Source organism: Zafaria sp. Z1313, from assembly GCF_050563205.1.
In the GTDB taxonomy this organism is placed as follows: Bacteria; Actinomycetota; Actinomycetes; order Actinomycetales; family Micrococcaceae; genus JAZDCJ01.
On sequence record NZ_JBNWUK010000012.1, the window covers coordinates 1 to 57,011 of the forward strand.

A 57,011-nucleotide genomic window follows, 5' to 3' on the forward strand; every position below is an offset into this window, starting at 1 on the left:
GAAGGGCAAGAGCGCGCAGGAACTTCCTGCTCCGAAATTGACTGCCCCTGTCGCTGTGCACGATGCAGCCGGCGACGTCGCCGCGCATCGCGACAGCATTCTCGAGCGCCTGAACGGCCAGGCGGGACTTCATCCTCGAGTCGATCGAGTACCCCACGATCCGGCCTGAGCACGCGTCCTTGATGGCGCAACAGTAGAGCTTGCCTTCCGCGGTCCGGTGCTCCGTGATGTCCACGAGCCAGAGCTGGTTCGGGGCTTCGGCGGCGAACACGTGCCGGGTCCGGCCGTCCTCGTCGACGACCGCGCACAGGTCGTCGTGGACCGGCGGGCCCGGCTTCTTGCCGTCACGTCCCCGCTTCTTCCCGAACGCGGACCACCAGCCGTTTGCGGAGGCGATCCGCCACGCGGTCCGGTCAGACATCGCCTCACCCGCGTCACGGGCCTCGTCGGCGAGGAGCCGGTGCCCGAACTCGGGGTCATCCTTGTGCGCGTCGAACAGCGCGTTCGCGCGATACGCCTCCACGACCTCGCTATCGGTGATGGGGCCGGCCAGCCATCGGTAGTAGGGCTGGCGGGAGAGCTTGAGCACCCGGCACGTCACCGTCACAGGGACCCCTGCTTCGGCGAGCTCTGTCACGAGCGGGTAGAACCTTTTCCCGGCAGATTCGCCTGCGACAGATACGCCGCCGCCCGCCGGAGGACCTCGTTCTCCTGCTCGAGCAACCGGTTCCGCTTCTTCAGCTCGAGGATCTCCGCCGCCTCGGTCCGGGACTGGCCGGGCTTCGCACCTGCGTCGATGTCGGCGCGACGCAGCCACTTCTGCAACGTCACCGGGTGGACCCCGAAGTCTTTCGCGATTTGCTCGATCGTCACTCCGGGCTCACGGTTCCTCGCGACGCGCACAACGTCGTCACGGAACTCGGACGGGTAGGGCTTGGGCACAGCAACATCCTTCCAGACCCACCCCGCGGGCAAGCCAGATCAGATGTCACCTACTCGTGCAGCAGTCCCGATTCGGCCTTCGCAGCCCGATAAAGCAGCAGGGCATCAGCTAGAAGATTGATGATCCAGCGCCTCTTCGCATAGGCGCTCATCGGCGTATGAGAGGGCGAAACGGGCTTTGATCGTTGGCGTGGTAAGGCCCTCATGGAGTCGCCGCCAACCCCTATCACCACTTATCAGGTTGATTCGTGGATCGATCCGGAGGGTGTTCGCGAGGGTCAGATCGGGGCCTCAGCGCGGGTCGTCTACTCTCAATTCACTTTCAGATCGCCAGTTTTGGTAGAAAATGGGCAAAGAAAAACCCCCGCGATCCCTTGTAAACACTGGGATCGCGGGGGTTTCAATCTGGCGGTGACGGTGGGATTTGAACTATCGCAGAAGGCCTAGTCATAGCCATTTATCGCTGTGTTTGAACGCGTATTGAACACATCGGATCACGATAGATCACCATTCCTTTCAGAAAGTTGCGCTCAAATCGTGCTCACGATGCTCAGCGAGGCCAGGAGGCTGCGGGGCTTGCTGGGCAGCGCCTGCCACTGAGCGAGATCGAATGCATTGGTTGGGAGGGCGTTCCGGGTGCCCCCAGGCTGGCCTGGCGGGCGTCGTGACGCGTGACGCGTGACGGTGTTGTCGCACGATTCGTGAAATGAACCCGCGTAATCACGCGATTTTTGGGTCCTTAGGACGTCCCTAGAGACGTCACGGCGCGTCACGCTCGTATCAACCGTCACACTCCGAGAATGAAGTCCTCGCGTAGTTAAAGGAATATATGAAATATAAGTTTCATATTTTTGTTTCATGACATGAGAGTTAGTTCCAAGCCCTTGCAATCTGACCGTGACGCTTTCGTTCGCCGTGACGCGTCGTGACGCCCTAACTCTCCCTTTCGGAGGGCAAAATTCCCGTGATTACACGGGTGAAATCGTGATGCGTGCGAACGGCGGCGTCACGCGTAACGCGTCACGCCGGGTCGTTGAGCGCCCCCCGAGACGGTGAGGGGAGCCTTCGAAGCTGACCTGAGACGCTGCCGTCAGGCGTACATTGCACTCTCATTCAAGGTGGCCCCGGTCGAGCAGTCTTGACCTGGCCGGAAGGGAGAAGAACCTGCCCCATTGTGGGCGGGTATGTCGGAGGCGCTGATCGGCCCGCGAAGTGTCGCGCATTCCCGCGACCGGCCGGCAGAATCACCGATGATCCCGCGCATGTCCGTCCCGCGCGGGCAGCCCGGAGAAACTTCGAGTGAGGGCAGGTCGGGCGTCGGATTGTACCGGCCCAAGGGCGGTGTATCCACACGGTATCCACAGCCGAACTCCTCGGCTGTGGATAACACTGTGTTTTCACAGATCTGCGTTCGCCCCTTGCCATTGACTAGGGCTTAAGCAGGTCCATTTGGCAATTTTGTCGCGCAATCGGCTCCTTGCCGTCGGTACCGTCGCCAATGCTCGCTACGCTTGGATCAACACAAAAAGGCCCGGCAGCCCGCCGGGTGGACCGGGAGACTGCCGGGGCGTTATCTACTCCTACATAGATGCCCCAAGCGTAGCAAACGGTCTAGTTCGTGCTGCCCCAGATCGGAGCTGTCATTGACCCACTACATCTACGCCATTCCGGAAGAACCGCTGAACGGTGAGCGCCGGTTCGTGAAGAGGTCGCCACACGAGCGCCGGGGCCGATGGAGCCGCTACGACGCGGCGACGGACGCTTGGATTCCCGACCGCAAGAAGCTGTGACGGTGGGTCCTCCGGAGACCGGCATCGTCTCCGGGGGACCGCCCTGCCAGCCATGTTGGACCATCGCGAGGATGGCTGCCGCATGGCCCGTCATGGCCCTGGATGCCCCCGCCAGGGGTGGCAGCGAGCACGAGTTGCTCACCTTGCACATTGAGAACGTCTCTTCATTGCTCAATGTGAGCATCCCTGCGTCTCCACGTTCCTCGATATGAGCAATCCAGAGACTTCTCCAGATTCTCCAGAGAACCTAAACGCTGAACGCTCCGGGCTGGGGCAAGAGAGAACGAGGGGTTCCCGTCGGGGGTGTGGGAGTCAGTGCGCGGCAAGCGTCAGCGAGCGTGTCAGCGAGTGGACATGCGAGGTGACACATTCACGCGCGCGCATTGCGTTGGATCGTCAGAGGGATGATTTTGGACGATACAGAGATGGATGTGCATTCGTGTCGTCGTGCGCATTGTCGTTGGGGCGCACGTCGCGCATGTCGTCGGAGATATGGGGCGCGCGGTAGCGATGGGCATTGCGATCACGGACGATGACGGCATGAGGACAACGGGGCGTAGCAACGTCGCGAGCGTGGGCAGTCAGCACGATGGTGCGACGACGCGGCAAGCGTCGGGGCGGCAGCATCAACAATGCAATACGTCAGGACGCGCATAGAGACGGTGGACACGCGCGGTGGGGTGATCACGCGGGCGGCACGTCGTTGGGGCGCGACAGGGATCTGTACGGGCGCGTCAGACAGGGCGTAATGCATTGGTGGGGTGGTCGCGGGTCGCTGCCGCCCTGCCCGGCTGTCCGCCACGCTGGCAGATCCCTGCGGTGGCAGCTGCTCGGCGCTGATGCTGCTACTCCAGAGGCCCCGCACATGCGGAGCCCTGGGAGCGTGGGTGGTGTCAGGCGGCTGTGGCGGCAGCTTCCGCCACAGCCTGCTCACGGCGGCACTTCGCGCGGGCACGCTTGCCCTCTGCCCCGCACTTTGCATGTGTGCAGTTCTGGTGCGCGGTCGGCTTGCGGGGGCGGTCGGAGCCCTTGAGCGTAGCGGGTGCGGTGTCGGTGGCCTTGGTGGTGCGTACGGTGCGGGCCTTAGCGGAGGTGGTCATTGCCTTGCCTTTCGTCGTTGTTGTCGATCCCGTCGTTCGGATCGATGTGAGCAACGTAGGAGACTTCCGAGCGCAGTCCCAAGGACGACTTCCGCCTCATACCGGACGAGCCCTCAATGTAGTGAGGGCAAACCCGCGGGGCAGGCATTGCATGGTCCCGCCCTCCCCGTGGCACGCGCGCGTCGTCGCTCGGCCAAGCAGCAGACGAGCGCGATCAGGTTGCCGTGGCCACGACCACGGCATTTGGGGCATGTGATGACGCTAGATGCCGTGCTCATCCTGCCGTGCTCATCCTGCCGAGAGTGGGGACTTGTGGGGTGCTAGATCATCGAGACGACATGGCGAGTCAGCATGGCCCGCCCCACCAATGCATTACGTCAGGACCTGGGCCATGCGGGCTCGGAGCTTTGCCTGCCGCGCTGCATACCGGGCGGCTACTTCACCCCGCAGTCGGGGGCTTTTGGCCGCCCAGGTGAGTTGTTCCGTCCTTAGGCCCGCTGGCTCATCGAGGTAGGCGAGCGCCGGGTCGTCCGTCGACCTCCGCCTAGGCTGGGGCGTAGGGCCAACCCTTTGCTTGAAGGCCCTTGCCTTGCAGTCGCGCCCACCGCATGTCAGGTAGTCCGCTGGCGCATGGCAGATGACGCAACGGGACGCTCCGCCCATCTTGCGCAGGATGGCTCTCTGCCGTCTGGCCTCCACCAAGCACTCGTGCGAGCCGCACGACTTCTGGCTCCGACGGGCTGGGGAATCGCAGTAAAGGCACTCGTTGATCACCTGGGAAACGTAGGACGCGCATGGCGACGTGCTCGAACGGAGAGGCAATTCTCACTAGTCAGACCGGCGTCTTACGATTGCTACATCACGTCGAATTCTCGAGTTTGGGGGCAACAATTGAACGAAGCAGGCTGGTATCCGCAGGGGAACGACCCGACCGTCTTGCGTTGGTGGGACGGGGCCAAGTGGACTGAGCATACGCAAACTGCTCCACCGCAGCAGGAGCCTCCTCGGAAGAAGGGCGTAGCGATCACAGCGGGTATCTTCACGGCCCTTGGTGTCTTGACTGCGTTCGTCCCCTTTCTCTCGTTCGTTGCCTGGGCTTTCCTGCTCGTCGGCGTGATCTGCGCAATCGTGGCCCTCAGCAAGAAGCAGAAGCTCAAGGGACTGTCTATCGCGAGCTTGTGCGTCGCGCCCGTGGCATTCATCGTCGCGGTCGTGGTCTCCATCGCCACCATCAGCGGCTTTGGCAGTCCCACGGCCTCCGTGCCGGTGACGGAAGGACCCGTCGTCGCCGCTGACTACAAGACCCTTGCGGACCGCGACCTGGCCCTTCTCGTGAGGGACGCCGATCCCCACGCAGGCGAGAAACTGGCCCTCTACGGGACTATCGCTCAGTTCGACGCCGCGACCGGGGACTGCATGTTCCGCGCCAACGCCGGAAGCGAACCCGGTGAGTATGTATGGGACTATGACCACAACATCGTCTTCACCGCCGGTGCGGTCGAATGCGACGAACTCAGAGCCTTTGTCGAGGACGACGCCATCCACGTCTTGGCGACCGTTGCCGGTACGCAGACATACTCCGGCATGTTGAGCCAGAGCCTGTCCGTCCCGCTGATGCAGGTAGACCAGATCGAACTCATCGAGGAGTAGTCGCTACTGACCGGCCTTCTTGATTAGGTATCCGACGAAGGCCGAGCAGGTCACAAGGAAGTACGTAGCCAAGGCCTCGTCAACATCATTGTCCTCGACGCTGCCGTGTCGGACGCCGTTCTCGTCGCTGGTGTACCCGTATAGCTTGCCCCACGCGTCCGTGAGCGCCCGGTGGGCAGGAACGCCGCTTCCCTCAAGCTTCTTGAGCGCAGCCCCCAGGGTCTTTTCCCCGGTGTAGTGAGTGGCGATTGCCTCAACAGCTGATATGGCCTCGTGGACGACTTTGGCGTACTTTGGGTTCTCTCTGTCGGCTAAGAGGTCGAGGGCCACCTCAAGGTGCTTTCGCGCCCCGGCGAACGGGGCCGTCGATTCAAGCGCATCCTCAATAGCCCCGACTTCGCCAGCTTCGGTAACTGGGACTATTTGGTCACCAACGACTCGCCACCCCACCAGATACTTCCCAAATGTCAGGTTGAGCACTTCCTGGTATCGGTCACCTGCATTATCAATGCAGAACTCGAGGAGGTCCATGACTTCGTAAAAGGGCTTCTCATAGATGCTCCGTTGCGCCCGCAAGGAAAGAGTTTCGACGAATCTGCCCTGGAGTTCGCTTTGCGGTTCGCCCCAGAACTGCCAAAGAGCTCGGCAGAAGGGAAAGTGCGAAGCCTGGGATGTGATGGCCCCCCGTGTTTGCGCGAAGGGGATCATATACACGACGTCCCACAAAGCAACGCGGGTTTCCTTGTCTAGTTCGTGTACTTGGAGAGTGCTTCGTGGCTCGGCATATCCGTGACGCTCAGAAAACCGACCCACGTTAGGCATCCTTTCCGAAGGGGTTGTAGCCGCTCGGATCGGCGGCGATCTTGGCGTTGAGCTCGTACAAGCGGCTCACGATTTCCTCTCGATCATCGAGCACGCCGATTTCCCAGCCGTAGGAGCGGCAGACAGCTTCATCGAGGCGCCTATGTGCGCCCCGAAGGTCCGCAAACGCGCCTTCATCCATCGCGTTGTAGACCGCCGTAAGCCCGGCTGAGTTTTTCCCTTGCGCAATAAGATTGCGGCAGGCGCTCGTGCGCTGCTCAACCACAACACGCGCTGCCTGCTCGATGGCGGCCCGCAGGGGGGAATTCGGGTCGGGAAATGGGAACGTCTCGAACGTCGTAGAAGGCGTATAACGGATATCCGACTTGATAGTGGACGACTGCTCCCAGGCCCACGCATCGTGGATTGAGCTAGTCACAAGGCCGAACGTGTGGTCGTCGTCCCTCGCAACGGCCGTAACAGCATTGCTGGGAATCCAATGCAGGTCCGCCCACACGAATAGGAGTCGTTTGCCGTGCAGTCCGACCGCCAAATAGCGAGAGAGGCCTTCGATCTTTTTTCTTAGGGCTGGGCGTGCTTCGCCGTAGCGCCACCACCTGTCGCGCGTCGTCTGGCGCCGATTGTTATCTCGCTCGGGTTTTACCCGTTCGCGCACAATTTCCAGGGCTGCAGGGTAGGCCATGGCGTCCTCCAGCGGCATGACACCAAAGTCGATGATCCATCGGTCTGGTGCCTGTTTTGGGTCATTGGCAAGTTCGTCGCTACCGAGAAAACGCTTGATGACGTCCTGGTAATCGGCGTCCCTCCTACGGCGGAGCGATTCAGCTTCTTCATCGCCGAGGATAAAGCCTTTGCCCACCGGGATGCACCCCTGAAAGGCGAGCCCCACGTTGCCCACGAGCTTTGCGGCAACTATTCGCGTGGCCCCCTCACGTAGTGCGCTGGTGATGCCCGAGGCTGGCTGCTTGTCAAGAACGAACGCTCTTGGTGGGACCGTCGGATTCTTCACCCAATTGACAAGCGATACATGCACTGCGGCTTCGCCGGGCCAAATCTGGGACGCCACAGCATCGGTAATGACTGCCCCGTAGGCCGTAATGTAGTCCAGCGACGCACCCCGAGCCTTGTTCTGCGCCACTGAGTTTGTGGCAACGAGTCCCGCACGCTGCCCGTCTTGCATGTGGTCGTTCGCTTTGCGGAACCAGTAGGCGCACAGATCGACAATCCCGCAGTTGAAGGTGTCCTTGAGGAATGGAATGTAGTCGTCCCCGTTGTTTCGCCTGATGTGTTGGCTCCCAATGAACGGTGGGTTGCCAATGATCGCGTCAACCTCGGGCCAATCGACCTTGAGCGCGTCGGCTTCCACGATGGTGTCCAGGTTGTGCAGCGGCAGCGGGTCGTCTCCCTGCACGTTCATTTCTCGGGCCATCTGCGCGTGGCCCATCCAAATAGTGAGACGGGCAATCTCAACCGCGAACGGCTCAATCTCGATTCCATGCAGATTCTCGATGGGGTAGAACTCGATGTGCATCTGGATGGGCTTACCGGCAGCGTGCTTGGCGTCGTCGATCTTGTCCTTGAGGTAGTGCTCAAGGCGGCGAATCTCTCGGTAGGCCACGTAGAGGAAGTTGCCCGAGCCACAGGCAGGGTCAAGCACTTTGAACTGGCAGAGTTCCTGCAGGAGCTTTTCCAGCTTCTTGTAGTTCGTCTCCGCGTCGATGCGTTCGCGCCACGGCTTGAGGATCGTCGGCTCGACGATCTGCATTATGTCCTGCTCGTGGGTGTAGTGCGCGCCGAACTGGCGGCGGCGGTCGCCCAGGCACCCTTCAAACAGGGAACCGAAAATCGTCGGGTTGACGTATCGCCAGTCGAAGCGGGACGCGTTGTAGAGGTCGCGGACGTCCATGCCGGTGAGCGGTACGTAGGGCACGTCTTCCAACAGCCCGCCGTTGACGTAGGGCAATCCCGCGAGGATTCCCTCGCTGCGGTCCATTGCTTTCTTCGAGTTCATGGCCGACAGGAAGGCCTGAATCTCACGCCCGGGGATGCGCATTCGCGCACCGCTTGCGTCTTCGTCGAGCGCCTTGAGCAGGTTTGCGAAGCGCGACGGCGGGATGAGTCCCAGGTCTTCGGCGAACAGGGTCCATGTGCACTGGACGATGAACCGGCGCAGGTGGTCGTCCGTCAGGGAGAAGTCGGCATTTCCGCTCAGTCGACGGTCTAGGCGCTCGAACAGGTCGATCATGTTCTTGCTGGCCTCGACGGTGATTTTTCGGCCGGGACCGCCGTAGTTGGGGGTCTTGCCGTGGCCCATGAGGAACGCGAGCGAGTCCACGAAGTCCGGTAGCTCGGCCAGCGTGAAAACGTCTCGTGGGGCGTTCGGGTAGCGCCCGGGCTCCCACACCTCGAACTTGTCGAAGGAGCACAGGATGGTGAACGGCGGGGCCGGGTGTTCGTCGGTCGCGCAGTACTTCCAGTACCGCAGCATCTGCGGGCGGTGCTCCGCGAGCCGGACGGTTTCCTTTGGCCCCTTCATCTCGATGAGGGCGACGCCGGGCCAGAAGAAGTCGATGAAGCCGTGCTTTTCGCCCTCGTCGAGCGGCAAGTGCGCTTCGTGGCTGGCGTCGAGCTCGCGGGGGTTGGAGACGCCCGTGTAGGCCTTCACGAGTTCGTTGACGAAGGTCTGGGCTCCTGCACGCTCCGTGCCTTTGTAGTCTTTCCAGCTCTCGGCCAAGGCCTTGAGTGATTCCACAATTTCGGCACGACTGCGCTGCATGATTTCCCCCGACGGTCAAGATGGTCTCCACCGAATCTAGCCCACGCCACCGACAATTCGGGATTGGCGACGTCATGGGCAGCGTGAATGCGTCTGTAGCGATCCAATAATGCATTCATGTGTGATCGCGCGCGGCGTGCTGTCTTGGACGCTGTGCGCGCGCTTCACGGGCCGCTGGGTGCATCTCGGGCGTCACACGACGGTGTCGATAGGCACCTGCCACCCTGCCCCGCTCAGCTGGGAGTCATGCTGAGCGGGGCAGGAGCTTCAGGGGCTACGGGGTGGGCAGTGAGATGCGCCGATGCACGGTCTTGGTGCGCGAGGGCTGGCTTGCGAGGTTCTTGTACGGCTTCGCCAGAACACGCGTCAGCTTGTAGATCCGGTCACGGCATTCCTCACGGTCGGCGAGGTCGACGGTGCTCAGTCGCTGCTTGGTGACGTAGCTGGCCGCGCCCAGGAGCTTCTGTGCGGTCTCCGTGGAAGGGACCCACGGGGTGCCCACGGTGCACTGATCGATCAGCGCGGCGACGGCTCCCGTGCCGGTCGGCAGGAACGTCCGGTGCAGTTGCAGCGCCGGGGAGACGTCGTAGCTGACGAGCCACGCGGCAAAGGCCTCGACTTCTCCTGGGGCGTTGGAGCCGGTGCCCAGGCGAACGCGATGCCGCTCGTCCCGCCAGTGGGACGTGACCTCGAACGAGTCGCGCAACTGGGCCACGGTTCGAAGTTCCACGAGTGCCTCGCTCCCGGCCTGTGCAGCGTGGACCATGAACTGGAGTTCCCGGACGTCGAGGTAGTCGGCTGCGAGCTTCACGAGGGCTTCCCAAGCGTCGATCTTGGAGTCGTTGCGGGTCTTGTAGACCTGGGCTTCATCACGCAGCCCGCCCAACACTGCGGTATGTTCCCTGACCTCGGCCACGATCTCCTTCAAGCGGCGCCGGAGGACACGGAGCCCGTCGTCGCCATGGCTGCGGATGCAGTCCGCCTGCCGGGCTTTGACCCCCTTCTGAGCCGTCCGGTACAACTGGCGGTCGAGGTCATGTGCCCGCGCTTCTTCGATGATCTGCTTGTTGCGTAGGGCGATGCCGGTCGGCAAGGGCTGGGCAGCTGCGGCCAGATCGATCAGGTCGGACGCGTTGACCGTCGCGGGCCGCTTGTACTGGTTGAGTTCCAGGGCCTTCGCTTCGAGCCGAGCGTGGGCTGCGGTGAGATCGTCGTATCCGGGGATCGCGGCGAAGAAATCGGTCTTGAGGGTCATGGCTAGTTCTCCTTCTTGTTGTTGTAGAGGTCGCGTCCGGATTGAACGCTGGACGGCGGTGCTGGTGCCTGCCCGGCGGCTGCCTTGAAGAGTTCACGCCCCCGCTCGAGAGGTGATGCGGAGGGCTGCGGGTCGGGGCGGTAGAGGTTGCGGCCCTTTTGAATGGTCATTTGGTTTTCTCCTTATCGGTTGAGGGCGGCGTGGATTGTCGCCGCCCAGTTGGTTGACCGCGCCCAGCGCTTCATGCGGACGTGCCGGTCGGTGTCCGCGAGCTGCGCGGAAGTCGTGAGGTCGTTCCGGATGTCGAGGTAGTAGTAGTTGGCATCCCAGGCGATTCGTCCGTGCTCGTCGCGGTCGCACTGCCAATGGGCGACGGTCCAGCGGGCCTGGCCGTTGAGCGCCTGCTTGAGGTTGGTGTAGACGCGGCCCGAGTAGGCGCGGCGGCTGCATCGATGGCAGATCCAGACGGGTTCGGTGGTGACGGAGGGCATGACGTTCCCTTCTCGGAAATCGGAGTGTTGAGAAGTCGCCTGTCGGCGGGGACGGTGCCGTTGTTTATGTGCCCTGGCGGGCCGGATGAAGATTGCTACAGGAGAATCAGCAGGGGGACGTCGAGGCGTGGGGCGTTGGTGATGACGACCGGCCTTCGGTCTTGGAGGCCCAAGTACGCCGTCGTCCCGTCAACATTCGTGCGGTACAAGACCTCGCCGTCCGATGTGCGGTCGAGCTGGTCCCAGAGCTGTCGCGATAGCGGCAACGTTCCAATCCTTGCCCTGATCATGCCTGGGCAGACTTCATAGGTGGTCAGGCTGTTCGTGGTCAAGCGAGGTTTGGCGGCTCGTGGTGGGGAAACGGGCGAGCGCTTGACGCGCGTCCCCGGCAGCGTCTGACGCGTCCTGGCGGAGCTGGAATGGGTGGTCATCGGGTAGGTCCCTTTCTGGGGTCTGTACGGACGTAATGCATTGGTGGGATCAGGTGGCCGGTGCCTCGGCCTTCGGCCCGAGGCGGTAGCGGTTCGTCTGCTCGTCGTGAAGGAGCCACTGGTCGCGGACGTAAGACTCGACTTCCAGCTTGAAGTGGTCGGGTCCTCGGCGTTGGCTTCGGGTGATCGACTTGTAGAGGGCGGAGTACAGCATCGAGTTCGAAGTGGTGAGCTGTCGGTGCATCGAAGCCCACCTCTTGTTCTTCTGGTCCGCCTCGTGGTCCTCGCGGGCGCTCTTCTCGACTGCGCGCTGGCGACCGCGTTCCCGGGAGGCATCCGCTTCGAGTTCCTCAATCGCGGCCGTGCATTCGGAGCGCGTACGGTCCGAGACGGCCATGATGTGGCCCGCGAGGTGCCAATCTACGCGCGACGCCTTCTTCTTCCCATTCAGGATCGCCAGAAGGGCAGCAACCTTGAGCCGAGACTGGGTGCTGTGAGAGTCCAGTTCGGAGACCTCGGATTCCCCCCGCGCGTTCTTCAGGCGCTCTTTCCGAACGCATGCCGCCACGTGGGCGGGGAACTCGATAAGAAAATCGTTCCCAGCACCGGAGGCGCCGTCCCAGTTCAGAACGGGAAGCTCGTAGGCGTCGAACGGTTCCGGCGGATCTTCAACGAGCTCCGCGTAGGTGCTTGGCATCCACAGGACGCGCTGGGGAGTTCCGCCAGCGGCTTCGCCGAGCAGCGTCGCTGAGCGCTTGGGCTGGACGCCCAGGGTGACGACTGCCCGATAGCTGTGCGGCTCGAGGACGACCCGCTTGGTTTCGTCCGCGTACGTTGCCCCGAGACGCTCGCCGGACCATGCCGAGCGCATGAGGCTCGATGTCGTAGACCCCGTGCGCGATCCCAGGGCTGCCAGGGTGTCTGCTTCGTCGGCGTGGAACAGGACACGAGTTCGGTCCATGACCGTATTCCACTCATTGTCTTTGTTCCGCTCCCTGTGGGCGAAGGCCTTGACCATGCCTTCGCCGGAGCCAAGTGGCGCGGTGAAGACTTCGGGTGTGACAACGGCGTCGTGCGATGCTCCCGAGGCAGCGCCCTTGCCCGACCCTGACGGTCCGACGAGGGCGATGATGACGTTCAGGGAGCCCTTGCTGCCGACGAATGCGGGCAGTACGACGTGGGGCGGCGTGCTGGCCGCGACGCGGGCGAGGACGTGGGCGAGGACGGCGTACGGCGAGACAAGCCGGGCGAGAGCGACATTGTGGATCGTCGCCAGGAATTCTCGCGAGTTCCAGAACCTCCCTTCCGACATCGGGCGGTTCACGCGGCACCACCGAAGGCGGAGGCGATCGTCTTCTCGACCTCGTCATGTCCCAGACCAATGTCGAAAGCGGCACGCCGCATGGCCCGCAATGCACTCCGGTGGCGGGCGGCGGGCATTTCGGCGACACGGGAGGCCGCCCAGAAGAGAGTGGCGTTCCGCTGGCCGATGGGAGCGTTGTAGACCGCGTACTCCAGACCGTTGATGGTGTGACGCACAACTCCACCCAGGCCAGTTGAGCGGGCCGCAAGCCTGGCGCGGCGCTCGGCGATCTTGTTGCCGAAGTAGTCGATCAGCTTCCCGGGCATGGGTTCGATGGGGCGCTTGTTGAGGATCCGATACCCCGGCGACGGGAAGTCCCTTACGTACCCGTTCCTTCCCACGCGGAAGTCGAGACCCACGTGGCCGAAGGCATCCACGGTGTTCGTGAGACCGATGCGCGGGTCCTGCCAGAAGATGTGGTTGCCGCCGCTCGGTGTGGCCGTGGCGAACGTGCTGATCTTGGGTTGAAGTCCAAGGGACCGGAAGATGGCCTTGAGCTCCCGGCTGCCGCGCTTGCCGTTCTTGTTGTCCACGTCGAGGACCGCCAGCCCGTCCGCGAGGTAGCCGACGTGGATGGAATCGATGTGGAGCCGGCCCTTGTTGGGCCAGCCCGCTTCGGTGGGCGTGCCCCTGCTGGTCAGCGGGATCTGCGGTACATCAGCCAGGGGAGTCCCCGCCGTTGTGGTGGGCGACGACGCATCCGCATAATGCATGTGCGGGTTGGGCATTGTTGAGGTTCCCTTTCTCGGAGTGTTGGCCGGGTGTGCGTCGTCGTTGTTTCGTGCACCCGGCCTTCTAGTAGTTGCCTAAGCGGGCTGATCTGTTCGAGCGAAGCGCTGGGAGGCTTCGTAGGCTTCGACGTCATCGAGCGCGTACCGGACATTGCCGCCCAACTTCGTGAAAACCGGGCCAACGCCCCGGTGGCGCATGTTCGCGAGGTTCTGACGGCTCACGCCCCAACGCTCCGCGAGGCCGTGCGGATCGAGGAACGACTTCTTGCCAGGGTGTTCTTGCGGATCGGCGGCGCGATCAGTCTTCGACACGACAACTCCAAATCTGTTAGATTCATTTTGCGTTTTTGTTCTTACGAATACATTCAACACGGACTACACAAGTCGCGCAACTGAGGAGTCAATTTGGCGGGCAAGGAAAAAGTCGACGGAACGACAAGTGGGACTGTCAGGGCGAACATCGCCCGATTCAGGAAGGCGCGAGACCTGTCCTACGCCCAAATGAGCCGTTCCCTCGACAGCATCGGGTGGCCGATCCTGGCCCTGCCACTCAGGCGAATCGAGGACGGCACTCGGCGCATCGACACCGACGATCTGATGGCAATCTCCATCGTCTTGCATGTTTCTCCCCTTGACCTGCTGCTTCCCGAGAAAGATGAGCCAGGCACAGTAGCCATTACGGGCGCCGAGGATCTGTCAGCCGACAACCTCTGGGGGTGGGCCAAGGGCGAAGGAGCCCTGCACATCGATATGGGGTTGAGCGGCGGAACCCTGGTTGGGACGCCCTCTCTGTACGGGGGAATGCTCGCCGCCTTCCGTACCCCCGAGTTCAAAGCTGCTGTCCGGGAGGCAATGCGCGATGCGGAATGAGCAGAACGCTCCCTGCCGGACGCAGCAGGGCGTGTACAGACGTATTGCATGGGTGGGTGCGACGATGACGCACGGGCGTGATGCGGGCGTCTGTACGGGCGGTGCAGCGTAGTGGCGTCGATCCGCCGAGAAGCTGACGGCACGTACACCGTCCGCTACCGCAAGCCCGACCGTGGCTCGACGATGAAGCGGGGATTCCGGACCAAGCGGGACGCCGAGGCGTTCGCGGCGACGGTGGAGGTGTCCAAGCTCAAGGGCGAGTTCATCTCGGTCTCGGCCGGTCGGACAACCGTCGGCGACCTGGGAGAGAAGTGGCTCGCCAATCAGGCCCACCTCAAGCCCTCCACCCTGCGTGTGACCGAAAGCGCATGGGCGGTCCATGTCCGACCTCGTTGGGGAAGCGTCCAGATTTCAGACATCCTGCACACTGAAGTCCAGACGTGGCTGTCCGCAATGAGCGCCACCAAGTCAGCCACCCTCGTCATCCGCTGCCACGGCATCCTGGCCAAGATCCTCGACAACGCAGTAATGGACAGGATGCTCTCCACCAATCCAGCGCGCGGCGTGAAGCTGCCCCGGAAGGCCAAGAAGGAGCACGTCTACCTGACCCACGAACAAGTGCACGCGCTCGCCGGGGAAGCGAAGCATCCTCTGCTGGTCCTCTTTCTCGCCTATACGGGCCTTCGCTGGGGTGAGGCAACGGGGCTTCGCATCCGAGACGTGAATCCGCTGCGGCGGCGGCTCAACGTCGTCCAGAACGCCGTGGAAGTGGGCAATACCGTGGTGGTCGGGACGCCCAAGACCCACGAACGCCGGTCCGTTCCCTACCCCGAGTTTCTCGCCGAAGCCCTGAGCGAGCAGATGAAGGGCAAGCTGCCGGACGATTTGTTGTTCGCCGGAGCCGACGGTGGATTCCTCACGCGGACGGGAACAAGCAAGACGAGCCGTGGATGGTTCGTCGGCGCCCTGCAGCGTGCTGGCCTTCCACGCATGACGCCACACGAGCTAAGGCACACGGCCGCCTCGCTGGCCATCAGCGCCGGGGCGAACGTCAAGGCCGTGCAGCGCATGCTTGGCCATGCTTCGGCGACTATGACCCTAGACACTTACGCGGATCTCTTCGAGGACGACCTGGACAGTGTTGGCGCTGCGCTTGATCACGCTGCATCACAGAAAATTGTGCTCAAAACGCGCTCACAGGCGTGATCTGGACATGAGAAAGGCGCTTGCTTCGCTGTGTTGTCAACGAAGCAAGCGCCTTTCAGGTGGCGGTGACGGTGGGATTTGAACCCACGTTGGCTGTTACACCAAACAACATTTCGAGTGTTGCACCTTCGGCCGCTCGGACACGTCACCAGACTGGTCTACTGTACCGGAGGCGGTGGCGGCCGCCCAAACCGGGGTGCTCTGCCTGCAGCGGAACCGCGTGACTGCCCCGCGGAGACCGTGCCTACGCTGGGGCATGGAGCAGCGCAGAGCAACCCCGGAAGTGCCGGAACCCGAGCCGTTGTGGCGGGAAGTCCTCGGGCGGCGGCTGCGCCTCCTGCGTGCGTCCCGCGGCGACCGCCTGGCGGACACGGCCCGCCTGGCCGGCATCTCCCCGCAGTACCTCTCCGAGATCGAGCGCGGCCTCAAGGAGCCCTCAAGCTAGATGATCGCCGCCGTGGCGGGGGCGCTGGGAACCACCCTGCTCGACCTCACGTGGCAGGTCGCGGCCGAGCTGCGCGGAGCCCGCGTCCTCGTCCGCGCCCCCAGTGCCGCGATTCCGCCCGCGCCCGCCGCGGCGGCATCAACGAGGACGACGCCGGTGCCAGGCTCCGTTCCGGTCCTCGCCCTCGCGGCATAGCGTCCGCGCAGGGAGCTACCGGGAGCCCGCCGGCGCCGCCGGCCGCCGGTCCAGGACCTCGTCGACGATTCCGTAGTCGAGCGCCTCGGATGCCGTGAGCACCCGCTCCCGGTCCGTGTCGGCCCGCAGGGCCCGGACCGTCCGCCCCGTGTGGAGGGAGAGCAGTCGTTCGGTCTCCGCACGGATCCGCACCAGCTCGTCCGCCTGGAGGATCAGGTCGGGAATGGTTCCCCGGCCGCTCCCGGCAGGTTGGTGCAGCACCACGCGGGCGTGCGGCAGCATGGAGCGCAGGCCCGGGGCCCCTCCGGCCAGCAGGACCGCTCCGGCGTCGATCGAGGTGCCGAGGTAGACGATCCGCTCCGTGAGCAGCTGCGAGTAGACGTCCATGATCCGCTCGGGAGCCTGGCCTGTGTCCTCGGCGATGAGCCCCAGCACCGTGTCGCGCGTGTGCCGCAGGTCATCCGCCTGGACCTCGACTTCCACCGTGGAGCCGCCGATGCCGGCCGAGCCCTGGTGCATCAGGATCCGCGAGTGCGGAAGAGCCCTGCGCTTGCCCGGCGTGCCGGCCGAGAGGAGGAACTGCCCCGCGCTGCAGGCCAGTCCCAGGGCCAGCGTTGCACGAAGCCGGGCCCCGGCGTCGTCCTCCGGATCAGCGCAGGGCTCGGAAGAACTCCTGCAGAAGCCCCGCCGATTCGCCGCCGCGCACGTCCGGGAACACCTCGACCCAATGGTTCAAACGGGGCTCGCGCAGCACGTCGAAGACCGAGCCGGAGGCCCCCGCCTTCTCGTCCCACGCGCCGAAAACTACACGCGGGATCCGGGCCAAGACGATCGCCCCGGCGCACATCGGGCACGGCTCCAGCGTCACCACCAGCGTGCAGTCCGCGAGCCGCCAGCCGTCGTCGCTCCCGGCGGCCCGCAGGGCGGTCGCCGCGGCGCGGATCGCCACGATCTCGGCATGCGCCGTGGGGTCGCCGTCGGCTTCGCGGCGGTTCCGGCCCGCCCCCAGCACGGCGCCGTCCGGGGCGATCACCACGGCGCCGATCGGCACGTCGCCCGTCTCCAGCGCGAGCCGGGCCTCGCGCAGCGCGTGGCCCATCCACTCGGCGTGGCGCGCGTCATCCCGGATCACGCTCCAACCCTAGTCCAGCAGCGGGGGCGGGCTGGTAGTTTTGGGGGCATGCGCGTACAGGTAGTCGACCACCCGCTGGTGGCCCACAAGGTATCGGTCCTGCGGGACAAGAACACGTCCTCCCCGGTGTTCCGGCAGCTGACCGACGAACTGGTCACCCTGCTGGCCTACGAGGCCACGCGTGAGGTGAAGACGGTCGAGGTCGACGTGGTCACGCCGGTGGCCACGACCACGGGCACCGCATTCGCCAAGCCCACCCCGCTCGTGGTGCCGATCCTGCGCGCCGGGCTGGGCATGCTCGAGGGCATGACGCGGCTGGTCCCCACCGCCGAGGTCGGATTCCTGGGCATGGCCCGGAACGAGGAGACCCTGGACATCGTCACCTACGCCGAGCGCCTGCCCGAGGACCTCACGGGCCGCCAGGTGTTCGTCCTGGACCCGATGCTTGCGACCGGCGGGACGCTCGTGGAGGCCATCAAGTTCCTCTTCGACCGCGGCGCCGCCGACGTGACGTGCATCTGCCTGATCGCCGCGCCCGAGGGCATCGCCCGCCTCGAGGCCGAGCACGGCGGCGACGACCGGGTCCACCTGGTGCTGGCCGCGCAGGACGAGAAACTCAACGAGAAGGCCTACATCGTCCCCGGCCTCGGCGACGCCGGCGACCGCCTCTACGGCCTGGCGCACTAGCCACCCTTGGGCCCCACGGCCTGAGCGCGGCGCGAGGCGACCGCGGTGCATCGGGACCGCGGTGCCATGGGACGCTGCGGACGGAATGCCCCGGGCCGGCCGGGCCATGGCGCGGCGTGTCCGAACGGCACGCCGTCATTCGCGGCAGGCCCCGGAGGACATTCCGTCCCTGACGTCCCATTGCCCTGACGTCCCTTTGCTCTGACAAGACAGCACGCGTCAGGGCGTCTCGTTCTCCCGCCGGAGCGAGTCCCGCGTGATGATCCGCAGGTAGGCGTCGACCGCAGGGGCCACGGCCCGGGGGAAGGTCGTGCCGCACGCCGCGGCGAACGCGGCCCGGTCAGGGAACCGCCCATGGTCGGCGACGACGTGCCGGGCCAGGCTGTCGCGGCCGTGGGGATCGTCTCCGCGCCACGTCACGATCCCGTCGATCAACGCCTCGAACAGCGTATTGCAGCCGGTGTTGGCGAAACGACGCCCGGGCTGCGGATCGAAGACGTCCTCCGCGGCGAGCCATGCCCCGTCGCACAGGAACTCGGGCCAGGGGAGCTTCACGGTGGCTGGCAGGACCCGATGGTGCCGGGGAAAGCGCCGGTGCCAGAACGCGGCCCCGACCTCGAGCCCGTGCGTGCGCACGGCGATTCCGGCGGCCCGGGCCTCGTCCTCGACGACCGCGAGCCGCTGGCTGCACGAGCCCCGGCCCTTCTGACGCACGGCATCGGCCGGCCGCCAGTCGGCCACGCTGTAAGCAGGGGCGACGCGGTCCAGCACGTCGCGGAAGACCGAGCGGAGCAGTTCGCGTTGCGGGCCGACCGTCGCCGGCGTGTCCTGCGCGGGTGCGATCGCGAGGCCAGGGCGGCTGGCGTCGGGCGGGGTGTCCGGCATGAAGCCAGCCTACGCCGGCGGCGCAATGGGACGCCGCGGACGGAATGGACCGGGCCGGCCGGGCCAGGGCGCGGCGTGTTGAAGCGGCACGCCGCGCTGAGGAGCGGGCCGCGGAGGGCATTCCGTCCCTGACGTCCCATCCGCCGCGCGGCGTTCCCTGGTTCCCCGGCGCTCAGCCCGTGGAACGGACGCTCGGCGGTCCCGTGGGCCGCGGCGGAACGATCCGTCCCGGGTTCGCGGCGAGCGGCAGGCGTACGGTGAACTCGGTCAGCCCTGGCCGGCTCGCCACGCCGATCGATCCTCCGTGCGCCTCGACGATCGCCTTGACGATCGGCAGCCCGAGCCCCGTCGTGCCGTCGTTCCCGGAGCGGGCGCGGTCGGCGCGGGCGAAGCGTTCGAAGACCCGCGGCAGGAAGCCCGGCTCGATGCCGGCGCCGTCGTCCGCGATCCGCAGGACCGCGGAGCCGCCGTCGCCCGATCGCGCCAGCGTCGCGGTGACCTCGGTGCCGTCGGCGGTGTGCTTGCGGGCGTTGGAGAGCAGGTTGTTCAGGACGCGTCCGAGTTGCCCCTGGTCACCGTGGACCAGAACGGGTTCGGACGGCAGCTCGAGCCGCCAGCGGTGTCCGGGCGAGGTCACGCGGAAGTCGCTCACGGTCTCGGCCACGAGCAGGGTCAGGTCGACGTCGGATCGCTGGGCCTCCGTGCCCTCGTCGAGCCGGGCCAGGAGCAGCAGGTTCTCGACGAGCGATCCCATGCGCCGACTCTGCTCCACGACGCGGTCCAGGGAGCGCCGGCCGTCGTCGCTGAGGTGCTCGGTGGCGGAGACCAGCTCGGAGTAGCCCCGCACGGCGGCGAGCGGGGTGCGGAGCTCGTGGGAGGCGTCGGCGACGAAGCGGCGCATGTTCTCCTCGGAGGCCTGGCGGACCTCGAGCGCGGATTCGACGTTGTCCAGCAGGGCGTTGAGCGCGTGACCGACGTTGCCGGCCTCGGTGCCCGGCACGGCGTCGTCCGGCGCGACGCGTTGGGCGAGCCGCACGTTGCCGGCGTCGAGCGGCAGGGCCGCGACGGACGCGGCGACGGCGGAGACGCGCTCCAGGGGCCGCAGCGAGCGGCGGATGATGAGGGTTCCGGCCAGCCCCGTGGCGAGCACGCCGGCGGCCGAGACCAGCAGCATGGTCCAGCTGAGCGAAGTCAGGGTGTCGTGCGCCGCGGTGAGCGGCAGCCCGGTGATGAGCGTGCCCGCGCCGCCGTCGGGGCGGACGGCCATGAGCCGGTAGTCGCCGAAGCTGAGGGCCACGTCGACGGGTGGTTCCCCGGGGGCCACGGCCGCGATGGACTGCGCGTCCTCCTGCGTGAATCCGGAGAGGTCGCGGCGCTCGCCGGTCTCCGGGTCCAGGACGCCGCCGACCTCGAGGGTGTTGCCGACGAGCCGGAAGTTCAGCGTCCCGGAGGCCTGTCCGGGCGCGTTGAGCGGGTCGGAGAGGCCTGGACCGCCGGCCCCGTTGAACGCGGCGGCGCGGGAGGAGGCGTGCGTGAGCTGCTCGTCGAGCTGCCCGTAGAGGGTCGAGGCCATGGCGGCGTGGGTGATGAGCCCGATCACGAGGCAGACGAGTGCCAGGAGCGCGATGACGGCGGCGAGCATGCGCGAGCTCAGGCTCAGTCTGCGCCGGCTCGGGGTCGCGGGGGCGGGCTCCGCGGGGACGACGCCGGTGCCGGGGTCCGGGGGGACGTTGCGGGGGCGGGGCCCGGGTGGGGGTGCGGTGTTCACGTGGCCGGCTTGAGGACGTAGCCCGCGCCCCGGACGGTGTGGATCATGGGCTCGCGCCCGGCGTCGATCTTCTTGCGCAGGTAGGAGATGTAGAGCTCGACGATGTTGGCCTGGCCGCCGAAGTCGTATTGCCAGACGTTGTCGAGGATCTGGTTCTTGCTCATGACGCGCCGGGGGTTCTCCATGAGGTAGCGCAGCAGGTCGAACTCGGTCGCCGTCAGGGCCACCTCCTCGCCGGCGCGGCGGACCTCCCGCATGTCGGTGTTCAGGACGAGGTCGCCGACGACGAGCTCCGCGGCGTCGGCGGCGGCGACGCCGGAGCGTTCCACGATGCGGTGCAGGCGCAGCAGCACCTCCTCGAGGCTGAAGGGCTTGGTCACGTAGTCGTCGCCACCGAGGGACAGTCCCTCGATCCGGTCCTCGACGGCGTCCTTCGCGGTGAGGAACAGGGCCGGGACATGGGGGGAGAAGGAGCGCACCTTGCGCAGGACCTCGGTGCCCTCGAAGCCGGGGAGCATCCAGTCGAGGACCAGGACGTCGGGAGTGAAGGCGCGGGCCTCCTGGACGGCGGACGGCCCGTCGTGGGCGACGCGGACCTCCCAGCCGAGCATGCGGGCTCCCATGGAGACGAGTTCGGCGAGCGAGGGCTCGTCGTCCACCACGAGCGCGCGGATGGGGGAGCCATCCGGGTGGGCGAGGCGCGGCAGCTGGCTGGGCACGAAGCGGGAGTTGGTCATGGGTCCATCCTGTTCGGAGGTTGTGGGATCAACCTTTACCATGGCTGTGAGGCGGCTGTGAGCGTTGCCTCCAGCCTAGTGCGGGGCACTTGACATGGGGAGGCATCTTGTCAAGGCGTACGCGACGGGCGTTCCCGCCAGCTGCGAACATTCATGGAGGCGTGCATACTTATGCAATCAAGGCGGCAGGGGTGCCAGGATGGCCCGAGAATGGTCAGATCGGACAGGCCTTGGGTGATTCGCTGAACAGCCCGCGTCTTCTCAAGGGCTTCTTTCAGAGAACTGCCTAGTGTGAAGCGCATCACATTTGGCCAGTTTCATCTCACTATGTGGACGTCCTGCATGATTATTACTTGCGGGTTCTTTTTATTACGCGCAGACTAGTCATTGTGAACATCACCGCACCAGCAACTGCAGCCGCAGAACCCACGTGGGGCCATGGCTATGGCCGCGCGCGGAGCTGTTGCCGAATGCAGGCCTAGGACCGTCCGCACCACAGGCAGTCCGACGCCGACCAGGCATCCCGGTGGCCCCACCCGGCCCGCCGAAGAACCACCAGCATTCAGGCCGTTCACAGGCTCTCCGCACAGTTAGAGGTATCACCATGTCCGTGACTTCCGGATACGTCCACATCTCGATCCGCAACGCCCAGAACCGTGCCGCCGCCGCGCAGCGCCAGCCTGCCGGGCACAGCGGCTACGGGGCTCCGCAGGGCTTCCGCCAGCTCCACGCGGTCCCGGGGACCCAGGACGCGCACCCGACCACCGCGCCGACTCCGGTGGTCGCCCCGAACGGAACGCCCGGACCGCAGGCCGTCTCCAATGACACGGCCGCCCGTGGTTTCGTCCTCTATGTGGGCCTCGACGAGTCCACGGCCCAGGCGCAGGGGACCTCCCTCGGCAAGCTCGCGACCCAGGTCCGCGCCTTCCTGCAGACCCTCGCGCCGGACGCGCAGACCCACGCCGCCGTCGCCCTGGCCCCGGCCAACGCGACGGGCGAGAACATCGACGTCGTCCGCCAGGCGCTCGGCGATCCGACCGTCTCCCGCCGCCCGCGCGGCGAGGCCGGCGGCCGCCAGCAGCAGTCCGCGCCGCGCCCGTCCGGCGTCCTGATCGACCTCTCCCGCCGCGAGGTCCACCTCGACGGCGATTCGCTGAACCTCACCTTCAAGGAGTTCGAGCTCCTGAACTACCTCGTCGAGAACGGCTCCCGCACCGTCGGCCGCGAGGAGCTCCTGAGCAATCTGTGGCGCAACGCCGAGGAGGTCCCGAACGAGCGGACCATCGACGTGCACATCCGCCGCCTGCGCTCCAAGCTGGGCCGCCTCGCCAACACGGTCCGCACCGTCCGCGGCCAGGGCTACCGCTTCTACGAGCACCCCGAGGTCGTCGTGTGGGCTGCCCCGGAGTACAGCATCTAGGAACGTTCCTCCTGAACGACGGCGGCGCCGCACCCCCAGGGAGGGGGGGGGGCAGCTTTCCTTTCCCACCCCCTCCCCCCAACGGGCACAGCATCGAGGAGCTTCCCCCCGGAAGGATGGCGGCTCCACACCCTGGGGGGGGTGCGGCGCCGCTTGCCTGTCCCCGCCTTCTCCGACCGCGGCCCCGCCCCCTCCGCGACCCGCGGCCGGGCGCCTAAGCTGGAGCCATGAGCGACCACCACCTCAAGCGCCTGATGTTGTTGCGGCACGCCAAGTCGGACTATCCGCTCGGGGTCCCGGACCACGACCGCCCGCTGGCCGGGCGGGGCGACCGCGAGGCGCCGCTGGCCGGGCGCTGGATGGTGGAGAACGGCCGGATCCCGGACTACATCGTCTGCTCGGACGCGCTGCGCGCCCGCTCGACGTGCGCCTGGGTGGGCAGCGAGCTGGGTGAGCAGGGCCCGACGCCGTACCTCGACTCGCGCGTCTACGGAGCCGGGGCGACGCAGCTCCTCTCGATCGTCAACGAGACCCCGGAGACCGTGGGCACGCTCCTGGTGATCGGTCATCTGCCGACCGTCCAGGAGCTCGCGATGCGGCTGGCCTCGGTCGAATCGGACGAGGACGCCGTGATGGACCTCGCGACGCGCTACCCGACGCTGGGGCTGACGGTGATGGATATCGAGAAGCCGTGGGCAGAGCTCGACGGGCGCGACGCCCGGGTCTCCGACTTCGTGGTGCCCCGGCCCTAGGCCCGGGGCAGGAAGGCGAGGACCGCCTCGACGCATTCGTCGATCCCGCGCTCCGGGTGGAACGCGTGCCGGTCGCGGCCCAGGACGAGCGTCGCCCCGAACACCGCCGTCGCGACGACGTCCGCGCGCGCACCGGCGCTGGTGCCGGTACCGGCACTGTCACCCAGGTCGGCCGGCCCACCCGGCCGGGCCCCGGCGCCGTCCTGACCGGTGTGGGCGGCCCCCGGGGCACCCGGCTCCGGAGCGGGGAGCGCCCGCTCGACGGCGGCCCGCACGACGCCCAGGACGTCGGCGCGCAGGGCCTCGAGCGTCGTGCGCCACTCGCTCGGCGTCCTCCACATCTCGCTGACCCACAGCTGCGCGAAGGACGGGTATTCCTCCATGAACTCCAGCGCGGCCCGGGCCATGGCACCGAGCGCCTCGCGCGGCCCGGGCCGGTCCGCCCCGGCCCGCAGCCGCTCGATGAGCAGGTCCGCGCCGAAGCGCAGGAGCTGGCCGATCAGCTCCGACTTGGACCCGAAGTTGTAGTACACGGTGCCCTTGGAGACGCCCGCGGCCGCCGCGATCTCGTCGACCGTGACGCCGTGCGTTCCGCGTTCGCCGATGAGTTCCATGGAGGCCTGGAAGACCTTGTGGCGGGTCGCCTCGGTCCGCCCGGGGCGGCGCACGGGGTGGGCGGGGGGTGGTGCGGTCGTGCTCATTCGGCCATCTCCGGGTGCAGGGTGGTCAGGGTCCAGGTCTTGCGGCGGCGTACGGCGAGGATGCTGAGCACGACGCCGAGGACGGCGTACGCGGCGAGCGCCAGGACCACGGGGCCCATGACCGCCAGGTCCGCACCGTACATCAAGTGCCGCATGCCCGTCACGATGTAGCCCATGGGCAGGATCTGGTGCGCGGCGTGCAGCGGCTCCGGGGTCGTCTCCCAGGGGAACGTGCCGCCGGCGGAGACGAGCTGGAGGACCAGGAGGATCAGCACGACCATCTTCCCCGGCGTGCCGAGGAAGGCCACGATGCCCTGGATGAGCGCGCTGAAGGCGAGCGATGCGCCCAGCAGCAGGGCCCACGTCATCCACGGGTGCGCGGACTCGAGTCCGAGCCCGAACACCACGACGCCGTACAGCAGCGTGGACTGGACCAACGAGATGGCGAGGAACGGGAGCCACCCGCCGATCGCGATCTTCCAGTCCGCGGCGTTGGAGGCCAGGGCGCGGCGGGTGATGGGCCGCATGAGCTGGACCAGCATGAACGCCCCGATCCAGAGGGCCAGGGTCAGGAAGAACGGGGCCAGCTGCTGGCCGTAGCTGCCCGCCTCGGTCTGGGCCGTGGAGCTGATCGCGACCGGGTCCCCGATGACGTGGGAGACGCGCTGCTTCTGCGCATCGTCCGGATTCGGGACCTGGTCCGCGCCCTCACCGAGCTTGACGGCGAGCTCGCCCGCGCCGTCGTCGACCTGCCGGGCCCCGGAAGCGAGCCCACCGGCGCCGTCGCGCAGCCGTCCGGCGGCGTCGACGAGTTCGGCCGAGCCGTCCTCGAGCCGTGCCGCCCCGGAGTCGAGCGTCCGGGCCCCGCCGACGGCCTCCCGCTGCCCCGTGGCCAGCGTCGAGGCCCCCTGGGACAGTTCGGCGGCCCCGTCGCCGAGGCGGCCCGCGCCGTCCGCTGCGTCGGCGATGCCGCCCGCGAGCGCGGGGACGGCGTCCGCGAGGGTGTCGGTGCCCGCCGCGAGCCGATCGGTTCCCGCGGCGAGCTGCCGTGCGCCGTCGGCCACTTCGCGCGAGCCCGAGGCGAGCTGGGCGATCTGCGCTTCCGCGGTGGCCAGTTGTTGCCGGGACTCGCGGGCCTGATGCAGGACAGCGGAGTCGGCCGCGCGGGCGCGCAGGGCCTCCTCGAGTTCCGCCTGTTGCCCGGCCGTGAGGACGCCGTTGTCGACGAGGGCCTGCGAGGCGGCCTGAAGCCGGGCCTCGGCGTCGGATTCGAGGGCCTCGATGACCGCAGCGGCGTCCTGCACCTTGGCGTTGAGCGTCTCGTTGCCCTCGGCGACCTGCTCCGCTCCGTCGGCGAGCCGGTGCGCGGCGTCCGTGGCCGACGCGGCTCCGTCGGCGAGCTCGCGGGTCGACGCCGGCAGCCCGGCCGTGCGGGACTCGAGGGTGCCGAGCCCGTCGGCGAGGGTCCCCGCGCCGGTGGAGAGCTCCCCGGCGCCCGAGGACAGCCGGTCCGCGCCAGCGGCGAGCTTCTCCTGGCCGGCGAGCAGCTGCCCGGTGCCGGCGTGCAGCTCCCGGGCACCGGACGCGAGGGAGGCTCCGCCGTCGTACAGCTGCCCCGTTCCGTCGGCGAGGTCCTCCGCCCCGTCGGCGAGCCGCGAGGTGCCGTCGTGGAGCTCGCCGGCCCCGTCGGCGGCCTGCGAGAGCTGGCCGTGGATGCGCCCGAAGCCCGTCAGCAGGGCGTCGGCGGTCTGCTCGCCGACCTCGGCGGCGACGCTGTTGTGGACCTCTCCGGCGAGCTTGTCCGCGATGGTGCCGATCATGGCGTTGTTCGCGTCGTTGGTGGTCAGCTCGAGGACGGCCTGCCGTGCGGCGTCGAAATCCTCGGGGGAGGCGAGGTTCGCGGAGAAGTCCTCCGGAATGACCAGGGCGAACGCGTAGTCGCCGGAGGCCACGCCCGCGGCAGCGGCCTCTCGGGTGTCCACGGTCCGCCAGCCGAACGTCCCGTCCTCGAGGAGGGAGTCGACGACGTCGTCGCCGACTTCGAGGGGGCCGGAATCGGACGTGGCGCCGCGGTCCAGGTTCACGATCGCGGCGTCGACCTTGTCGAGGTGCCCGTACGGGTCCCAGTTGGCGTAGAGGTACAGCGCCCCGTACAGGAGCGGGACCAGGGTCAGGGCGACGACCGCGATCTTCGGCAGCCGGCCGTGGGTCATGCGCTTGAGCTCGGAGAGGGCCAGGCGGAGGGCGGTCATGCGTGGACCTCGCTCGTGGTGGGCAGCGGATCGGCTTCCCAGGGCGTCTCGCCGTCGGGGGAGGTCCCGCGGGGCAGGTGGTCGCCGCCGGCCGCGGCCGTGGCCCCGGTCCAGTCGGCGGGGATGCGGGAGGCGACGGCGACGACGGCGGGGTGCCGGCGCCCGCCCGCGATGTCCCGCAGCACGGTGGCCCACGCGTCGCCGGAGAGGCCATGGCGCTCGGGGGAGTCGAAGACGAGCAGGCGGGAGCGGGCGTCCTCGAGGCCGAGGGCGGCGAGCAGGCGCAGCCGCGTCACGGGTTCGACCGCGTCGACCCACTCGCGGGCCAGGTGCTCCAGCCCGTGCGCGTCGAGCCATGCGTCGGAGGAGCGGTGTCGCCAGAACGGGCCGGGCAGCAGGGCGAGGTCCTCGGCGACGAGATCGCGCACGCGCAGGTGCTGTTCCGGTTCGTTGATCGCCGGGGAGTCGACGAGCGTGCTCGCCCGGCGCAGGGTCCGCCTGTCCGGCGTTCCCTCCCACGCGACGGTGCCGGCATCCGGCTTCATCCTGCCGGTGAGGATGAGCGAGAGCGCGGTGCGGGTGTCCTGGGTCGGCGCGGCGACAATCAGCACGCTGCCCTGGGCGGCCTTGAGGGAGGTCGGTTCCAGAAGGGTGGCGTGGCGTCCCTCGAGGGCGACGGAATCGGCGATGAGCACGGTTCGATTCTATTTGAACTGACTGGTCAGTTCAAATAGCCGCATCAGGGGGTTGTGTGGCGGGGCCGAGGGTGGGGGCGTCGGGGCTGAGGTGTGCGGCAACGCAAAACACCCCCGGGAACCTTGCGGTTCCCGGGGGTGTCATTGGTGCGCCCAAAGGGATTCGAACCCCTGACCTTCTGTTCCGTAGACAGACGCTCTATCCAGCTGAGCTATGGGCGCTTGTTCGGCCCGTCTCGTCGGCGGCCTCGAACAACTATACAGACTCTCCGCGCGGGGTCAAAATCGAGGTGGGCGCCCTGGGTGGATCGGGGCCGGAGGGGTTCGGATGACGGGGGAGCAACTAGACCGGTCTATGTGACCTTAATCACACTAGGCCTGCCGAAAAGCCCGGGATTCCGCGGATCCCTACGACTGCCCCATGGTTACGTTCCGGTAGGGGCGAAGTGCATCACATCGGCGCCACGAGCGCCAGACCTAGCATCGAAGGCATCAAGTGTCAGCCCAATGGAGGGAATTGATATGAGCGAGAGCTCCGACCAGCAGGTCCTGGACAGCGTCCAGGAAACCGCGCCGACCACGCACGGAGGGCTCGCCGCCTGGGTTGCCGAGGTTGCCGAGATGACCCAGCCCGATGCCGTCTACTGGGTCAACGGCAGCCAGGAGGAGAACGAGCGCCTGACCGGAGAGCTGGTCGACGCCGGGACGCTCATCCGCCTCAACCAGGAGCTCTTCCCCAACAGCTTCGCGGCCTTCTCCGATCCCAAGGACGTGGCCCGCGTCGAGGAACAGACCTTCATCTGCTCCCAGGAGAGGCGCGACGCCGGCTTCACCAACAACTGGATGGACCCGGCCGAGATGAAGGCCAAGCTCAAGGGCCTCTTCACGGGCGCCATGCGGGGCCGCACCATGTACGTCATCCCCTTCGTCATGGGTCCGCTCGACGCGGAGCAGCCCCAGTACGGCGTGGAGATCACCGACTCCGCCTACGTCGTGGCCTCGATGCGGATCATGGCCCGCATCGGCAACGACGTCCTGCGCAAGATGGAGGCCGAGGACGCGTTCTTCGTCCCGGCCCTGCATTCCGTCGGCGCCCCGCTCGAGCCCGGCCAGGAGGACGTGGCGTGGCCGTGCAACGAGGAGAAGTGGATCGTGCACTTCCCCGAGGAGCGTTCCATCTGGTCCTACGGCTCCGGCTACGGCGGCAACGCCCTGCTGGGCAAGAAGTGCTACGCGCTGCGCATCGCCTCCGTGATCGCCCGCGACGAGGGCTGGCTCGCCGAGCACATGCTGATCCTCAAGCTCACGAGCCCCGAGGGCAAGGCGTACAACGTCGCCGCAGCCTTCCCGTCCGCCTGCGGCAAGACCAACCTGGCCCTGCTCGACCCCACGATCGACGGCTGGAAGGCCGAGACCCTGGGCGATGACATCAACTGGATGCGCATCGGCAAGGCCGGCGAGCTGCGCGGCGTGAACCCCGAGTACGGCCTCTTCGGGGTCGCGCCGGGCACCGGCTGGGGCACCAACCCCAACGCCATGCGCGCCATCACCAAGGGCAACTCCATCTTCACCAACGTCGCCCTCACGGACGACGGCGGCGTGTGGTGGGAAGGCATGACCGAGGAGGTCCCGGCCCACCTGACGGACTGGCAGGGCAACGAGTGGACCCCGGACGCCGACCGCCCGGCCGCGCATCCGAACTCCCGCTTCTGCACCCCGATCGACCAGATCGACATGCTGGCCCAGGAGTACTACAGCCCGGACGGCGTCGAGATCCACGCGATCCTCTTCGGCGGCCGCCGCAAGACCACCATCCCGCTCGTGACCGAGGCCCGTTCCTGGACGCACGGCATCTTCATGGGCTCGACGCTGTCCTCGGAGACCACGGCCGCCGCCGCGGGCGCCGTGGGCCGGGTCCGCCGCGATCCGATGGCGATGCTGCCGTTCATCGGCTACGACGCCGGCGACTACCTGAACCACTGGGACTCGATCGAGGCCAAGGCCAATCCGGAGCGCCTGCCGCGGATCTTCCTCGTCAACTGGTTCCGCCGCACGCCGGAGGGCGGCTTCGCGTGGCCCGGCTTCGGCGACAACTCGCGCGTCCTGAAGTGGGCGATCGAGCGCATCGAGGGCAAGGCCGACGCCCGCGAGACCGCGATCGGCTACGTGCCGACCGGCGAGTCCGTCGACCTGGCCGGTCTGGAGGGCTTCACGCCCGCGGACGTCGAGGTCGCCGTGGCCGTGGACGCGGAGGAGTGGAAGCAGGAGCTGGCCAGCATCGAGGAGTGGTACGCCAACTTCGGCGCCTCGCTTCCGCAGACCCTGCAGGACGAGCTCGCGGGCCTCAAGGAGCGCCTGGGCGCCGACTAGCGGGAACCAAAGCCGCCGCGACTGGGGGTGGCCGGGGAGGGGGTGTGCCGACGGGCGCGCCCCCTCCCTTCTGCGTGCGGAGCGGATTGCGGTTCGGCATCCAGTCTCGCCCGGACCGGGACACGGCGGCCCCGCGTGCCCTAGCGTCGGTACATGGACGCCGATACCTTGTTGAACCTGGCGCTGGTGCTGCTATTCGTCCTCATCGGCGGAGTGTTCGCCGGCACGGAGATGGCGATCGTGAACCTGCGGGAGGGCCAGATCCACCGCATCGAGTCGTCGGGGCCCCGCGGGCGCCGGACGGCCGAGCTCGTCCGCAATCCCAACCGCTTCCTGGCCGCCGTGCAGATCGGCGTGACGGTCGCCGGCTTCTTCTCCTCGGCCTACGGCGCCGCCACGATCGCCCCGGACCTGGTCCCGGTGCTCGAGGCGGCGGGTGTGCCGGGCGGCCTCGCCGACACGGCGGCCCTGGTGCTCCTGACGCTGCTGATCGCCTACCTCTCGCTGGTGTTCGGCGAGCTCGTGCCCAAGCGGATCGCGATGCAGCGCGCCGTGGGCTTCACCCGGATCGCCGCTCCGCCGCTGGGCGTCTTCGCGGCCGCGATGAAGCCGGCCATCTGGTTCCTCTCCGCCTCCACCAACGTCGTCGTCCGGCTCCTCGGCGGCGACCCCTCGGTGCGCACCTCGGCCGTGAGCGCGGAGGAGGTCAAGGCGCTCGTCGCGCAGAGCCGCGAGATCCCCGAGCAGCACCGGCGGATCCTCGAGGACGTCTTCGAGGCGGCCGAGCGCACGGTGCAGGAGGTCATGCGCCCGCGCCCGCAGGTCGACTTCCTCGCCGCCTCGCTGTCCATCGGGGACGCGCTCGCCGCCGCCGGCCGCTTCGGCCACAGCCGCTACCCGGTCTACGGCCGGGACCACGACGACCTCGTGGGGTTCGTGCACGTCCTCGACCTGGTGCGGGCCGCGGGGCGGAGGGAGGAGGGCGACGCCGGTGCGGGCACCGTGGGCTCGATCGCCCGCCCCGTGGCGGTGTTCCCGGGCAGCGTCAACGCCCTGGCCGCGCTGGCACGGCTGCGCGCGGAGGGGCAGCAGCTCGCGGTGGTCGTCGACGAGTACGGGGGAACCGACGGCATCGTGGCCCTGGAGGACCTGCTCGAGGAGATCGTGGGGGAGATCTACGACGAGTACGACGTGCGCGCCGAACTGTCCGGGGTGCCGGGGGCCGTCGGGGGCACGCTCGTCGTCGACGGCTCGCTGATCGTCCAGGAGCTGCCCGACGTGGCCGGGATCGCGGTCCCCGACAGTGGCGCCTACGAGACCCTGGGCGGCTACATCATGGACGTCCTGGGCCGGCTGGCCGTCGTGGGCGACGTCGTCGAGGGGCCGGGGTTCCGCCTCGAGGTCCAGTCCATGGACCGGCGGCGCATCGTGCGCGTGGGGGTCGAGCGGACGGCCGCGGCGGACGGAGGCGGAGCCGGGGACACGCCCGGCTCACCTAGGTGACATTTCACCTAGCTTGCTGGCAGAATGATCCCATGATCCTGGCACGGTTGATCCTGGGGCTCCTCAGCCTGGCGCCCATGACGGGCTACGACCTCAAGAAGCACTTCGACTCGAGCATCAACCACTTCTGGAACGCGGACAAGGCCCAGATCTACCGCACGCTGTCCCAACTGGTCGCCGACGGGCTCGCCACGGTACGCACCGTGCCGCAGGAGAACTACCCCTCGCGGCAGGAGCACCACATCACGGACGCCGGTCGCGAGGCGCTGCACGCGTGGCTGACGGGCCCGCTCGAACGCCAGCCGGAGCGGGAGCCGTTCCTGGGCAGGGTGTTCTTCGCCGGCTCGCTCGAGCGCGCCGACGTCGTGGAGCTGCTCCGGGCCCGCCGCCTCGAGGCCCAGGAGCTGCGCGACGCCTACCGCGTGCTGCGGGCGGAGCTCGAGCCCGCCGCGCTGGCCGACCGCCGCAGCTACCTCATGGCCGCGACGCTCGACAACGGCATCATCCACGTCGAGGCGGAGCTGGACTGGCTCGCCTCCGTCGAAGGGAACCTTCCATGAGCCCGTGGCGTCAGCGCGGAGCACCCGCCGAAACCCCCGCCGGGACGGACCCGGCCAGGCCCGATCCGGCGTCGTACCCCGAGATCCACCGCCCCCGGCGCCCGCGCGCCGACGGCCGCCCCGCCCGGACGCTCGTGTTCCTGCACGGCGGCAACGTCGCCAACTGGATGTGGGACCCGCAGGTCAAGGGCTTCGCCGACTACCGCGTGTTCACGCCGCACCTGCCCGGCTTCGGCGCCCGTGCGGCCGAGGACTGGGCCGGGCTGGAGAGCGCCGCGGACGACGTCGCCGCGTTCGTCGCCGACGAGATCGAGGACGGGCGCGTCCACCTCGTGGGGCTCTCGCTCGGGGCGGTCGTCGGCCTGCGCGTCCTGGCCCGCCACCCCGAGCTCGTCGAGAGCGCGGTCTTCAGCGGGGCGGCGGTCCGCCCCGTCGGTCCCGGTGTCCGGGTCGCCGCGGCGGCCCAGCTGCGCTTCTGGGACGCCGAATGGTTCTGGAAGATGCAGGCCGGCGCGTTCGGGATCCCGGCCGACTCGCGCCGCCTGTATTCGGACCACGGGCTAACGCTGCGCCCCGAGAACATGAAGGCCATGATGGAGGAGGTCTACGCCGGCGGCGTGCCCGGGGGGCTCGCGGACTTCGCGGGCCGGCTGCTCGTCGTCGCCGGCGCCAAGGAACCGTCGGTGGTGCGCAAGGGCTTCGCCGAGATCGCCCAGGCCAAGCCGGACGCCGTCTTCCGCCTCGCCCCCGGCATGCACCACCAGTGGAGCATCGAGGACCCGCTCTTCTTCAACGCCATGGTCCGCGCGTGGATCGAGCGCGGCGAGGCGCACCCCCGGCTGCGCGAACCGTAGCCCCCGGGGCCCCGGCGTCGTCCGGATTCAGGACGACGCCGGGGCCCGGCTTCACGGGGCCGGCCCGCCGGGTCAGCCGCGGCCGGCGGCTCCCGGGCCGACGGGGATCGTCGGCTGCAGGTACACGCTCGATCCCGACGCGGCGAACTCGCGGCTCTTGGCGTCCATGCCGGCCTGGATGGCCCCGGCGAGCTCCTCCTGCTCGGCAGCGCCGCCGAACTGCCGGCGGATGTCCTGGGAGATCCGCATCGAGCAGAACTTCGGCCCGCACATCGAGCAGAAATGCGCCGTCTTGGCCGGTTCGGCCGGCAGCGTCTCGTCGTGGAACGCCTCCGCCGTCGCCGGATCCAGTGACAAGGCGAACTGGTCCTTCCAACGGAACTCGAAGCGCGCCTTGGACAGGGCGTCGTCGCGCTCCCGGGCGCCCGGGTGGCCCTTGGCCAGGTCGGCAGCGTGCGCGGCGATCTTGTAGGTGATCACTCCCGTTTTGACGTCGTCCTTGTTGGGCAGGCCCAGATGCTCCTTCGGCGTGACGTAGCAGAGCATCGCCGTGCCGTAGCGGGCGATCTCCGTGGCCCCGATGGCGCTCGTGATGTGGTCGTAGCCCGGCGCGACATCCGTGACGAGCGGGCCGAGGGTGTAGAACGGGGCGCCGTCGCACAGCTCCTGCTGCCGCTCCACGTTCTCCCGCACGAGGTGCAGCGGCACGTGCCCGGGCCCCTCCACCATGACCTGGACGTCGAACTCCCACGCCCGCTTCGTCAGCTCGGCGAGGGTGTCCAGCTCGGCGAACTGGGCGGCGTCGTTCGCGTCCGCGATCGAGCCGGGCCGCAGGCCGTCGCCGAGCGAGAACGCGACGTCGTACCGGGCGAAGATCTCGCACAGCTCGTCGAAGCGCTCGTAGAGGAAGTTCTCGCGGTGGTGGGCCAGACACCAGCCGGCCATGATCGAGCCGCCGCGGGAGACGATCCCCGTGACCCGCTCGGCCGTCAACGGGACGTAGCGCAGCAGCACGCCGGCGTGGATGGTCATGTAGTCCACGCCCTGCTCGCACTGCTCGATCACGGTGTCCCGGAAGACGTCCCAGTCCAGCTTGGCCGCGTCTCCGCCGACCTTCTCGAGCGCCTGGTAGATGGGCACCGTGCCGATCGGGACCGGCGAATTGCGCAGGATCCACTCGCGCGTGGTGTGGATGTCGTCACCCGTGGAGAGGTCCATGACCGTGTCCGCGCCCCAGCGCGTGGCCCACTGCAGCTTGTCCACCTCCTCCGCGATCGAGCTCGTCACGGCAGAGTTGCCGATGTTCGCGTTGATCTTCACGAGGAACGCCTTGCCGATCACCATCGGCTCCGACTCCGGGTGGTTGACGTTCGCCGGCAGGATCGCCCGGCCCGCCGCGAGCTCGCTGCGCACGAGTTCCGGGTCGCAGCCCTCGCGCAGGGCCGCGTAGCGCATCTCCTCGGTGACGAGCCCGGCGCGGGCGTAGTGCATCTGCGTGACCCGCCGGCCCTCGATCGAGCGCCGCGGGACCGGGCGGACGCCCCTCCACTCGGCGGAGGCCGCGCCACGGCGCACGGCCGCCCGGCCGTCGTCGAGCAGCTCGCGGCCGCGCCCCGTGTACTCCTCTGTGTCGCCGCGGCCGGCGATCCACGCGGCGCGGAACGGGGGAAGCCCTTCGAGCGGGTCGCCGCCCGGGCCCGCGGTGCGGTAGACGTGAAGGGGCGGGTTCGGCGTCCCGTCGGGGGAGTCGTCGAGCTCGATCGCCGTGACCGGGACGCGCAGGCCCCGGCCGGGGTCCTCGAGGAACGCCGGGGAGTGCGCCGGATGCTGCTCGGAGGCACGGTGGATGGACGGGTTTTCTCTTGAATCGCTCACGGAGGAGCCCTCACTTCCTACGCCGGCATGACCCGGACAGGTTCGACGGTCGCAGGCGGCGTCAGCCCGATCTCAGCCCCTGCCGGGGCACCCGTGTGGACGGGCCCGAGCCTAGCGCGAAGTGGCCCCGGGCACCAAGTCGGTGCCGCCCCCAAGGCGGCACCGACATCGATTCCCGGCTCCGGCGTGCTCCGCGCCCGAGGGGGCATCGGCGTCGTGCCCCGGCTCCGGCGCGCCCCGTCGCCGCGCCGCCGTGGACGGAACGACGCCGGGGCCCGGCTCAGGCGGCGAGCCAGAGGTCGGGGCCGAAGACCTCGTAGTGGATGCTCGTGGCCGGGATGCCCGCGTCGATCGCCTGGGATCGGACGGCGCGCATAAACGGCAGCGGCCCGCACAGATACAGCGTCGCGTCCGCCGGAAGCTCGAGTCCGGAGAGGTCCATGAGGCCCTCCGCTGCCTCCCACTCGCCGGGGGCGCCCGTTGTGTCCTCGAGCCACAGCCTCAGCTCCGCGTTCGGCAGGGCCTCGACGGCGGAGCGCATCTGCGCCTGGAGCGACCAGCTGTCGGCGCGCTGTTCGGCGTGGAGGACCAGGACCCGGCGCTCGGAGGCCCCGGCCGCGAGGGCCTCGAGGGCGGAGGCGCTGGGTGTGCAGCCGATGCCTGCCGTGGCCAGGACGATCGGCGCGCCGCCGGCGTCGATCGTGAGGTCGCCGTAGGGATTCGAGAGCTCCACGACGTCGCCGATCCCCAGCCCGCGGTGCAGGAACGGGGAGACCTCGCCGCCCTCGTCGAGCTTGGCCGTGACGACGCGCTCGGTCCTCGAGGCGACGTTGCCGGAGAGCGTGTACTGGCGGCACTGCCGCACGCCGTCGGGCAGAGCCACGCGGATCGAGACGTACTGGCCCGGGAGGGCCTCCGTCACCGGGGTGTCGTCGGCCGGGGCGAAGCGGAACGTGGCCGATCCCCCGCCGGCGGCCTCCCGCGCCACGAGGCGCCACGGGGTCCACGCCTTGTCGTTCGCCTGCCGGGCGTAGAGGCCCTTCTCGAGCTTGATGAGCGCGTCGGCCATGAGCCAGTAGACCTCGGTCCAGGCTTCGGCGACCTCGGAGGTGACGGCATCCCCGAGGTCATCGGCGATCGCGGCGAAGAGGTGCTCGTAGACGATCGGGTACTGCTCCTCGACGATCCCGAGCGAGGCGTGCTTGTGGGCGATCCGCGACAGGACGGCCTCGGGCAGGGTGTCCGGGTGCTGCAGGAGATGCGTCGCGAAGGCCGCGATCGAGCCGGCGAGGGCCTTCTGCTGGGTCCCGTTCTTCTGGTTGGCGCGGCTGAAGAGCCCGTCGAGAAGTTCCGGGTGGGCGGCGAACAGGCCCGCGTAGAACTTCCGGGTGATCGCTCCGATGCGCTCGGCGATGACCGGCAGCGTGGCCTCGATGACGGGACGGGACTTCTCGGACAGCATGGCGTCTCCTCGCTGAAAGTGATTACTTGCATTGAGTATGCAAGTTTTATGATTCATTTCTACGCCTCGTAGAAGTTACTCGCAAGTCGGGCGGTCGCGTCAGGGGAAGGTGGGCAGCGGAAGCCGGACGAGGCGCGGATCCCGGGTGAGGTCCGCGATGGTGAGGGGATCGAGCTCCGCGTAGAAGGCCTCGCGCGCCCGGTTGAGCGCCCCGCGGAGGCGGCAGCCCGCGATCAGCGGGCACGCGTGGTCGCCGGAGGTGCAGTCCACGACGTCGGGCTGCTCGTCGAGGCTGCGCAGGAGGGAGCCGACGCTGAGCCCCAGGCCCGCCGGGGTGATCCGCGCCCCGCCCGTGCGCCCGCGCGCCACCTCGAGCGCGCCGCGCCGGCCGAGCTCGAGGACGGCCTTGCTGACGTGGTTGTAGGGGATGCCGATCGCCTCGGCGACGGCGCGGCTCGTGAGCTGCTCTCCCTCCCGGGAGCCGAGCAGCATCAGGATGCGCAGGCAGACGTCGCCGAAGGCGTTGAGCTTCACTCCCTCAGTGTCCCAGCCCGGGCGGGGTCAGCCCCAGATGAGCAGCTCGCCGGCTTCCGCCGCGGGCTCGGCAAAGGCCCACTCGCCACCCTCCGCGGCGGGCGGCGTGTAGGCCTGGACGACGGCGACCGCCCCGCCCTCGCTGTGCTCCGCGTTGGCGTGCACGGCGTCGCGGTCCTCCTCGAGCAGCGTGACGTCGGAGACGAGGGCGATCGCGGTGAAGCCCTCGCGCTGCTGCCCCAGGAGTTCGACGAGGTCGCCCATCATCGCCTCGGCGTCGATGTCCACTTCCGGATCGTCGTCGTCCGCCGGCGGCTGCACGGCGAGGAGGCGCAGCTCGCCCTCGGCTCCGTCCTGGGCCGCTTCCAGGGCGACCGCGAACGGCAGGAAGACCCCGTTGGCCTCGAGCTGCTCGCGGGCGACGCCGAGGGCCGTGCCCAGGACGCGGTTCAGCTGCAGGTGGGCCTCGGGGCCCAGCTCGGTGATGCGGTTCTCGCTCATGCGGTGCTCCTGACGATCTCGAGGACGGCGTCGCGGACGCGTTCCATGGTCTGGGGGTCCCTCGCCTCGCCGTTGTAGCGCAGGAAGGGCTCGGTGTTGGAGGGGCGGAGGTTGAACCAGAAGGAGCCGTCCGCCGCGGCGATCGTGGTTCCGTCGAGGCGTTCGACGACGGTGCCGGCGCCCTTGAGGCCCTCCGCGTCGAGGGCGATCGTTCCGCGGCCGCCGTTGCCGTCGTGGCCGGCGGCGAAGGCCCCGAGCACGCGGGCCACGGCCGCGTCCTTGTCTTCGATCCGCGAGTTCAGCTCGCCGGAGGCGAAGTAGGGCTCGTACTCCTCGGCCAGCGCCGAGAGCGGGCGCTCCTGCCCGCCCAGGGCCGCCAGGACGTGCATCGCCGCGAGCATGCCGGTGTCGGCATTGAAGAAGTCGCGGAAGTAGTAGTGGGCCGAGTGCTCGCCGCCGAACACGGCGCCCTCGGCCGCCATCACGGCCTTGATGAACGAGTGTCCCACCCGCGTGACCACGGGGCGTCCGCCGTCGTGCTCCACGAGCTCGGGCACCGCCCGGGAGGTGATCAGGTTGTGGATGACCACCGGGGCCTCCTCGCCCGCGGCCTTCGCGCGGGCGATTTCGCGGCGGGCCACGAGCGCGGTCACCGCCGAGGGCGAGACCGGGGCGCCGAGCTCGTCGATCACGAAGCAGCGGTCCGCGTCGCCGTCGAACGCCAGGCCGATGTCCGCCCCGTGCTCCACGACCGCGGCCTGCAGGTCCCGCAGGTTCTCCGGCTCCAGCGGGTTGGCCGGATGGTTCGGGAAGGTGCCGTCCAGCTCGAAGTACAGGGGCACGATCTCCAGCGGAAGACCCGGCAGCAGGGCGTCCCCGAGCACGGCCGGCGTCGTCATGCCCGCCATCCCGTTGCCGGCGTCGACGACGACCTTCAGCGGCCGGATGCCGGACAGGTCCACGAGCGAGCGCAGGTACGCGGCGTAGTCCGCGAGCACGTCGACGTCCCCGACCCGGCCCTGCGGGGCGTCCCCGGAGACCGGCAGGCCCTCGGCCAGGTAGGACTGGGCGACATCCCGGATCCGGTACAGGCCGGTATCGGAGGAGACCGGGACCGCGCCGGCCAGGGCCATCTTCATCCCGTTGTACTCGGCCGGGTTGTGGCTCGCGGTGAACACCACGCCCGCCGCGTCCAGGATCCCGCACGCGAAGTAGAGCTCGTCGGTGGAGATCAGCCCGAGCATCCGCACGTCGGCGCCCCGGTAGGCCGCCCCGCGCGCGAAGGCGCGGGAGAACGCCGGAGACGACGGACGCATGTCCCCGCCGACCAGCACCGTGGAACCGGCCAGGCCCAGGACGTCCACGAAGGCCGCGCCGACGGCCTCCACGCTCTCCTCGGTGATGGTCTCGCCCACGATCCCGCGCACGTCGTAGGCCTTGAAGGACTCGGAAAGATCAATCTCGCTCTGCACGGGTTCGAGCTTAGCCGCTGCCGGTGACGCTTCGGCCCCGCGGCCCGTGAGATGCCGGCTGAGTCCGACCGGCACCGCTCCTCCACAACGCCCCGGGACCCCGTCCCGCTCCACAGCCCCGGGCCGGCGGGCCGAAGCGTCGGCAGCGGCTGGAATACTGGGGCGCATGGTTGAGACGACGACGGGTACGGGACTTCGGGAGAGCGCGACGGCGGTGCTGCGCCGCCTCGTGGGGCGGGAGGACGCCGACTTCCACGACGGGCAGTTCGAGGCGATCGAGGCCCTCGTCGACGGGGGACGGCGGGCGCTCGTCGTGCAGCGCACCGGCTGGGGCAAGTCCGCCGTCTACTTCGTGGCGAGCCTGCTGCTGCGGGCCCGGGGGGCGGGGCCGACCCTCATCGTCAGCCCCCTGCTCGCGCTCATGCGGGACCAGGTGGCCGCCGCCGGGCGGGCGGGAGTCCGCGCCGAGGCCATCAACTCCGCCAACGCGCTCGAGTGGGGCGACGTCCTGGCCCGGCTCGACGCCGACGAGGTCGACGTCCTGCTCGTCTCGCCGGAACGCCTCAACAACCCGGCCTTCCGCGAGCGCCAGCTGCCGGAGCTGGTGCGCCGCATGGGCCTGCTGGTCATCGACGAGGCCCACTGCATCTCGGACTGGGGACACGACTTCCGGCCGGACTACCGGAGGATCAAGGACCTCATCGGCACCCTCGACGACGCCGTGCCGGTCCTCGCGACCACGGCCACGGCCAACGAGCGCGTCGTCCACGACATCGAGGAGCAGCTCGCCGTCGGCGGGGCCGACGTCTTCACCCTGCGCGGCCCGCTCGCGCGGCGCTCCCTGCGTCTGGGCGTGCTGCGGCTGCCGAGCCCGCGGGCACAGCTCGCCTGGCTCTTGAGCCACCTGTCCGAGCTGCCGGGCAGCGGCATCATCTACACGCTCACCGTGTCCGCGGCCGAGGACATCACGCGCCTGTTGCGCGAGGCCGGGCACGAGGTCCGCGCCTACACGGGCCGCTCCGACACCGAGGAGCGCGCGGCGTCCGAACAGGCGCTCAAGGACAACGAGGTCAAGGCGCTCGTGGCGACGAGCGCCCTGGGCATGGGCTTCGACAAGCCGGATCTCGGGTTCGTGGTCCACGTCGGCGCTCCGAGCTCGCCCGTGGCCTACTACCAGCAGGTCGGCCGTGCCGGCCGCGGGACGGACAACGCCGACGTCCTGCTCCTCCCGGGGCCGGAGGACCGCGAGATCTGGCGGTACTTCGCCACGTCGTCGATGCCGGACGAGCAGCGCGCGCACGCCGTGCTCGAGGAGCTCGGCTCGGCGCAGGGCGCGGTCTCCGTCCCCGCGCTCGAGGCCCGCGTGAACATCCGCCGCACGCCGCTCGAACTGCTTCTGAAGGTGCTCGCCGTCGACGGCGCCGTGGAACGGGTCCAAGGCGGCTGGATCCGGACGGGGGCCCCGTGGCACTACGACGCCGAGCGGTACGCCCGCGTCGCAGCGGCCCGCGTCGCGGAGCAGAACGCCATGCTCGACTACGAGAACACGACGTCCTGCCGCATGGAGTTCCTCGCCCGGGCCCTCGACGACCCGACGGCCGCCCCCTGCGGCCGGTGCGACAACTGCGCCGGCACCTGGTTCGGGGACTCCCTCGCGGAAGACGCCAAGGACAGCGCCCAGGCGGCCCTCGGCCGCGTCGGGACCGAGCTCGAGCCGCGGGCGATGTGGCCCGGGGGCATGGACCGCCTCGGCGTGCCGCTCAAGGGCAAGATCCCGGCCGGGGAGCAGATGGCGGCCGGCCGCGCGCTGGCCCGCCTCACCGACCTCGGATGGGGCGGCCGGCTGCGGACGCTGTTCGCGCCCGGGGCGGAGGACGCTCCCGCGGACGAGGCCCTCGTCCGGGCGTGCGTCGGCGTCCTGGCCGGGTGGGGATGGAGCGAGCGGCCCGTCGCCGTGGTCTCCATGCCGTCGAGGACGCGCCCGCTGCTCGTGCGGTCCGTGGCCGAGGGCCTGGCCGGGATCGGCCGGCTGCCCTACGCCGGGGAGCTGGCGTACGCCGACGAAGGACCGCGGGGCGAGGCGGGCGGCAACTCGGCCTTCCGGCTGGCCTCGGTCTGGGACCAGTTCGCCGTCCCGCCGGCGCTGGCGGAACGGCTCGCGGGGGCATCCGGCCCCGTGCTCCTCGTCGACGACCTCGCCGACAGCCGGTGGACGCTCACCGAGGCGGCCCGGACGCTGCGCCGGGCGGGCGCCCCGGGCGTCCTGCCGTTCGTCCTGGGCCTGGCCGGCTGAGCCCGCCCGGTTCGTCCGCGCGGCCTAGACTGGACGGCATGGAGACTACGCTGTGGGTTTTGGTGCCGCTGCTCCTCGTGGGTGGAGCCTGGTGGTGGATCAGCTCGCTGCGCAAGAAGAACTCCGCCGAGGTCGCCGGTTCCATCGGTCCGGACGCCGCGCGGGATGCGGCGTCCCGGCTGAACGCCGACCAGCACCGAGCCGTGTACCAGGCGATCGCCCGGGGGGACTTCATGGGGGCCGTCCGCGGCTACCGCGAGGCCACCGGCCAGGGCGTCAAGCAGTGCATCGTCGCCGTCCGCAGCCTTGAGGCGCACCCCCAGGTGCACGGTCAGGCGGGCGGCGGGGCCGGACCTCGCGGCGCCGACACCGCGGGCACGGCGGATCGGCTCGACCCCGCGTCCGACGCCGCCGGCTCCGGAGACGCCGCCCGGGCCGTCGAGCCTCCCGCCGACGGCCCGGGGACCAGCGGGGGAACCGAGGAGGATTCCGCCGAAAACAGGGAGGGCGGGACGTCCGGCGAGACGGGCGCACCCTCCGACGTCGACGAGACCGTACCCGCCCCGGCGCGCAACGTGCGGCGCAGCACGGGCGACTTCGACGGCGACTTCGTGGTCCCGGAGGAATGGTCGGAGAAGTTCGGCAGCGGCGCCGGCCGGACCACGTCGGTCTTCAAGATCACCGCCGAACGCAATGGTGAGTCCCACGAGTTCAGCTCCAACGAGCTGCCCCCGGCCGAGGGCGACCAGTTCCAGTCGCTGCTGCGCGACCACGACTTCGCCGGGGCCGCGGCGCTGTTCGCGGCGCACTCGGGCCTCGATGCCGCCGCGATCCAGAGGCTCCTCGAGTCGGCACCCGTCGACGGCCCGGCCTCCGCGGCCGGCCGCCACGTCTCGGACTTCAGCTTCGAGGGCGACGGCCCGTCCGGGCCGGTGCGCTTCAGCGCCGCCGACCTGCCGCCAGCCGACCGGGAGCTCTTCCTGGAGCACGTCAGCGCCGGACGGATGAATGACGCGGCCGAGATCGTCCACCGCAACACCGGCCTGCCGGTCGCGGTCGTCCTGCAGCTGCTCGACGCCTTCAACGGCTGACGCTCCACGGCGCTCGAGAAACGTGAAAACCCCCTCTGACGAGGGGGTTTTCAGCGGACACGGGGGGATTTGAACCCCCGGTCGAGTTTAACCCCGACCCTTCATTAGCAGTGAAGTCCATTCGGCCGCTCTGGCACGTGTCCAGCGCTGGTGAGAACCAGCCACTCAAGCCTACCGAAAGCGGGCGCGCCACACAAAAAGGCCGCCCCGGCGCTAGCGGTCGAGCATCCTCCAGAGGAATCCGTAGCTGAGTGCGAGCATCTCGGCCGTCTGGCGGTTGTCGCTCGCTCCGGCATGTCCGCCGTCGAGGGATTCGTGGTACCAGGCGTCATCCGCGCCGAGATCCTGCATCTTCGCGGCCATCTTCCGCGCCTGCACCGGCCCCACGCGGTCATCGCTCGTCGCGGTCCAGATCAGGGACGCCGGATACCGGGCGCCGTCCGGCAGTGGATCGTCCAGACGGTGTAGGGGCGAGAAGGTGCGCAGGAACTCCCAGTCACCGGGGACGTCGGGATCCCCGTATTCGGCGATCCAGGAATGCCCCGCCGACAGCCGCGTGTAGCGGCGCATGTCCAGGAGCGGAACCCCGCACGAGACCGCCCCGAAGAGCTCCGGGTAGCCCGTGATCATGTTGCCCATGAGCAGCCCGCCATTGCTCCGGCCCGTGGCCGCGAGGAGCCGCGGGCTCGTGACGCCGCGACGGACCAGGTCGCGGGCGATCGCCGCGAAGTCCTCGTAGGCGCGGTGGCGGTTCTCCCGCAGCGCCGCCCGGTGCCAGCCCGGGCCGTACTCGCCGCCGCCCCGGATGTTGGCCACGACGTAGACGCCTCCGCGCCCCGCGCTGTTGCGGCGCGCGAGCCAGGCCCGCCCCACGAGCGGTGCGTAGGCCGGCGCGAGCGAGGTCTGGAAGCCCCCGTAGCCGTTCATGAGCACGGGATTGGCGCCGTCCAGTTCCAGGTCCGCGGGGGCGACCTCGAAGTACGGCACCCGGGTTCCGTCGTCGCTCACCGCGAAGTGCTGGGCGACGCGCAGGTCACCGGCGTCGAAGTGGGCGGAGGCGCGCTTGACCACCTGCACGGCGCCGGGACCCGTGGCTCCGGGGCCCAGGGTCGCCCGGGACAGGGTGGAGGGCGTCAGGAAGCCGGTCGAGGTGATCCAGACGTCGTTCGCCGTCGCCGGGTCCTCGTCGTCGACCGCCGAGACGGATGTCGTGTGGAGGGCGGCGCCGAGTTCCACCTCCGCCGTGGCCCACCCGTCGGCCGGGTCGGCGACGAGGAGCCGCGAGCTGACGTCCCGCAGGACGTTGAGCAGCAGGTGGTCGCGCGTGAAGTCGAACGAGGCGAGCGTCGAGCGCCCGTCCGGGATGAAGACCTCCGCGACGCGGCGGTCGCCGGAGAGGAAGGCCTCGAGCTCGGCGACGGCGAGCGAACCGGCGGCGATCGTGCGCCCGTCGATCTCCCAGGGCGTCTGCGGGCTGAACAACACCCACTGGCGGTGCAGCGACACCGACACGTCGCTCGGGACGTCCACCGTGACCCACGCGCCGTCGCGCAGCACGGAGGTCCGGGTGTTGTAGAAGTCGACGACGTCCACGGCCACGGAGCGCTCGAATCCGGGCGTCGGGTCGTAGTGGACCTGGGCCAGGACGTGGTCCGGGTCGACGGCGAAGACTTCGGGCGCGTCGGCGGGGTCCTGGCCCCGTTCAAGCCGGCGGCAGGTGCGGGCGTACGAGGAGCGGGTGAGGGATCCTTCGCCGAAGTCCGTGCCGAGGTAGAGGGCGTCCGGCCCCGCCCAGGAGACCACGGTCTTCGCCGTCGGGATGTCGAAGCCGCCGTCGACGAAGTCCCGCGCCCCGAGGTCGAACTCGCGCACCCGCACGGCGTCACCGCCATCCGGGGACAGCCGGACGAGCGCGCGGCTGTACGGCTCGCCGTCGGCCGGACGCAGCAGGCGCGTCCCCGCGAAGACCCAGTCCGTGCCGTCCGCTGCTGCGAGGGCGTCGACGTCGAGCAGGACCTCCCAGTCCGGCGCGTCGGAGGCATACGAGTCCCAGCTCGTGCGCCGCCACAGACCCTTGGGATGGGACCGGTCCTGCCAGAAGTTGTAGTAGTGCCCACCGTGCTTGGCGACGCCCGGAATCCGGTCCTCCGCGTCGAGGACCTCCAGGAGCGATCGCTCGAGCTCGCGGTGGGCACCGTCGACGAGCATTCCCTCCGTGGCCTCGTTCTGCCTCCGGACCCAGTCCAGGGCATCGTCGCCGTGGATGTCCTCGAGCCACCCGTAGGCATCGTCGGCGTCGGTAGCGGGGTGCGGTTCCGTGCTGTGAAGGGGTTCGTTGCCGGTCATGCCGCCAGTCTGCCACGCCGCCGTGGGGTGCCCGCGATAGGCTGGGATCCCGTGCGTGCCCGGCACGGATCCACAGACATTGGAGGGAGTCGCCCCGTGCGCACCGAGCCGTTCCGCCTGGTCGTCGTAGGCGCAGGACCCCGCGGAACCTCCGTTCTGGAGCGTCTCCTGGAGCGGCTCGAGGACCCCCGGGAGATCGATGCCGCCCCCGGCCGGGAGATCCACGTGAGCGTCGTGGATCCGTGGGATCCGGGCTCGGGGCATGTCTGGGACCCGGGCCAGTCGCGGCTCTTCCTGATGAACACGCCCGCCCTCTACCCGACGGCCGCGCCGCCCCGGACCGGCGACGGGGCCGGCCTGAGCTTCGATCAATGGCGGCGGTCCGGCGGCGACGGCTGCGTCCTCGCCGCCGCCGAGGAGCGCGAGCTCGCCTCCCTGGGCCCGGGCGACTACCCGTGCCGCGCGCTCTACGGCCGCTACTTGCGCCACCTCTTCGACACCGTCGCCGCAAGGCTGCGCGCCCACCCCCTCGTGGCCGGCGTCGAACACGTCCGCGCCGAGGCCACGGCCCTGCGCCGGGGCGAGGCGTCGTACTCCCTCGAACTGCGCGACGCCGACGGAAGCGGCGCACGGTTGGAGGCCGACGCCGTCGTACTCGCCGTAGGGCACGTCCCCGCACGCCCCAACCAGAGGCAGGAGGCCGCCGGCCGGCGCGCCGACGCGGCGGGCCTGCACTACCAGCGGCCCAACGTCCCCTCCGACGTCGACTGGTCCGTCTACCCGCCCGGGCGTCCCGTCCTGGTCCGCGGCCTGGGATTGAACTTCTTCGACGCGATGGTGCAGCTGACCGTCGGCCGCGGGGGAGGGTTCGTCCAGTCGGGCGACGGTCCCGGGCGGCGGCTCGAGTACCTGGCGAGCGGGCGTGAACCCATACTCCACGCCGGCTCCCGGCGCGGCACGCCGTACCGGGCCAAGCCCTGCGTGGACGCGTTCATCCCGCCGTCGATCCAGCTGCGCCACCTCAGTTACGAGGCCGTCCACGCCCTGGCCGCCTCGGGCGCGCCGGGCGAACCCGAGGGAAAGGTCGCGTTCGGCGCGCACATCTGGCCCCTGCTGCACCGCGACGTCCTGCACACCTACTACTCCGTCGCCGCCCGGACGCGGCCCGAGCTCTTCCCCGGCGGGGCGTCCGAGTTCATGGAGGCGCTCGACGGCGTCCTGCGCGCCCCCTACCCGCACGGCCAGGAAGTCTGGCGCACGCTCGCCCGGGACCTCGTGGAGAACCTCGCCCCGGAGCTGGGCTGGTTCGACGTCGTCGCGCTCGGGCACCCGTTCGCCGAGCACGGCTTCGCCGACGACGCCGCCTACCAGAAGGCCGTTGTCGCCTACCTCGAGGCCGACGCGCGGGCCTCGGAGCGCGGCGAGGACGATCCGGAGAAGATGGCGATCGCCGCGCTGAACGCCGGGCGCGTGCAGATCAAGCGAATCGTGGCCGAGGGGCTGCTCGACGAGCCGTCGCGCATGGACGAGCTGCAGCGCTGGTTCGAGCCGCTCGTGGAGGGGCTGGCGAGCGGGCCACCCGTGCAGCGGATCGAGGAGCTGGCCGCGCTCGCGCGCGCGGGGATCGTGCGGTTCATCGGGCCCGATCCGGCGTACTCCCTCGACGACGAGGCGGTGCGCTTCACGGCCTCCTCGCCATGGGTCGCCGCCGAGCCCGTGGCCGCGCGCCACATGTTCGAGGCCATGATGCCGGCTAACCGCGTCGCGCAGACCGATTCGCCGCTTCTGCTGCAGCTGCAGCGCGACGGGCTGGCCCGCCCCAGGCCGGTGCAGACCGGGGAGGGCGAGACAGTGCCGGGCACCGGGTTCGACGTCCTCGGCGAGCCCTACCGCCTGGTCGATTCCGACGGCGTGGCCCACCGCGCGGTGTTCGTCCTGGGACTGCAGCTCTCCTCCGTGCAGTGGGGGACGGCCATCGCGGCCGAGGCCGGCGCCGACGCGCAGCACGGCGCCCGCACCCTCGCGGATGCGGACGCCGTGGCCGCGGAGATCGTGCGCCTCGCCCGGTAGTCCGGTTCAGGCGCCGTTTCCGCGCCGGGCCCGGGTGTCCAGGGGGACCTTGCGGGCGCTGTCGACGAGGTCCCACACCGTGATGACGACGACGGCGATCACCAAGATCACGGCGATGGACGCCGGGGCGTCCGGGGAGATGTCGAGCCGTTCGGCAAAGGCCGGGTTGATCAGCGCGTCCCGGAGCAGGAGCCACACGACCGGGCCCGCGAACGCCAGGCTCAGGACCGCGTGGGCCGCGAAGAAGCCGCAGCTCCAGCCGCGGGCCCGGTAGCGCAGGAACTCGAGCGCCGTGTTGGCCACGAGCACCGCGACGAGGAACGGCAGCCAGAACGACCACAGCGCGGGGTCAAGCGCCGGGATCGGCGCACCCTCGGCATCGCTGAACGGCGAGCGGAACTGCTGCCAGACCAGGTAGGCGGCGAGCCCCAGCGTCAGGACGGCGGCGACGATCGTGTCGCCGATCTTCACGACGCCGCCCGTCGCCACGTCGGGCAGGTCGTCCGGCGTCCAGTCCGTGGCGGGTTTCCGGGTGCCGCTGCGCTCGATCGCGGCGAAGACCACGGTGGTCCAGAGGCAGATGTGCGCGCCGACGGTGAGGAGCGTCAGGACGGTGTTCGACGCCGTCTCGCCGGGGTGGCCGTGCCCGATCAGCTGCCCGATCAGCACCACGCCGCCGAGGATCGGCAGCACGATGGCGAGCAGGAGCTTGAGCAGCCGGATGTAGTCCGGGTAGAGGGCCGGACCGATGAGGTACAGGGGACGGCCCGCGAAGTCGGCGGAGAGCCGCATCGGGTCGCCGAGCTCGAGCAGCGCGGCCCGTTCGGCCGCGTCGCCGGGCTCGCCCTGGGCGGTGCGGTCGGCGACCATGTCGGCGATGGAGGCGGCGAGTTCGCGTTCGACGTCGGTGCGCTGGCCCGGGGGCAGGCTGCGGGCCACTGCGGCGACGTAGCGTTCGGTCAGGGTTGCCATGGTCTTCCTAGCCTTCCGGGCTGGTGGTGGGTTCGCCGCCCGGGCCGGTGCCGGGGGACATGAGTCGGGTGGTGGCGTCGTGGAGGGCGTCCCATTCGCGCAGGAGCCCGTCGAGGACCCCGCGGCCGGCGGGGCTCGTGCGGTAGAACTTCCTCGGCCTGGCCTCGTCCGTGTTCCATTCGGAATCGAGCAGTCCCTGCTTCTCGAGCCGGCGCAGCAGCGGGTAGAGCGTATTCGCGTCGACGTCGAAGCCGGCCTCCCCGAGCGCGCCGAGGAGCGCGTAGCCGTAGCCGGGTCGGGACAGCGTGGCGAGGCAGGCCATGACGACCGTCCCGCGTCTGAGCTCCTGGAGGTGTCCGCCGAGGACCTCTGCATTGTTCATGACAGACACTATAGTGTGTGTTGCACAGTAAAGGAAGAGGCACTATAAGGTAACGCCCGTGCCACCCTCCACGCGCACGCTCCCGGGCCCCGCCGCGTCGGGGTAGATGTCGAATCGAGCCACGTATTCCCGCGCTTTCCCCGACACCGTGGGAGGGGTCGCGGGGTGTGGACACGCGAGTGCCCCGCACCGGATTCGATGCGGGGCACTCTGCTGGGTGGAGGAACGGACCTCCCCCTCGTCCCGTCGGGCTAGATGCCGCTTGGATCAACGCTTTCCGACATGTTCCCCGACACCGCGGGAGGGGGTGGCGCGCTATCGCATGGGAGGCGTGGAATCCGGGGCTTCGGCGTGCAGCGCGGCCTCGCGGCGGCGGGAGCGGAGCACGAAGGCCAGGCCGAGGCCGGCGAGCATCAGCGCCCCGATCCCGAGGGGCAGCAGGCCCTCGCTGCCCGTGGCGGCCAGTCCGCCCGTTCCGCCCTGGCCGAAGCCCGGGCCGAGCGCGGAGCCGCCGTCGCCGTCGTCGGAACCCGAACCCGGGCCGTTGCCGTTGCCGTTCCCCGTGCCGGATCCGTCGTCGGTGCCGCCGTCGCCGCCCGCACCGTCGTCGTCACCGTCGTCCGAGGGGACGTCGGAGGCCGTGGCGACCGCCGAGGGGAGCTGAACGGTGTCCCCGGCCGGGGTGTGCAGGACGAACGCCCCGCCGTCGAGCCCTGTCGGGGCCGTGAAGGAGACCACCGCGACGCCGTCGACCACCTCGAAGGTGCCGATCTCGCCGCCCGGGGGCGCGGCGACGGCGGCCCGCAGGCCCACCGAAGCGCCGATCCCGCCCCCGCCGAGGCCCACGCCCACGCCCGCCGCGGACGGCGTTTCCGCCGAGCCGCCCGGCACGTACTCCAGGACGAGCTCGTCGCTGACCGGGGCGCCGTCGGAACCCAGGTCGACGTCGCGGACCTCGAAGGAATACTCGCCACCCGGCTCGATGAGCCCGGGAGCGCCGGAGACCTCGACGCCGCGCTTGCTGAAGTCCGGGGACAGCGGCGACTCGCGCTCCACGAAGTCCACGAGGGCCTCCATGTCCGAGTAGCCCGTGTCGATCCGCTCCGTGCCGCCCGTCAGGGCCGTGAACGAGTCGCCGCCGCCCGCGAGGAAGTTGAGCGTGCCGATCGAGTACTCGGCCTCCAGGTCGAGCGGCTCGCCCTCGAACCACACGCCGGTCACGCGCTCGCCGACGGGCAGCTCCGTGTCGAAGGTGTAGTCCAGGTTGTCGGTGAGGCCCAGCGCCAGCCGGGACTCGGTGCCGTCGACGATCCGCCACTGCTGCTCGAGCAGCTCCCAGACCTCGGCGCCCGTGAGCTTGAGGCTGAAGAGCGTGTTGCCGAACGGGAAGACGTTGTTCAGCTCCTTGTAGGAGATGTCTCCCGGGACGTCCTTGGCGGGGGCGCCCGGTGCGCGGCCGGACTTGTCGAAGAACAGCTCGTCGCGGATGCCGCCGGCGTTCATCACGCCGATCTGCGCCTGCTGCGGGGTCAGGGTCGACACGGAGTCGCGCAGCACCGTGGCCAGCAGGTTGCCGAGCGAGGACTCCTTGGCCCGGTTGCCGCCCGCGTTGCCGGCGAAGTCCGGCGCGTAGTCCGTGGTGATGGACGCGGTGACCTCGCCGACCTTGGCGGCGCCGAGGACCTCGGCCTCGGCGTTGGCCCGGTCCTCGATCTCCTTGACCGCGGCGACCACGGGGTAGCGTCCGGCCAGCGCATCGACGTCGGCGTCCGCGTCGACGGGGAGGTTCTCCGCGCCGACGAACGTCACCTCGCGGGTCTCGGGGTCCACCGTGAAGTCGGCCACCGCGAGGTGCCCGCCCGCGGACGCGGCCTGCATCACGGGGCGCTCGGAGTCCCCGTTGGCGGCCGTGTAGTTGTAGAGCTGGTGGCTGTGGCCGTTGAAGATCGCGTCGGCCTCCGGGCTCGTCTCCTCGACGATGCGCTTGAAGATCCCGCTGCCCGCCTTGGCGGCCTCGAGCGAGTCCGCCGGCTGGGCGCCCTCGTGGTAGCTCGCGACGACCACGTCGACGTCCTGGGGCAGCCGCTCGATCTCGGCGTTGACCGCGGCCACGGGGTCCGTGACCGTGAGGCCCTCGAGCCCCGCGGGGGAGACGAGCGTCGGCAGGTCCGCGGTGACGGCGCCGACCACGGCGACCTTGACTCCGTTGACCTCGAAGACCTCCGAGGCGGGGAGCACGGGCTGGCCGTCGGGGCCGAGCACGTTGGCGGCGAGGTGGTTGAAGTCCGCGATCCCGGAGACCCGGTCCCGCAGGTCCGGCCAGCCCTTGTCGAACTCGTGGTTGCCGACGGTCGTGACGGCCACGCCAAGCGCGTTGAGGATCTCCAGGGCGGGCTCGTCCTGCTGCAGCAGGGAGGCGAACTGGCTCGCGCCGATGTTGTCACCGGCGCTCGTCAGCAGCGTGGAGTCCACGCCGCGGTCCTCGCGCCACTGCTCCACCGTCGCGGCGAGCTTCGTGGAGCCGTTGTCCGCGTCGACCTGCCCGTGGTAGTCGTTCAGGCTCGCGATCGAGACGGGGATGCCGGCAGCGGCGCCGCCCAGATCGAGGCCCACGACGAGCGGGTCGTGGTCCGAGGCCCGGTAGGCCGAGGCCTCGTGGAGGTTGGTGGCGTTGTAGTTGTAGCGGCTGTATTCGAGGGCGATGGGCTCGACCGCGTTGATGTTCCAGATGTCCGCGCCCGTCACCGCGGCATCGGCCGCGGGCGAGGCGAGGATGTGGTCCAGCGAGCCGACGCGCGCACCGAAGAGGTACGTCTGCTTGCCCGTCTTGGCGCCCTGGTCCACGTAGCCGGCCTCGTAGAAGACCTGCATCGGGTCCTCGTGGGTGTAGGCGTTGAAGTCGCCGGCGAGGAACACCTTGTCCGTTCCGGCCTCCTCCGCGACCTGCCCGGCGAAGTCCACGACGGCCTCGGCCTGCCGGACGCGGTCCGCGTTCCACGCGCCCTGCCCGTCGCCGGAGTCGTCGTTCGCGGAGCCGTCGCCCGGGGCGGAGCCCTTGGACTTGAAGTGGTTGACGACCGCCACGAACGTGCCCCCGGCGTCCCCGCCGGCCGGGCGGAACGCCTGGGCGAGCGGTTCGCGGGCGTTGGAGAACGCCGGATCGCCGTCGAGGATGGCCGATTCGCCCACGGGCTCGGCCGCGGCCGCCCGGTAGATGAACGCGGTGCGGATGACGTCCTCGTCGGTCGGCACGGCGGCCGGGCTGCGGACGTAGTCCCACGTGCCGGCGCCGGCGGCCGCGTTGAGCGCGGACGTCAGCGCGGCGAGGGCCGCGTCGCGGTCCTTGCCGAAGGCGGCGGAGTTCTCGATCTCCTGCAGGGCCACGACGTCGGCGCCGAGCCCGTTGAGCGCGGCGACGATCTTGGCCTGCTGGCGCTCGAGGTTGGCCGGATCGGCGGCGCCGCGGGCGTCGCAGCCGCCGCGGACCGTGACCGGGTTGCCGGCGCGGTCGTTGTAGTAGGTGCAGCCGGTCAGCTCGGAGCCGGTCGTCGTGAAGTAGTTCAGCACGTTGAACGCGGCGAGCTTCAGCGTGCCGCCGACGGCCGCGGGGGCGGCGGGGCGGTCGCCGGCGAAGGCGACGGGCTGGGCCGCGGCGTTGGCGCCCGTGATGCGGGTCTGCGGCTGGAACTTCCAGGCCTCGAAGCGGTAGTCGAGGACCACGGGGCCGCTGAAGGCCACCGCGGCGCCGACGCGCACCGGCGTGGAGGCAGTCAGGTACGGCAGCGGGACGGACTGGTTGGCGGTGCTGCCGAGGAAGTTCAGGGAAGAGCCGTCGTCGAGGACCACGGAGCGGGCCTTGTTCTCGGCCTCGACCTCGGCGGCGCGGGTGCTTCCGGGGCGTGCGACGTCGGTCGGCTGGGCGAGCGTGCGCAGGCCGGGGACCAGGGTGCTCTCGCCGTGGGCGAGGGTGATCTCCCCGTAGTTGTTCAGTGCGTAGTTGTCCGCGACGGTCCAGGAGCCCTGCGGGTCCCAGAGCATGCCCTCGTAGCGTTCGCGACCGGCGTCGTCCGCGGGCCAGGCGGCCGTGAGCGGCTTGACGGCCTCGGCGGGCTCGTCGAGGACGGTGGCCCCGCCCGCGGTGACGGAGAGCTGGGTCAGGCCGTAGTACTCGCCGGCCGTTCCGGTGACCTCGACGTGGTCCCCGACCTCGACGTCGCCGACGGTCTCGGGGGAGTGGACGAAGATGCCGTGGGAGGCCGCCTCCCCGCCCTCGCCGCCGGTGCCCGGGGTCTGCAGGTAGTAGCCGTCGAAGCCGCCGTCCGGGAAGGCGGCCGTGACGACGCCGCGGGTCGTGACGCGCTGGCCCGCGAGCGGCGTGGCGTCGCCCTCGCCCTGAATGGCGGCGATCTCGACGAGTTCGGGGTCGGGCCCCGGTTCGGGCTCGGGTTCCGGCTCGGGCTCGACGGGCGCCTCGCCGGCGCTGTTCGTCGGCGTGATCGCCTCGAGGACCGCGAAGTCGGCGGAGTTGTCGTCGGTGTCGACCCCGTCGGCGCGGTTGATGGACCGCGGGACGTTGTTGGCGGACGGGGCCGGGGCGACGGCCGTTTCGAAGGTGTTGGAGCCGCCGTAGCCGAGCAGGTCGACGACGGACTCGTGCCCCGTCGTGCTGCCGGCCGGGAGCGTGAGCCGCTCCGTGGTGTTCGCGAGGATGATCGTGCCGGTCGTGCCGCTCGGGTTCAGCCCCGTCGCCAGGTCCGCCGCGGGCAGCTCGCCGCCCGTGGCCCCGTTGGAGCCGCCGGAGACCAGGAAGTGGCCGCCGGCCGGGATCGAGCCGGAGAGCGGGTAGGCCGTCGCGGCCCCCGTGGACCCGGCCGCACGGTACTGGAGCGACCAGCCGTCGAGGTCGACGTCCGCCGCGGTGGGGTTGTAGAGCTCGACGAACTTGTCCTGGAACGGCGCGTTGGCGCTGCCGCCGCTGAGGTAGGCCTCGTTGATCACGATCCCGGTGCCGTCGACGGCCGCCACCGCGGGGGCCGCGCAGCTTCCGGCGATGAGGGCGGTCGCGGCGAGGGCCGCCAGCCCTTGTCTGAGTGGTGGTGTTCGCACGGTCATCCTTCGCTTCGAAGTGGGTGGCTGGCTGCCCGCGGGCGGGGCCCCGACGAGCCAAACAGCCGCAAGTGAACGGTTCGTGGACGGCCGGTGGAATCGGATTGACCGGGCCGTGCGCCATCGTGACGCAGGCATCCCCAAGGTTCACAGCTGGTGTTATCGAGTATTCCGGATCCTACACAAGGCCCCGCGCGGCCGAAACCCCGGCTTCGCTAGGATCGCGGCATGAGCGAAGCGGATCCCGAGCAGCTGGCACCCCTCGACCCCCGGGACTGGACCATCAGGCCCCCGCTCCCCGGAGGAGCCGAGCGCGAGGCGGTGTCCGGCGTCGTCCGCTCCGCCTTCGGTGCCGCCGATCCGGAGGAGGGCAGGACCGTCGCCGCGCTCGTGGAGCGGCTGCGGGGGCTCTGGGACGAGGGACGCGGCTTCGAGCTCGTCGCCGTGGCGCCGGACGGGCCCGTGGGCCACGTCGGCCTGACGCGCGCCTACGTCGACGCGGTCGAGGAGCTTCACCACGTGCTCGTGCTCAGCCCGCTCGCCGTCGACCCGGCGTGGCAGGGACGGGGGATCGGGCAGGCGCTCGTCCGGGGGGCGCTCGAGGCGTCCGGCGCGGCGGGCTACCGGCTCGTGTTCCTGGAGGGGGCGCCCTCGTTCTACCCGAAGCTGGGCTTCCGCCCCGGCGTCGGGGAGGGCTTTGCGAAGCCCTCGGCGAGGATCCCCGACGCGGCGTTCATGGTGGCCAGGACGGGCGCCGAGGACGACGCCGGGGCGCCGCCGGTCGCGGGCGCGCTCGTCTACCCGGAGGTGTTCTGGGAGACGGATACGGTGGGGCTGCGCGGGGAGCTGCTGCGCGCCTTGGTGCCGGAGCTCTTCGGCGGTCCGGCGGCGGGCGACTGAGCCGGGCTCGTGAACCAGCGGCCACACTGTGGCCACACTTCGGCCGGAATCGGGCGACCCATGACAAAGGGAAGCAGCCGCCGAAGCCGCTACTTCCCTTTGATGACGCGGAAGGTAAGGGATTTGAACCCTTGGTGCGGGGTTGCCGCACACTGGTTTTCAAGACCAGCTCCTTAGGCCGCTCGGACAACCTTCCAACGGCCCTACTATACCGATCACCCGTGCGGCCCCTGTGCGGGCCGGGCGGGTCCATGACCCAGCAGGAGGCAGTAGTGGCCACGATGAACGCCATCGAATACACCAGCAGCGGCGGCCCCGAGGTGATCCGCGTCGTCGAGCGCCCCCGGCCCGAGGCGGACCCGGGGCACGTGCTGATCAAGGTCGCCGCCGCCGGCCTGAACCGCGCCGACGTGCAGCAGCGCCGCGGCGTCTACCCGCCGCCACCGGGGGAGTCGGACATCCCGGGGCTCGAGGTCTCGGGGACGGTCGCGGCCGTCGGCGACGGCGTCGAGGCATACGACGCCGGTGCCCCCGTCTGCGCGCTGCTCGCCTCGGGTGGCTATGCGGAGTACGCCGCGGTGCCGGTCGGCCAGGTCCTGCCCGTGCCGGACGGGGTGGGCCTGACGGAGGCCGCCGGGCTGCCCGAGGTCGCGGCGACCGTGTGGTCCAACCTGGTCATGGAGGCCGGGGCGGCCCGCGGCGACACCGTCCTGGTCCACGGCGCCTCGGGCGGGATCGGCGCCGCCGCTATCCAGATCCTCAAGGCGCTCGGCTGCACGGTGGCCGTGACGGGCAGCTCGCCCGAGAAGCTCGAGTTCGCCCGATCCCTCGGCGCCGACCACCTGATCGACTACACGCGCGAGGACTTCCCCGCGGCGCTGCGGGAGCGCACGGGCGGCCACGGCGCGGACGTGGTCCTCGACGTCGTCGGGGCCAAGTACCTCGCCAGGAACCTCGACTCCCTCGCCACGGGCGGCCGGCTCGTGGTCATCGGGCTGCTCGGCGGTGCGCGCGCCGAGCTGGACCTGGGGCTGCTCATGCGCCGCCGCGCCCGCGTCATCGGCACGACCCTGCGCGCCCGCCCCGCCGCCGAGAAGGCGGAGATCATGCGGCAGGTCCACTTACACGTCTGGCCCCTGCTCGCCTCCGGGGCGCTGCGCGCCACGACGGACCGCACCTACCCCCTGGCACAGGTCCGCGACGCCCACGAGTACTTCGACTCCGGCAGCCACCGCGGCAAGGTGCTGCTCACGATGTGAGTGTGGCCACGCACCGCGGTGACCGGCATCGCGCCACCATGTGACCGAATCCGTTGTCGGGGGTAACGTAGCTGGCGGACCGCGGCTGAGGCGCCGCACACCGGTCCTCGATCCTTGAGACGCAGAGGTTTCAACCATGAGTTCACAGAACAAACCGGCGCAGGAGCTGCCTCCCGCCGCCGTCGATCCCGCCATCGCGGAGGCGGAGGAACGGCGCTGGACGCCGGCCAAGATCGCCCTCTGGGTGGCCATCGCGCTCCTGGGCGGCGTCGCCTGGGGCGTGCTGGCCATCAGCCGCGGCGAGACCATCAACGCCATCTGGTTCGTCTTCGCGGCAGTCTGCACCTACCTGGTCGCCTACCGCTTCTACTCGAAGTTCATCGAGCGCAAGATCGCCCGCCCGGACGACACGCGCGCGACGCCGGCGGAGTACAACTCCAACGGCAAGGACTTCATGCCCACCGACCGGCGTGTGCTGTTCGGCCACCACTTCGCCGCGATCGCCGGCGCCGGACCGCTCGTCGGCCCCGTGCTGGCCGCCCAGATGGGCTACCTCCCCGGCACCATCTGGATCATCGTCGGCGTCGTGCTCGCCGGCGCGGTGCAGGACTACCTGGTCATGCACTTCTCCATGCGCCGCGGCGGCCGCTCGCTGGGCCAGATGGCCCGCGAGGAGCTCGGCCTCATCGGCGGCACCGCCGCCCTCATCGCCACCCTGGCGATCATGATCATCATCGTCGCCATCCTGGCCCTCGTCGTGGTCAACGCCCTCGGCGAGTCCGCATGGGGCGTCTACTCCGTGGCGCTGACCATCCCGATCGCGCTCTTCATGGGCGTCTACCTGCGCTTCATCCGCCCGGGCAAGGTCATGGAGGTCTCCATCATCGGCTTCGTGCTGCTGATGTTCGCGATCATCTCCGGGCGCTGGGTCGCCGAGTCCGCGTGGGGTTCCGAGCTGTTCCACCTGGACCGCACCGTGATCGCCTGGGGCATCATCGTCTACGGCTTCGTCGCCGCCGTCCTGCCGGTCTGGCTCCTGCTGGCCCCGCGTGACTACCTCTCGACGTTCATGAAGATCGGCGTGATCGCGCTGCTCGCGGTGGCGATCGTCGTGATCCGCCCTGACATCTCCGTCCCGGCGATCTCCGAGTTCGCCTCCCGCGACGACGGCCCGGTGGTGTCGGGATCCCTCTTCCCGTTCCTCTTCGTGACGATCGCGTGCGGCGCCTTGTCCGGCTTCCACGCGCTCATCTCCTCCGGCACCACCCCGAAGATGGTCGAGAAGGAGCGGCAGACCCGCTTCCTCGGCTACGGCGGCATGCTCATGGAGTCCTTCGTGGCCATCATGGCGCTCGTCGCGGCGATCTCGATCGACCGCGGCATCTACTTCGCGATGAACTCCTCGGCGGCCGCGACGGGCGGCACCGTGGAGGGCGCGGTGGCGTTCGTGAACTCGCTGGGCCTGGCCGGGGTGAACCTGACCCCCGAGATGCTCACGGGGCTCGCCTCCGACGTCGGCGAGGAATCGGTGGTCTCCCGCACGGGCGGCGCCCCGACCCTCGCGGTCGGCATCGCCGTCATCATGGGCCAGTGGTTCGGCGGCCCGGGCATGATGGCCTTCTGGTACCACTTCGCCATCATGTTCGAGGCGCTCTTCATCCTCACGGCCGTCGACGCGGGCACCCGCGTGGCGCGCTTTATGCTGCAGGACACCATCGGCAACTTCATCCCGAAGTTCAAGGACACCTCGTGGAGACCAGGGGCGTGGTTGTGTACCGCGGTCATGGTCGCCGGCTGGGGGTACATCCTGATCCTCGGGGTGACGGACCCCTTGGGCGGCATCAACACGTTCTTCCCGCTCTTCGGCATCGCCAACCAGTTGCTCGCGGCGATCGCGCTCGCGGTGGTCATGGCGATCGTCGCGAAGAAGGGCAACTTCAAGTACCTGTGGATCGTGGTCCTGCCGCTGGCGTTCGCGACCGTCGTGACCGTCACGGCGTCGCTGTACAAGATCTTCTCCCCGGTCCCGGCCGTCGGCTACTGGGCGCAGAACGCCGCGTTCCGCGAGGCGCTCGCCAACGGGGAGACGAGCTTCGGCACGGCGCGCAGCGTCGAGGCCATGGAGGCCGTGGTCCGCAACACCACGGTCCAGGGCACGCTCTCGATCGTCTTCGTGACCCTGGCCCTGATCGTGATCGTCACGGCCGTGCTGGCCACGATCCGCTCGTGGCGCGGCAAGGGCGGCAGCGACAACGAGGACCCGCGCGTCGAGTCCAAGTTCTACGCCCCGTCCGGCCTCATCTCCAGCCCGGCGGAGAAGGAGCTCGACGCCCAGTGGCGCGCCCTTCCGGCCGAGCTGCAGCCG

Annotated in this window: 46 protein-coding genes, 4 tRNA genes, 1 pseudogene and 1 riboswitch (1 of these 52 running past the window's edge); of the genes and pseudogenes, 20 read left to right on the plus strand and 31 right to left on the minus strand. The window is 69.6% G+C overall.

Annotated elements, in window-relative coordinates; translation table 11 throughout:
* Both ACQ3I4_RS11535 and ACQ3I4_RS11540 read right to left on the minus strand, forming a co-directional pair.
* Positions 1-637 (minus strand): DDE-type integrase/transposase/recombinase (locus tag ACQ3I4_RS11535; RefSeq protein ID WP_430633579.1); only part of this gene is annotated, 637 nt, incomplete at its 3' end.
* Positions 634-942, minus strand: a complete 309-nt coding sequence (locus ACQ3I4_RS11540; protein ID WP_430633580.1) for a transposase — start codon at positions 940-942, stop codon at positions 634-636. The genes ACQ3I4_RS11540 and ACQ3I4_RS11535, both read right to left, overlap by 4 nt.
* Positions 943-2,585: 1,643 nt before the next feature.
* Here ACQ3I4_RS11540 and ACQ3I4_RS11545 point away from each other — a divergent pair.
* From ACQ3I4_RS11545 to ACQ3I4_RS11555, 3 genes and pseudogenes are all read left to right on the plus strand, one after another.
* Positions 2,586-2,732, plus strand: a complete 147-nt coding sequence (locus ACQ3I4_RS11545) for a hypothetical protein (RefSeq protein WP_430633581.1) — start codon at positions 2,586-2,588, stop codon at positions 2,730-2,732.
* Between the two features lie 1,730 nt (positions 2,733-4,462).
* Positions 4,463-4,819 (plus strand): annotated as a pseudogene (locus tag ACQ3I4_RS11550) (DUF2510 domain-containing protein); the annotation flags it as partial.
* A gap of 69 nt (positions 4,820-4,888) precedes the next feature.
* Entirely contained in the window at positions 4,889-5,482 is a 594-nt protein-coding gene (locus ACQ3I4_RS11555; protein WP_430633601.1) for a hypothetical protein, read from the plus strand.
* 3 nt (positions 5,483-5,485) lie between these two features.
* On the opposite strand, the gene ACQ3I4_RS11560 is transcribed toward ACQ3I4_RS11555, so the two are convergent.
* The 8 genes from ACQ3I4_RS11560 to ACQ3I4_RS11595 form a co-directional block, all read right to left on the minus strand.
* A complete protein-coding gene (locus ACQ3I4_RS11560; protein ID WP_430633582.1) occupies positions 5,486-6,304 on the minus strand; it encodes an AbiJ-NTD4 domain-containing protein in 819 nt (272 codons plus the stop codon).
* A complete protein-coding gene (locus ACQ3I4_RS11565; protein ID WP_430633583.1) occupies positions 6,297-9,080 on the minus strand; it encodes a DNA methyltransferase in 2,784 nt (927 codons plus the stop codon). Before ACQ3I4_RS11565 ends, ACQ3I4_RS11560 begins: the two co-directional genes overlap by 8 nt.
* Before the next feature lie 274 nt (positions 9,081-9,354).
* Entirely contained in the window at positions 9,355-10,335 is a 981-nt protein-coding gene (locus tag ACQ3I4_RS11570) for a hypothetical protein (RefSeq protein WP_430633584.1), read from the minus strand.
* Positions 10,336-10,337: 2 nt separating this feature from the next.
* Complete coding sequence (locus ACQ3I4_RS11575) at positions 10,338-10,505, minus strand: hypothetical protein (protein WP_430633585.1); 168 nt, start codon at positions 10,503-10,505, stop codon at positions 10,338-10,340.
* A gap of 12 nt (positions 10,506-10,517) precedes the next feature.
* Positions 10,518-10,826 (minus strand): hypothetical protein, encoded by a 309-nt coding sequence (locus tag ACQ3I4_RS11580; RefSeq protein ID WP_430633586.1) that lies wholly within the window; start codon positions 10,824-10,826, stop codon positions 10,518-10,520.
* A 480-nt stretch (positions 10,827-11,306) separates the two neighbouring features.
* Positions 11,307-12,581, minus strand: coding sequence for a hypothetical protein (locus tag ACQ3I4_RS11585; protein ID WP_430633587.1), 1,275 nt, complete (start codon positions 12,579-12,581; stop codon positions 11,307-11,309).
* Positions 12,578-13,348 carry a bifunctional DNA primase/polymerase gene (locus tag ACQ3I4_RS11590; protein ID WP_430633588.1) on the minus strand — a complete coding sequence of 257 codons (771 nt, stop codon included), beginning with the start codon at positions 13,346-13,348 and terminating at the stop codon, positions 12,578-12,580. The genes ACQ3I4_RS11585 and ACQ3I4_RS11590 overlap by 4 nt, the downstream gene beginning before the upstream one ends.
* Before the next feature lie 78 nt (positions 13,349-13,426).
* Positions 13,427-13,663 (minus strand): helix-turn-helix transcriptional regulator, encoded by a 237-nt coding sequence (locus ACQ3I4_RS11595; RefSeq protein WP_430633589.1) that lies wholly within the window; start codon positions 13,661-13,663, stop codon positions 13,427-13,429.
* A 93-nt stretch (positions 13,664-13,756) separates the two neighbouring features.
* Here ACQ3I4_RS11595 and ACQ3I4_RS11600 point away from each other — a divergent pair, with 93 nt between their 5' ends.
* Positions 13,757-14,221: a helix-turn-helix domain-containing protein gene (locus tag ACQ3I4_RS11600; RefSeq protein WP_430633590.1), complete on the plus strand. Its 465-nt coding sequence runs from the start codon at positions 13,757-13,759 to the stop codon at positions 14,219-14,221.
* Between the two features lie 111 nt (positions 14,222-14,332).
* Complete coding sequence (locus tag ACQ3I4_RS11605) at positions 14,333-15,427, plus strand: tyrosine-type recombinase/integrase (protein ID WP_430633591.1); 1,095 nt, start codon at positions 14,333-14,335, stop codon at positions 15,425-15,427.
* Between the two features lie 60 nt (positions 15,428-15,487).
* Here the strand turns inward: ACQ3I4_RS11605 and ACQ3I4_RS11610 are convergent.
* Positions 15,488-15,577: transfer RNA gene (locus ACQ3I4_RS11610), tRNA-Ser, on the minus strand.
* A 106-nt stretch (positions 15,578-15,683) separates the two neighbouring features.
* Between ACQ3I4_RS11610 and ACQ3I4_RS11615 the strand changes: the two genes are divergently transcribed.
* On the plus strand, positions 15,684-15,872 hold the full coding sequence (locus ACQ3I4_RS11615; RefSeq protein ID WP_430633592.1) for a helix-turn-helix domain-containing protein: 189 nt from the start codon (positions 15,684-15,686) through the stop codon (positions 15,870-15,872).
* Positions 15,873-16,067 carry a hypothetical protein gene (locus ACQ3I4_RS11620; protein ID WP_329862854.1) on the plus strand — a complete coding sequence of 65 codons (195 nt, stop codon included), beginning with the start codon at positions 15,873-15,875 and terminating at the stop codon, positions 16,065-16,067. It abuts the gene before it with no gap.
* 15 nt (positions 16,068-16,082) lie between these two features.
* Here ACQ3I4_RS11620 and ACQ3I4_RS11625 read toward each other — a convergent pair whose 3' ends face one another.
* Positions 16,083-16,796, minus strand: coding sequence for an ATP-dependent Clp protease proteolytic subunit (locus ACQ3I4_RS11625; RefSeq protein ID WP_430633599.1), 714 nt, complete (start codon positions 16,794-16,796; stop codon positions 16,083-16,085).
* The gene (gene tadA, locus ACQ3I4_RS11630) at positions 16,717-17,199 is read right to left on the minus strand and encodes a tRNA adenosine(34) deaminase TadA (protein ID WP_329862853.1); all 483 of its coding nucleotides are present in this window, start codon (positions 17,197-17,199) and stop codon (positions 16,717-16,719) included. Before tadA ends, ACQ3I4_RS11625 begins: the two co-directional genes overlap by 80 nt.
* 48 nt (positions 17,200-17,247) lie before the next feature.
* On the opposite strand from tadA, the gene upp reads away from it, so the two are divergent.
* Positions 17,248-17,886, plus strand: a complete 639-nt coding sequence (gene upp / locus ACQ3I4_RS11635) for a uracil phosphoribosyltransferase (protein WP_329862851.1) — start codon at positions 17,248-17,250, stop codon at positions 17,884-17,886.
* A gap of 219 nt (positions 17,887-18,105) precedes the next feature.
* On the opposite strand, the gene ACQ3I4_RS11640 is transcribed toward upp, so the two are convergent.
* The 3 genes from ACQ3I4_RS11640 to ACQ3I4_RS11650 form a co-directional block, all read right to left on the minus strand.
* On the minus strand, positions 18,106-18,771 hold the full coding sequence (locus tag ACQ3I4_RS11640; RefSeq protein ID WP_329862849.1) for a hypothetical protein: 666 nt from the start codon (positions 18,769-18,771) through the stop codon (positions 18,106-18,108).
* A 172-nt stretch (positions 18,772-18,943) separates the two neighbouring features.
* On the minus strand, positions 18,944-20,539 hold the full coding sequence (locus tag ACQ3I4_RS11645; protein WP_430633593.1) for a sensor histidine kinase: 1,596 nt from the start codon (positions 20,537-20,539) through the stop codon (positions 18,944-18,946).
* Positions 20,536-21,276: a response regulator transcription factor gene (locus ACQ3I4_RS11650; protein ID WP_329862846.1), complete on the minus strand. Its 741-nt coding sequence runs from the start codon at positions 21,274-21,276 to the stop codon at positions 20,536-20,538. Before ACQ3I4_RS11650 ends, ACQ3I4_RS11645 begins: the two co-directional genes overlap by 4 nt.
* Before the next feature lie 604 nt (positions 21,277-21,880).
* Between ACQ3I4_RS11650 and ACQ3I4_RS11655 the strand changes: the two genes are divergently transcribed.
* On the plus strand, positions 21,881-22,696 hold the full coding sequence (locus ACQ3I4_RS11655; protein ID WP_329862844.1) for a winged helix-turn-helix domain-containing protein: 816 nt from the start codon (positions 21,881-21,883) through the stop codon (positions 22,694-22,696).
* Positions 22,697-22,923: 227 nt separating this feature from the next.
* Entirely contained in the window at positions 22,924-23,448 is a 525-nt protein-coding gene (locus ACQ3I4_RS11660) for a SixA phosphatase family protein (RefSeq protein ID WP_329862842.1), read from the plus strand.
* Here the strand turns inward: ACQ3I4_RS11660 and ACQ3I4_RS11665 are convergent.
* From ACQ3I4_RS11665 to ACQ3I4_RS11680, 4 genes are all read right to left on the minus strand, one after another.
* Entirely contained in the window at positions 23,445-24,149 is a 705-nt protein-coding gene (locus tag ACQ3I4_RS11665) for a TetR/AcrR family transcriptional regulator (RefSeq protein ID WP_329862840.1), read from the minus strand. The genes ACQ3I4_RS11660 and ACQ3I4_RS11665 overlap by 4 nt on opposite strands.
* Positions 24,146-26,401, minus strand: a complete 2,256-nt coding sequence (locus tag ACQ3I4_RS11670; protein ID WP_329862838.1) for a YhgE/Pip domain-containing protein — start codon at positions 26,399-26,401, stop codon at positions 24,146-24,148. The genes ACQ3I4_RS11665 and ACQ3I4_RS11670 overlap by 4 nt, the downstream gene beginning before the upstream one ends.
* Complete coding sequence (locus ACQ3I4_RS11675) at positions 26,398-27,096, minus strand: ABC transporter ATP-binding protein (RefSeq protein ID WP_329862836.1); 699 nt, start codon at positions 27,094-27,096, stop codon at positions 26,398-26,400. Before ACQ3I4_RS11675 ends, ACQ3I4_RS11670 begins: the two co-directional genes overlap by 4 nt.
* A gap of 145 nt (positions 27,097-27,241) precedes the next feature.
* Positions 27,242-27,318 (minus strand) — tRNA-Arg (locus tag ACQ3I4_RS11680).
* Between the two features lie 300 nt (positions 27,319-27,618).
* Here ACQ3I4_RS11680 and ACQ3I4_RS11685 point away from each other — a divergent pair.
* The 4 genes from ACQ3I4_RS11685 (at position 27,619) to ACQ3I4_RS11700 (ending at position 32,383) form a co-directional block, all read left to right on the plus strand.
* Positions 27,619-29,466 (plus strand): phosphoenolpyruvate carboxykinase (GTP), encoded by a 1,848-nt coding sequence (locus ACQ3I4_RS11685; RefSeq protein ID WP_329862835.1) that lies wholly within the window; start codon positions 27,619-27,621, stop codon positions 29,464-29,466.
* Between the two features lie 153 nt (positions 29,467-29,619).
* Complete coding sequence (locus tag ACQ3I4_RS11690; protein WP_329862834.1) at positions 29,620-30,969, plus strand: hemolysin family protein; 1,350 nt, start codon at positions 29,620-29,622, stop codon at positions 30,967-30,969.
* Between the two features lie 32 nt (positions 30,970-31,001).
* Positions 31,002-31,529 (plus strand): PadR family transcriptional regulator, encoded by a 528-nt coding sequence (locus ACQ3I4_RS11695; protein WP_329862833.1) that lies wholly within the window; start codon positions 31,002-31,004, stop codon positions 31,527-31,529.
* Positions 31,526-32,383: an alpha/beta fold hydrolase gene (locus tag ACQ3I4_RS11700; protein WP_329862832.1), complete on the plus strand. Its 858-nt coding sequence runs from the start codon at positions 31,526-31,528 to the stop codon at positions 32,381-32,383. Before ACQ3I4_RS11695 ends, ACQ3I4_RS11700 begins: the two co-directional genes overlap by 4 nt.
* 72 nt (positions 32,384-32,455) lie before the next feature.
* Here ACQ3I4_RS11700 and thiC read toward each other — a convergent pair whose 3' ends face one another.
* The 5 genes from thiC to ACQ3I4_RS11725 all read right to left on the minus strand — a co-directional run bounded on the left by thiC (position 32,456) and on the right by ACQ3I4_RS11725 (position 38,227).
* Entirely contained in the window at positions 32,456-34,258 is a 1,803-nt protein-coding gene (gene thiC / locus ACQ3I4_RS11705; RefSeq protein WP_329862829.1) for a phosphomethylpyrimidine synthase ThiC, read from the minus strand.
* A riboswitch (TPP riboswitch) is annotated at positions 34,256-34,363 on the minus strand. (Overlaps the previous gene by 3 nt.)
* Positions 34,364-34,538: 175 nt before the next feature.
* Complete coding sequence (locus ACQ3I4_RS11710; RefSeq protein WP_329862827.1) at positions 34,539-35,720, minus strand: globin domain-containing protein; 1,182 nt, start codon at positions 35,718-35,720, stop codon at positions 34,539-34,541.
* Between the two features lie 99 nt (positions 35,721-35,819).
* Positions 35,820-36,254: an RrF2 family transcriptional regulator gene (locus ACQ3I4_RS11715; protein ID WP_329862825.1), complete on the minus strand. Its 435-nt coding sequence runs from the start codon at positions 36,252-36,254 to the stop codon at positions 35,820-35,822.
* A 27-nt stretch (positions 36,255-36,281) separates the two neighbouring features.
* Positions 36,282-36,755: a hypothetical protein gene (locus ACQ3I4_RS11720; RefSeq protein ID WP_329862823.1), complete on the minus strand. Its 474-nt coding sequence runs from the start codon at positions 36,753-36,755 to the stop codon at positions 36,282-36,284.
* A complete protein-coding gene (locus ACQ3I4_RS11725) occupies positions 36,752-38,227 on the minus strand; it encodes a phosphomannomutase/phosphoglucomutase (RefSeq protein WP_329862821.1) in 1,476 nt (491 codons plus the stop codon). The genes ACQ3I4_RS11720 and ACQ3I4_RS11725 overlap by 4 nt, the downstream gene beginning before the upstream one ends.
* 166 nt (positions 38,228-38,393) lie before the next feature.
* Between ACQ3I4_RS11725 and ACQ3I4_RS11730 the strand changes: the two genes are divergently transcribed.
* Positions 38,394-40,520: a RecQ family ATP-dependent DNA helicase gene (locus ACQ3I4_RS11730; RefSeq protein WP_329862819.1), complete on the plus strand. Its 2,127-nt coding sequence runs from the start codon at positions 38,394-38,396 to the stop codon at positions 40,518-40,520.
* 38 nt (positions 40,521-40,558) lie between these two features.
* Entirely contained in the window at positions 40,559-41,611 is a 1,053-nt protein-coding gene (locus tag ACQ3I4_RS11735; RefSeq protein WP_329862817.1) for a hypothetical protein, read from the plus strand.
* Positions 41,612-41,665: 54 nt separating this feature from the next.
* On the opposite strand, the gene ACQ3I4_RS11740 is transcribed toward ACQ3I4_RS11735, so the two are convergent.
* Positions 41,666-41,754 (minus strand) — tRNA-Ser (locus ACQ3I4_RS11740).
* 70 nt (positions 41,755-41,824) lie between these two features.
* Positions 41,825-43,957 (minus strand): prolyl oligopeptidase family serine peptidase, encoded by a 2,133-nt coding sequence (locus ACQ3I4_RS11745; RefSeq protein ID WP_329862815.1) that lies wholly within the window; start codon positions 43,955-43,957, stop codon positions 41,825-41,827.
* Between the two features lie 96 nt (positions 43,958-44,053).
* Here ACQ3I4_RS11745 and ACQ3I4_RS11750 point away from each other — a divergent pair, with 96 nt between their 5' ends.
* On the plus strand, positions 44,054-46,027 hold the full coding sequence (locus ACQ3I4_RS11750; RefSeq protein ID WP_430633594.1) for an FAD/NAD(P)-binding protein: 1,974 nt from the start codon (positions 44,054-44,056) through the stop codon (positions 46,025-46,027).
* Positions 46,028-46,033: 6 nt separating this feature from the next.
* Here ACQ3I4_RS11750 and ACQ3I4_RS11755 read toward each other — a convergent pair whose 3' ends face one another.
* The 3 genes from ACQ3I4_RS11755 to ACQ3I4_RS11765 form a co-directional block, all read right to left on the minus strand.
* Positions 46,034-46,999, minus strand: coding sequence for a permease prefix domain 1-containing protein (locus tag ACQ3I4_RS11755; protein WP_329862811.1), 966 nt, complete (start codon positions 46,997-46,999; stop codon positions 46,034-46,036).
* A gap of 7 nt (positions 47,000-47,006) precedes the next feature.
* Positions 47,007-47,381, minus strand: coding sequence for a PadR family transcriptional regulator (locus ACQ3I4_RS11760; RefSeq protein WP_329862809.1), 375 nt, complete (start codon positions 47,379-47,381; stop codon positions 47,007-47,009).
* Positions 47,382-47,696: 315 nt separating this feature from the next.
* Positions 47,697-52,487 carry an ExeM/NucH family extracellular endonuclease gene (locus tag ACQ3I4_RS11765; RefSeq protein WP_329862807.1) on the minus strand — a complete coding sequence of 1,597 codons (4,791 nt, stop codon included), beginning with the start codon at positions 52,485-52,487 and terminating at the stop codon, positions 47,697-47,699.
* Between the two features lie 228 nt (positions 52,488-52,715).
* On the opposite strand from ACQ3I4_RS11765, the gene ACQ3I4_RS11770 reads away from it, so the two are divergent.
* On the plus strand, positions 52,716-53,387 hold the full coding sequence (locus ACQ3I4_RS11770) for a GNAT family N-acetyltransferase (RefSeq protein WP_329862805.1): 672 nt from the start codon (positions 52,716-52,718) through the stop codon (positions 53,385-53,387).
* 108 nt (positions 53,388-53,495) lie between these two features.
* On the opposite strand, the gene ACQ3I4_RS11775 is transcribed toward ACQ3I4_RS11770, so the two are convergent.
* Positions 53,496-53,583: transfer RNA gene (locus ACQ3I4_RS11775), tRNA-Ser, on the minus strand.
* Positions 53,584-53,668: 85 nt separating this feature from the next.
* On the opposite strand from ACQ3I4_RS11775, the gene ACQ3I4_RS11780 reads away from it, so the two are divergent.
* Both ACQ3I4_RS11780 and ACQ3I4_RS11785 read left to right on the plus strand, forming a co-directional pair.
* Positions 53,669-54,646, plus strand: a complete 978-nt coding sequence (locus ACQ3I4_RS11780; protein WP_430633600.1) for an NAD(P)H-quinone oxidoreductase — start codon at positions 53,669-53,671, stop codon at positions 54,644-54,646.
* A 136-nt stretch (positions 54,647-54,782) separates the two neighbouring features.
* Positions 54,783-57,011, plus strand: partial view of a carbon starvation CstA family protein gene (locus tag ACQ3I4_RS11785; RefSeq protein WP_329862803.1) — the 5' portion only. The gene runs 18 nt beyond the window's last position; only the first 2,229 of its 2,247 coding nucleotides appear in the window; the start codon lies at positions 54,783-54,785; the stop codon falls past the right edge of the window.

Bases quoted from the DNA above. Each gene is read 5' to 3' on its own strand.
- ACQ3I4_RS11560 (WP_430633582.1), bottom strand. From the start codon at position 6,304: ATGCCTAACGTGGGTCGGTTTTCTGAGCGTCACGGATATGCCGAGCCA.
- ACQ3I4_RS11565 (WP_430633583.1), bottom strand. From the start codon at position 9,080: ATGCAGCGCAGTCGTGCCGAAATTGTGGAATCACTCAAGGCCTTGGCC.
- ACQ3I4_RS11570 (WP_430633584.1), bottom strand. From the start codon at position 10,335: ATGACCCTCAAGACCGATTTCTTCGCCGCGATCCCCGGATACGACGAT.
- ACQ3I4_RS11575 (WP_430633585.1), bottom strand. From the start codon at position 10,505: ATGACCATTCAAAAGGGCCGCAACCTCTACCGCCCCGACCCGCAGCCC.
- ACQ3I4_RS11580 (WP_430633586.1), bottom strand. From the start codon at position 10,826: ATGCCCTCCGTCACCACCGAACCCGTCTGGATCTGCCATCGATGCAGC.
- ACQ3I4_RS11590 (WP_430633588.1), bottom strand. From the start codon at position 13,348: ATGCCCAACCCGCACATGCATTATGCGGATGCGTCGTCGCCCACCACA.
- ACQ3I4_RS11615 (WP_430633592.1), top strand. From the start codon at position 15,684: ATGGAGCAGCGCAGAGCAACCCCGGAAGTGCCGGAACCCGAGCCGTTG.
- ACQ3I4_RS11620 (WP_329862854.1), top strand. From the start codon at position 15,873: ATGATCGCCGCCGTGGCGGGGGCGCTGGGAACCACCCTGCTCGACCTC.
- upp (WP_329862851.1), top strand. From the start codon at position 17,248: ATGCGCGTACAGGTAGTCGACCACCCGCTGGTGGCCCACAAGGTATCG.
- ACQ3I4_RS11640 (WP_329862849.1), bottom strand. From the start codon at position 18,771: ATGCCGGACACCCCGCCCGACGCCAGCCGCCCTGGCCTCGCGATCGCA.
- ACQ3I4_RS11650 (WP_329862846.1), bottom strand. From the start codon at position 21,276: ATGACCAACTCCCGCTTCGTGCCCAGCCAGCTGCCGCGCCTCGCCCAC.
- ACQ3I4_RS11655 (WP_329862844.1), top strand. From the start codon at position 21,881: ATGTCCGTGACTTCCGGATACGTCCACATCTCGATCCGCAACGCCCAG.
- ACQ3I4_RS11660 (WP_329862842.1), top strand. From the start codon at position 22,924: ATGAGCGACCACCACCTCAAGCGCCTGATGTTGTTGCGGCACGCCAAG.
- ACQ3I4_RS11665 (WP_329862840.1), bottom strand. From the start codon at position 24,149: ATGAGCACGACCGCACCACCCCCCGCCCACCCCGTGCGCCGCCCCGGG.
- ACQ3I4_RS11670 (WP_329862838.1), bottom strand. From the start codon at position 26,401: ATGACCGCCCTCCGCCTGGCCCTCTCCGAGCTCAAGCGCATGACCCAC.
- ACQ3I4_RS11685 (WP_329862835.1), top strand. From the start codon at position 27,619: ATGAGCGAGAGCTCCGACCAGCAGGTCCTGGACAGCGTCCAGGAAACC.
- ACQ3I4_RS11690 (WP_329862834.1), top strand. From the start codon at position 29,620: ATGGACGCCGATACCTTGTTGAACCTGGCGCTGGTGCTGCTATTCGTC.
- ACQ3I4_RS11695 (WP_329862833.1), top strand. From the start codon at position 31,002: ATGATCCTGGCACGGTTGATCCTGGGGCTCCTCAGCCTGGCGCCCATG.
- ACQ3I4_RS11700 (WP_329862832.1), top strand. From the start codon at position 31,526: ATGAGCCCGTGGCGTCAGCGCGGAGCACCCGCCGAAACCCCCGCCGGG.
- ACQ3I4_RS11710 (WP_329862827.1), bottom strand. From the start codon at position 35,720: ATGCTGTCCGAGAAGTCCCGTCCCGTCATCGAGGCCACGCTGCCGGTC.
- ACQ3I4_RS11720 (WP_329862823.1), bottom strand. From the start codon at position 36,755: ATGAGCGAGAACCGCATCACCGAGCTGGGCCCCGAGGCCCACCTGCAG.
- ACQ3I4_RS11730 (WP_329862819.1), top strand. From the start codon at position 38,394: ATGGTTGAGACGACGACGGGTACGGGACTTCGGGAGAGCGCGACGGCG.
- ACQ3I4_RS11735 (WP_329862817.1), top strand. From the start codon at position 40,559: ATGGAGACTACGCTGTGGGTTTTGGTGCCGCTGCTCCTCGTGGGTGGA.
- ACQ3I4_RS11745 (WP_329862815.1), bottom strand. From the start codon at position 43,957: ATGACCGGCAACGAACCCCTTCACAGCACGGAACCGCACCCCGCTACC.
- ACQ3I4_RS11755 (WP_329862811.1), bottom strand. From the start codon at position 46,999: ATGGCAACCCTGACCGAACGCTACGTCGCCGCAGTGGCCCGCAGCCTG.
- ACQ3I4_RS11760 (WP_329862809.1), bottom strand. From the start codon at position 47,381: ATGAACAATGCAGAGGTCCTCGGCGGACACCTCCAGGAGCTCAGACGC.
- ACQ3I4_RS11770 (WP_329862805.1), top strand. From the start codon at position 52,716: ATGAGCGAAGCGGATCCCGAGCAGCTGGCACCCCTCGACCCCCGGGAC.
- ACQ3I4_RS11780 (WP_430633600.1), top strand. From the start codon at position 53,669: ATGAACGCCATCGAATACACCAGCAGCGGCGGCCCCGAGGTGATCCGC.